This is a genomic window from Luteimonas qiangzhengi (assembly GCF_039548515.1).
Classification (GTDB): domain Bacteria; phylum Pseudomonadota; class Gammaproteobacteria; order Xanthomonadales; family Xanthomonadaceae; genus Luteimonas.
In genome coordinates, this window is sequence record NZ_JBCLVE010000003.1 from 170,854 (window position 1) to 226,643 (window position 55,790).

55 protein-coding genes (2 of these 55 only partly in view) are annotated in these 55,790 nt (G+C 67.0%); 26 read left to right on the forward strand and 29 right to left on the reverse strand.

Annotated features, from left to right (window positions below):
* The 3 genes in view from WCE59_RS03045 to WCE59_RS03055 are tightly spaced (at most 28 nt apart) and all read right to left on the reverse strand, a layout consistent with a single transcriptional unit that may run on beyond the window.
* Positions 1-1,345, reverse strand: the 5' portion of a protein-coding gene (locus tag WCE59_RS03045) for an adhesin (RefSeq protein WP_343257234.1). The gene continues 257 nt to the left of window position 1, outside the view; 1,345 of the gene's 1,602 nt are visible here — the first part of the coding sequence; it begins with the start codon at positions 1,343-1,345; its stop codon lies off the left edge, out of view.
* Between the two features lie 28 nt (positions 1,346-1,373).
* Positions 1,374-2,036 carry a hypothetical protein gene (locus WCE59_RS03050; protein WP_343257235.1) on the reverse strand — a complete coding sequence of 221 codons (663 nt, stop codon included), beginning with the start codon at positions 2,034-2,036 and terminating at the stop codon, positions 1,374-1,376.
* 2 nt (positions 2,037-2,038) lie between these two features.
* Positions 2,039-2,542, reverse strand: coding sequence for a hypothetical protein (locus WCE59_RS03055; protein ID WP_343257236.1), 504 nt, complete (start codon positions 2,540-2,542; stop codon positions 2,039-2,041).
* Positions 2,543-2,865: 323 nt separating this feature from the next.
* Between WCE59_RS03055 and cls the strand changes: the two genes are divergently transcribed.
* Genes cls through WCE59_RS03070 form a run of 3 tightly spaced genes read left to right on the forward strand, consistent with a single transcriptional unit; the run spans position 2,866 to position 5,448 of the window.
* Positions 2,866-4,314, forward strand: a complete 1,449-nt coding sequence (gene cls, locus WCE59_RS03060) for a cardiolipin synthase (protein WP_343257237.1) — start codon at positions 2,866-2,868, stop codon at positions 4,312-4,314.
* A 60-nt stretch (positions 4,315-4,374) separates the two neighbouring features.
* Positions 4,375-4,665: a hypothetical protein gene (locus WCE59_RS03065; protein ID WP_343257238.1), complete on the forward strand. Its 291-nt coding sequence runs from the start codon at positions 4,375-4,377 to the stop codon at positions 4,663-4,665.
* 30 nt (positions 4,666-4,695) lie between these two features.
* Positions 4,696-5,448, forward strand: a complete 753-nt coding sequence (locus WCE59_RS03070) for a pyridoxine 5'-phosphate synthase (protein ID WP_343257239.1) — start codon at positions 4,696-4,698, stop codon at positions 5,446-5,448.
* A gap of 113 nt (positions 5,449-5,561) precedes the next feature.
* Here the strand turns inward: WCE59_RS03070 and WCE59_RS03075 are convergent, their stop codons facing one another.
* The 10 genes from WCE59_RS03075 to dnaA form a co-directional block, all read right to left on the reverse strand.
* Positions 5,562-5,975, reverse strand: coding sequence for an ExbD/TolR family protein (locus WCE59_RS03075; protein ID WP_343257240.1), 414 nt, complete (start codon positions 5,973-5,975; stop codon positions 5,562-5,564).
* A 15-nt stretch (positions 5,976-5,990) separates the two neighbouring features.
* A complete protein-coding gene (locus WCE59_RS03080) occupies positions 5,991-6,407 on the reverse strand; it encodes an ExbD/TolR family protein (protein WP_343257241.1) in 417 nt (138 codons plus the stop codon).
* Between the two features lie 26 nt (positions 6,408-6,433).
* Positions 6,434-7,201: a MotA/TolQ/ExbB proton channel family protein gene (locus WCE59_RS03085; protein ID WP_343257242.1), complete on the reverse strand. Its 768-nt coding sequence runs from the start codon at positions 7,199-7,201 to the stop codon at positions 6,434-6,436.
* An 84-nt stretch (positions 7,202-7,285) separates the two neighbouring features.
* The gene (locus WCE59_RS03090) at positions 7,286-7,948 is read right to left on the reverse strand and encodes an energy transducer TonB (protein ID WP_343257243.1); all 663 of its coding nucleotides are present in this window, start codon (positions 7,946-7,948) and stop codon (positions 7,286-7,288) included.
* A gap of 159 nt (positions 7,949-8,107) precedes the next feature.
* Positions 8,108-9,322 carry a tetratricopeptide repeat protein gene (locus WCE59_RS03095; RefSeq protein ID WP_343257244.1) on the reverse strand — a complete coding sequence of 405 codons (1,215 nt, stop codon included), beginning with the start codon at positions 9,320-9,322 and terminating at the stop codon, positions 8,108-8,110.
* A gap of 113 nt (positions 9,323-9,435) precedes the next feature.
* Positions 9,436-10,239, reverse strand: coding sequence for a M48 family metallopeptidase (locus tag WCE59_RS03100; protein ID WP_343257245.1), 804 nt, complete (start codon positions 10,237-10,239; stop codon positions 9,436-9,438).
* 120 nt (positions 10,240-10,359) lie between these two features.
* Positions 10,360-12,822: a DNA topoisomerase (ATP-hydrolyzing) subunit B gene (gene gyrB / locus WCE59_RS03105; RefSeq protein WP_343257246.1), complete on the reverse strand. Its 2,463-nt coding sequence runs from the start codon at positions 12,820-12,822 to the stop codon at positions 10,360-10,362.
* A 134-nt stretch (positions 12,823-12,956) separates the two neighbouring features.
* Complete coding sequence (recF, locus tag WCE59_RS03110; protein ID WP_343257247.1) at positions 12,957-14,036, reverse strand: DNA replication/repair protein RecF; 1,080 nt, start codon at positions 14,034-14,036, stop codon at positions 12,957-12,959.
* 85 nt (positions 14,037-14,121) lie between these two features.
* Positions 14,122-15,222, reverse strand: a complete 1,101-nt coding sequence (gene dnaN / locus WCE59_RS03115) for a DNA polymerase III subunit beta (RefSeq protein WP_343257248.1) — start codon at positions 15,220-15,222, stop codon at positions 14,122-14,124.
* 260 nt (positions 15,223-15,482) lie between these two features.
* On the reverse strand, positions 15,483-16,799 hold the full coding sequence (dnaA, locus tag WCE59_RS03120; protein ID WP_343257249.1) for a chromosomal replication initiator protein DnaA: 1,317 nt from the start codon (positions 16,797-16,799) through the stop codon (positions 15,483-15,485).
* A 221-nt stretch (positions 16,800-17,020) separates the two neighbouring features.
* Between dnaA and rpmH the strand changes: the two genes are divergently transcribed.
* The 5 genes from rpmH to WCE59_RS03145 all read left to right on the forward strand — a co-directional run bounded on the left by rpmH (position 17,021) and on the right by WCE59_RS03145 (position 21,951).
* Positions 17,021-17,161, forward strand: coding sequence for a 50S ribosomal protein L34 (rpmH, locus tag WCE59_RS03125; protein WP_343257250.1), 141 nt, complete (start codon positions 17,021-17,023; stop codon positions 17,159-17,161).
* Between the two features lie 62 nt (positions 17,162-17,223).
* Entirely contained in the window at positions 17,224-17,652 is a 429-nt protein-coding gene (rnpA, locus tag WCE59_RS03130; RefSeq protein WP_343257251.1) for a ribonuclease P protein component, read from the forward strand.
* 13 nt (positions 17,653-17,665) lie between these two features.
* Positions 17,666-19,423 (forward strand): membrane protein insertase YidC, encoded by a 1,758-nt coding sequence (yidC, locus tag WCE59_RS03135; protein WP_343257252.1) that lies wholly within the window; start codon positions 17,666-17,668, stop codon positions 19,421-19,423.
* Between the two features lie 65 nt (positions 19,424-19,488).
* Complete coding sequence (gene mnmE, locus WCE59_RS03140) at positions 19,489-20,826, forward strand: tRNA uridine-5-carboxymethylaminomethyl(34) synthesis GTPase MnmE (protein WP_343257384.1); 1,338 nt, start codon at positions 19,489-19,491, stop codon at positions 20,824-20,826.
* Between the two features lie 87 nt (positions 20,827-20,913).
* Positions 20,914-21,951 (forward strand): energy transducer TonB, encoded by a 1,038-nt coding sequence (locus tag WCE59_RS03145; protein ID WP_449284087.1) that lies wholly within the window; start codon positions 20,914-20,916, stop codon positions 21,949-21,951.
* Between the two features lie 115 nt (positions 21,952-22,066).
* Here the strand turns inward: WCE59_RS03145 and WCE59_RS03150 are convergent, their stop codons facing one another.
* The 7 genes from WCE59_RS03150 to WCE59_RS03180 all read right to left on the reverse strand — a co-directional run bounded on the left by WCE59_RS03150 (position 22,067) and on the right by WCE59_RS03180 (position 28,165).
* Entirely contained in the window at positions 22,067-23,251 is a 1,185-nt protein-coding gene (locus WCE59_RS03150; protein ID WP_343257254.1) for an ABC transporter permease, read from the reverse strand.
* Positions 23,248-23,994, reverse strand: a complete 747-nt coding sequence (locus tag WCE59_RS03155) for an ABC transporter ATP-binding protein (RefSeq protein WP_343257255.1) — start codon at positions 23,992-23,994, stop codon at positions 23,248-23,250. Before WCE59_RS03155 ends, WCE59_RS03150 begins: the two co-directional genes overlap by 4 nt.
* 3 nt (positions 23,995-23,997) lie before the next feature.
* Positions 23,998-25,542, reverse strand: coding sequence for an alpha/beta fold hydrolase (locus WCE59_RS03160; RefSeq protein WP_343257256.1), 1,545 nt, complete (start codon positions 25,540-25,542; stop codon positions 23,998-24,000).
* Positions 25,539-25,742, reverse strand: coding sequence for a helix-turn-helix transcriptional regulator (locus WCE59_RS03165; RefSeq protein ID WP_343257257.1), 204 nt, complete (start codon positions 25,740-25,742; stop codon positions 25,539-25,541). The genes WCE59_RS03160 and WCE59_RS03165 overlap by 4 nt, the downstream gene beginning before the upstream one ends.
* Positions 25,739-26,131 carry a hypothetical protein gene (locus WCE59_RS03170; RefSeq protein WP_343257258.1) on the reverse strand — a complete coding sequence of 131 codons (393 nt, stop codon included), beginning with the start codon at positions 26,129-26,131 and terminating at the stop codon, positions 25,739-25,741. Before WCE59_RS03170 ends, WCE59_RS03165 begins: the two co-directional genes overlap by 4 nt.
* 73 nt (positions 26,132-26,204) lie before the next feature.
* Positions 26,205-27,389, reverse strand: coding sequence for a M50 family metallopeptidase (locus WCE59_RS03175; protein WP_343257259.1), 1,185 nt, complete (start codon positions 27,387-27,389; stop codon positions 26,205-26,207).
* A complete protein-coding gene (locus WCE59_RS03180; RefSeq protein WP_449284088.1) occupies positions 27,386-28,165 on the reverse strand; it encodes a ferredoxin--NADP reductase in 780 nt (259 codons plus the stop codon). The genes WCE59_RS03175 and WCE59_RS03180 overlap by 4 nt, the downstream gene beginning before the upstream one ends.
* Before the next feature lie 41 nt (positions 28,166-28,206).
* Here WCE59_RS03180 and WCE59_RS03185 point away from each other — a divergent pair, with 41 nt between their 5' ends.
* The 3 genes from WCE59_RS03185 to WCE59_RS03195 all read left to right on the forward strand — a co-directional run bounded on the left by WCE59_RS03185 (position 28,207) and on the right by WCE59_RS03195 (position 30,576).
* Entirely contained in the window at positions 28,207-29,193 is a 987-nt protein-coding gene (locus tag WCE59_RS03185; protein ID WP_343257260.1) for an ABC transporter ATP-binding protein, read from the forward strand.
* Positions 29,190-29,969, forward strand: a complete 780-nt coding sequence (locus WCE59_RS03190) for an ABC transporter permease (protein WP_343257261.1) — start codon at positions 29,190-29,192, stop codon at positions 29,967-29,969. The genes WCE59_RS03185 and WCE59_RS03190 overlap by 4 nt, the downstream gene beginning before the upstream one ends.
* A gap of 91 nt (positions 29,970-30,060) precedes the next feature.
* The gene (locus WCE59_RS03195; RefSeq protein WP_343257262.1) at positions 30,061-30,576 is read left to right on the forward strand and encodes a hypothetical protein; all 516 of its coding nucleotides are present in this window, start codon (positions 30,061-30,063) and stop codon (positions 30,574-30,576) included.
* 13 nt (positions 30,577-30,589) lie between these two features.
* Here WCE59_RS03195 and WCE59_RS03200 read toward each other — a convergent pair whose 3' ends face one another.
* Positions 30,590-31,384, reverse strand: a complete 795-nt coding sequence (locus WCE59_RS03200; protein ID WP_343257263.1) for a TatD family hydrolase — start codon at positions 31,382-31,384, stop codon at positions 30,590-30,592.
* Positions 31,385-31,422: 38 nt separating this feature from the next.
* On the opposite strand from WCE59_RS03200, the gene hrpB reads away from it, so the two are divergent.
* Complete coding sequence (gene hrpB, locus WCE59_RS03205) at positions 31,423-33,900, forward strand: ATP-dependent helicase HrpB (protein WP_343257264.1); 2,478 nt, start codon at positions 31,423-31,425, stop codon at positions 33,898-33,900.
* Between the two features lie 92 nt (positions 33,901-33,992).
* Entirely contained in the window at positions 33,993-34,376 is a 384-nt protein-coding gene (locus WCE59_RS03210) for a hypothetical protein (protein WP_343257265.1), read from the forward strand.
* 15 nt (positions 34,377-34,391) lie between these two features.
* On the opposite strand, the gene WCE59_RS03215 is transcribed toward WCE59_RS03210, so the two are convergent.
* On the reverse strand, positions 34,392-35,486 hold the full coding sequence (locus tag WCE59_RS03215; protein WP_343257266.1) for a hybrid sensor histidine kinase/response regulator: 1,095 nt from the start codon (positions 35,484-35,486) through the stop codon (positions 34,392-34,394).
* Positions 35,487-35,669: 183 nt separating this feature from the next.
* Between WCE59_RS03215 and WCE59_RS03220 the strand changes: the two genes are divergently transcribed.
* Positions 35,670-36,737: a DNA topoisomerase IB gene (locus WCE59_RS03220; protein ID WP_343257267.1), complete on the forward strand. Its 1,068-nt coding sequence runs from the start codon at positions 35,670-35,672 to the stop codon at positions 36,735-36,737.
* A 79-nt stretch (positions 36,738-36,816) separates the two neighbouring features.
* On the forward strand, positions 36,817-37,443 hold the full coding sequence (locus tag WCE59_RS03225; RefSeq protein ID WP_343257268.1) for a tetratricopeptide repeat protein: 627 nt from the start codon (positions 36,817-36,819) through the stop codon (positions 37,441-37,443).
* Between the two features lie 15 nt (positions 37,444-37,458).
* Here the strand turns inward: WCE59_RS03225 and WCE59_RS03230 are convergent, their stop codons facing one another.
* From WCE59_RS03230 to WCE59_RS03245, 4 genes are all read right to left on the reverse strand, one after another.
* A complete protein-coding gene (locus WCE59_RS03230) occupies positions 37,459-38,178 on the reverse strand; it encodes an ankyrin repeat domain-containing protein (protein ID WP_343257269.1) in 720 nt (239 codons plus the stop codon).
* Between the two features lie 56 nt (positions 38,179-38,234).
* Positions 38,235-39,218 carry a hypothetical protein gene (locus WCE59_RS03235; RefSeq protein ID WP_343257270.1) on the reverse strand — a complete coding sequence of 328 codons (984 nt, stop codon included), beginning with the start codon at positions 39,216-39,218 and terminating at the stop codon, positions 38,235-38,237.
* A 91-nt stretch (positions 39,219-39,309) separates the two neighbouring features.
* Complete coding sequence (locus WCE59_RS03240) at positions 39,310-39,975, reverse strand: ankyrin repeat domain-containing protein (protein WP_343257271.1); 666 nt, start codon at positions 39,973-39,975, stop codon at positions 39,310-39,312.
* Positions 39,976-40,107: 132 nt separating this feature from the next.
* Positions 40,108-42,009 (reverse strand): Mbeg1-like protein, encoded by a 1,902-nt coding sequence (locus WCE59_RS03245; RefSeq protein WP_343257272.1) that lies wholly within the window; start codon positions 42,007-42,009, stop codon positions 40,108-40,110.
* Between the two features lie 174 nt (positions 42,010-42,183).
* On the opposite strand from WCE59_RS03245, the gene WCE59_RS03250 reads away from it, so the two are divergent.
* Both WCE59_RS03250 and WCE59_RS03255 read left to right on the forward strand, forming a co-directional pair.
* On the forward strand, positions 42,184-43,191 hold the full coding sequence (locus tag WCE59_RS03250) for a hypothetical protein (RefSeq protein WP_343257273.1): 1,008 nt from the start codon (positions 42,184-42,186) through the stop codon (positions 43,189-43,191).
* A gap of 22 nt (positions 43,192-43,213) precedes the next feature.
* The gene (locus WCE59_RS03255) at positions 43,214-43,624 is read left to right on the forward strand and encodes a low affinity iron permease family protein (protein ID WP_343257274.1); all 411 of its coding nucleotides are present in this window, start codon (positions 43,214-43,216) and stop codon (positions 43,622-43,624) included.
* A 131-nt stretch (positions 43,625-43,755) separates the two neighbouring features.
* Here WCE59_RS03255 and WCE59_RS03260 read toward each other — a convergent pair whose 3' ends face one another.
* Positions 43,756-45,255 carry an AAA family ATPase gene (locus WCE59_RS03260; protein ID WP_343257275.1) on the reverse strand — a complete coding sequence of 500 codons (1,500 nt, stop codon included), beginning with the start codon at positions 45,253-45,255 and terminating at the stop codon, positions 43,756-43,758.
* 112 nt (positions 45,256-45,367) lie between these two features.
* On the opposite strand from WCE59_RS03260, the gene WCE59_RS03265 reads away from it, so the two are divergent.
* The 9 genes from WCE59_RS03265 (at position 45,368) to WCE59_RS03305 (ending at position 54,213) form a co-directional block, all read left to right on the forward strand.
* Positions 45,368-46,000, forward strand: coding sequence for a ParA family protein (locus tag WCE59_RS03265; protein WP_343257276.1), 633 nt, complete (start codon positions 45,368-45,370; stop codon positions 45,998-46,000).
* A 16-nt stretch (positions 46,001-46,016) separates the two neighbouring features.
* Positions 46,017-46,493: a SixA phosphatase family protein gene (locus tag WCE59_RS03270; RefSeq protein ID WP_343257277.1), complete on the forward strand. Its 477-nt coding sequence runs from the start codon at positions 46,017-46,019 to the stop codon at positions 46,491-46,493.
* Positions 46,490-47,068, forward strand: a complete 579-nt coding sequence (locus WCE59_RS03275; RefSeq protein ID WP_343257278.1) for a YceI family protein — start codon at positions 46,490-46,492, stop codon at positions 47,066-47,068. Before WCE59_RS03270 ends, WCE59_RS03275 begins: the two co-directional genes overlap by 4 nt.
* 16 nt (positions 47,069-47,084) lie before the next feature.
* Complete coding sequence (locus tag WCE59_RS03280; protein WP_449284089.1) at positions 47,085-49,052, forward strand: phospholipase D family protein; 1,968 nt, start codon at positions 47,085-47,087, stop codon at positions 49,050-49,052.
* A gap of 176 nt (positions 49,053-49,228) precedes the next feature.
* Entirely contained in the window at positions 49,229-49,591 is a 363-nt protein-coding gene (locus WCE59_RS03285) for a hotdog fold thioesterase (protein ID WP_343257387.1), read from the forward strand.
* Positions 49,588-50,406, forward strand: coding sequence for a lysophospholipid acyltransferase family protein (locus tag WCE59_RS03290; RefSeq protein ID WP_343257279.1), 819 nt, complete (start codon positions 49,588-49,590; stop codon positions 50,404-50,406). The genes WCE59_RS03285 and WCE59_RS03290 overlap by 4 nt, the downstream gene beginning before the upstream one ends.
* A gap of 1 nt (position 50,407) precedes the next feature.
* Positions 50,408-51,412, forward strand: coding sequence for a YheT family hydrolase (locus WCE59_RS03295; RefSeq protein WP_343257280.1), 1,005 nt, complete (start codon positions 50,408-50,410; stop codon positions 51,410-51,412).
* A 75-nt stretch (positions 51,413-51,487) separates the two neighbouring features.
* Entirely contained in the window at positions 51,488-53,575 is a 2,088-nt protein-coding gene (locus WCE59_RS03300) for a tetratricopeptide repeat protein (RefSeq protein WP_343257281.1), read from the forward strand.
* Positions 53,576-53,592: 17 nt separating this feature from the next.
* Complete coding sequence (locus tag WCE59_RS03305; RefSeq protein WP_343257282.1) at positions 53,593-54,213, forward strand: YbhB/YbcL family Raf kinase inhibitor-like protein; 621 nt, start codon at positions 53,593-53,595, stop codon at positions 54,211-54,213.
* A 72-nt stretch (positions 54,214-54,285) separates the two neighbouring features.
* On the opposite strand, the gene WCE59_RS03310 is transcribed toward WCE59_RS03305, so the two are convergent.
* Complete coding sequence (locus WCE59_RS03310) at positions 54,286-55,095, reverse strand: META and DUF4377 domain-containing protein (RefSeq protein WP_343257283.1); 810 nt, start codon at positions 55,093-55,095, stop codon at positions 54,286-54,288.
* A 30-nt stretch (positions 55,096-55,125) separates the two neighbouring features.
* Positions 55,126-55,790 carry the 3' portion of an undecaprenyl-diphosphate phosphatase gene (locus WCE59_RS03315; protein ID WP_343257284.1) on the reverse strand. The gene runs 130 nt beyond the window's last position, so the window shows 665 of its 795 coding nt (coding positions 131-795); its start codon lies beyond the right edge, outside the window; its stop codon occupies positions 55,126-55,128.

Here is a 55,790-nt window from a genome sequence, read left to right on the forward strand (position 1 = left end):
TGCCCACGTAGTCGCCTTCCTCGACGTTGTCGAAGCCCAGCCCACCAACGCCGTCCTGGAACGGGTTGGCCACGGCTCCCACGCCGTCGATGTCGAAGTCGGCGTGGCCGATCGGAGTGCCTCCTGACGGATGCTCCTCGCCTTCCCACATGCCGGGGTAGAAGTTGCTGCTCTGGTAGGAATTGCCCGTGCCGGCGTAGCCACCGGATGCGGAACCCTGATAGGTGCCGGTCGCCGAACCGGTCGTCTCGCCGCTCACCGTACCGCTCAGGGTGATGTCGATCGTGTCGGTCATCTCTTCCATCACGCCGGTGTTGGATACGACGTTGCCGGTTGAGATCTGGTTGGAGCTGACGGTGGCCTGCGCGTAGGCGGCGGTGGCCACCGAGGATGCCATCGCGTTCTTCTGCATGTTGTTGTTGCCCGACGCGATGTTGGCGCCGATGTTGCCCGATGCGTCGCTGAAGGCGTTGTTGCCCAGGCTGGCGCTGTTGGTCACGCCCATGTTGACGGTGGCGTTGCCGGCGCCGTACTGGTTGACGAAGATCTCCGCGTCGGCCATGCCGAACGAGAAGCCGGCATCGGCGGCGGCCAGCGCGGCGGCGTTGTCCTGCATGTTGTTGTCGCCGGCGGCAACGTTGAACTGCAGGTTGCCCGAAGCCGCGGTACCCACGTCATCACCGATCGATGCGTCGTTGGTGACCATGTCGTTCAGGCCGACGTTTTCGGTGTTGGACTGGCGATTGTCGATCAGTGAGATCGCGGCCGAATCCAGATCGATCGCTCCGGTGATGGTGGGATCACCGGTGAAGGAGATGTCCGAGCTGAGCGAGATCGACTTGTCGATGTTGACGCTCACGCCGTGCTCGTCGCGCTCAGTGCGGATGTCGGTACGGCCGAGCTCGTTGCGCACGATGTCGGAGGTGACCTGGTTGGTCTCCGTGTTCTGCCAGTCAGTCACAACGGAGCTGGCGCTCTCGCTGATGTCGGAAGTGAATGTCTCGCTGATGTCCGAGGTGAATGTCTCGCTGATATCACTGCTGACGAATTCACTGACGTCGGAAGTCACGAACTCGCTGACGTCCGAGGTGACCGTCTGGTTGAGGGTGACGTTGCGGTCGAAGTTGTCGTTGTAGTCGTAATCGTAGTCGAGGTTGATGTCGCCCCCGACCAGCAGCTCACCACCCACGGCCACTTCGCCGACGGCTTCGATGTCGCCATAGATGAGGATATCGGTGTCGACCGTAGTGGTGACGTCCGCCGGCGCGACCTGCGCTGCGGCGGTACCCATCGCGAAGGTCGCGACGGCGACTGCCAGTGCAGTCATCTTCAGATTGCGTTTCATGGTTGTCTCCTGTTGAACTCTGTCTGGATCAAATGCCCGGGCCGGCGCCCTGCACGGAGATCAGAAGCCTGTTCTCCGTCAGATTGGCGACGCCCGCGGCCTGGTTGAGTTGCAGAACCCCGTCGAACCCCTGCAAGGCGGACCTTTCAACGCCCACCTCGCGGGTATGCGTTCGTGCGGCCCCTGGTTCGGAGATGGTTTGCATCCCTGCCGACGCGAAGTCCGTCGACGCCAACATCGCGTCGCTGGCCTCACGTATGCCTCGTTGTGCCAGCGCGACCGTGACTGCGTTCAGTTCCGCATTGCCGGTGCCGCTGGCCTGATTGATGGATGCCAGGCCGCCGGCGCCCTGCAGGACGTTGCCGCTGATCACGGCGATGGCATGGTCGGGAGCGGTGCCCACATCGCCCCGGCTGCGCTGGAGTGCGGTGGCGGACGCCTGGGCAAGCTCACCGATCGCGATGCTGCGCAGGTTCGCCTGCTGGTTGAGATCACCGGCGGCCATGTTGACCGCGATTGCGCCGCTTGCGCCCGCCAGCGCGTTGCCCTCAAGGCGGGTCTGCGCCAGGTACTGGAGCATGTCCGCGTAGTCATCCGGCTGCTGGGCATGGGCGGGGAGCGCCGACAGCGGCAGCCCCATCGCCAGTACACCCAGCATCAAGACAGCAGCAGTCTTCACCAGACGGCGCATGATCACGGTCCGCCCGGGCTCTTGCCGATCGGGAAGTGCGACATGGCCCCGGTCACATGGCTGCCGATGCCGCGGGTGGTGTTGCCAACGGTCCCCAACGGGCCCGAAAGCGCTCCGCCAACGCTGCCGCCCAAGGCGCCGGAGTGCTGCACCTGACCGGTACCGAGGCTGGCGCCGATCGCACTGTTCACCGTGCCATCAATGCCGGAAGCAGGACGGACAGGCCCGAGGCTGTGGCCGGAGGAAATCGCGGCGAAATCGGCATCGCTCATTTCCCCGGTGCCGAGTCCGGCGTGCAGCTCGCGGCTGGGCCTGGGATCAACGATCAACGCGATGCCCGGGGGGGCCGGACGGTAGGCGGGACGCGCATGGACGTTGCGCAGCAGCACCATTTCCCCGTGCTGGGGATGCACGCCTGCACGCGCTCCGGCCGCCTGTGCAACAACAGGCGCCAAGGCCATCGCGCTGACGGCAGTGAGCAGGAGTAAAAGGGATTGTCTGGACATGAAGTGCGCTCGCAGTGGTTGCGAGTGGTGGTACGCAGACGCCGTGCCAAACAATATAAATCTTATAAATCAAGAGCTTGCAGTAAAACTGGTGCGTACCCACACCGTCGGGTGTAACAGCAGCGTTGCAGGCGCAGGCGCTCTTCTCCGGCCGATGCCCCGTCCCCTTGCGGGATCCGGTCCCCGCGAGGGGTGTAACACGCTTGTTACACCCACCACGCTCACCGTTACAGTCGCTTGAACGTCACGTGGAACTGCGCGTGGGCGCATTGCCGGGTTAGCCTGTGATGGCGCCACACCGGCGCCAGCTGAGGAAATGGAACATGCCGGAACTGCTGCAGCGCGGCTGGGAACTGCTGGCTTCCGGCAACGGCCTGGTCCTGGTGCTGGTTCTGGGCTGGCTGGCCTATCTGTTGCTGCTGGGCGGATGGATCATCCTGCAGAAGCGCGAGCCGGTCGCCACCCTGAGCTGGCTGCTGGGCCTGGCTCTGCTTCCCTACCTCGGGTTTCTGATCTACCACGTGTTCGGCCCGCAGCGGATCCGTCGCCATCAGCTGCGGCGCGAAACCAGCCGGGCGCGGATGTCCGGAAATGCCGATTACTCCGACGAGTCCAGCGATGCCGCCGAGCTGACCCGCCTGGCCGAGGCCAGTACCGGCCTGCCACGCAGCCTGGCCCACAGCGTGCGCCTGCTGGTGGACGGCTGCGCCACCTATGACGCACTGCTGGAGGACGTGCGCGCGGCCACCACCCACATCCATCTCGAGTACTACATCTATCACCCCGACAACGCAGGCACCGCGCTGCGCGATGCGCTCACCGAACGGGTCCGCGCCGGGGTCAAGGTGCGCCTGCTGATCGACGCAGTTGGGGGCAGCCGATCGCGGCGTTTCTTCAAGGATTTCGTCGAAGCCGGCGGTGAGCTGGCCTGGTTCCATCCGCCCAGATTCGGCCGGGTCTGGCAGCGCCCGTGGCTGAACCTGCGTTCGCACCGCAAGATCGTGGTTATCGACGGCCGGATCGGCTACACCGGCAGCGTCAACATCAGCGACGACCATGACGAGCGCCAAAGTGACGACGCCTTCCGCGACCTGCATCTGCGGCTGGAGGGCGAAGCGGTACTGCGCCTGCAGCGTGTCTTCGTGGAGGACTGGATCTACGCCACCGGCGAGGACGCCTGCGTTGATGAAATCCACCGGCAGACGCCCCGCCCGGACGTGCCCGGGACCATCCACACCCAGATCCTCACTTCGGGGCCCGACTCTTCCTGGGAAGCAATCCATCGCCTGCACGTGGGCGCGATCCACGGCGCCCAACGGCGGGTATGGCTGGCCACACCGTACTTTGTGCCGGGCGAGGCGGCGATGATGGCGCTGACCTCGGCCGCCCTGGCCGGGCTGGATGTACGCCTGCTGGTACCCAAGCGCTCCGACAGCCGCCTGGTCACCCTGGCCGCGCGCTCGTATTTCGACACCCTGATCAGGGCCGGGGTGAAGGTGCACGAATATGGCCCGCGCATGCTGCATACCAAGGCCCTGCTGGTGGATGACCACCTGGTGATACTTGGCAGCGCCAACTTCGATCACCGCAGCTTCCGCCTGAACTTCGAAGTCTCCGCGCTGCTTGACGACACCAACCTGGCGGCCACGCTTGAGCAGCACCTGCGGGGCGAGTTCGAGGGCGCCCCGGTGGTCCAGCGCAACAAGGAGCGTTCACTGTTTGCCGACCGCCTGCCCGAGGCACTGGCGAGATTGCTGTCACCGCTGCTGTAGGATTTTGGGCAGACATTGCGCACGCGCTAGACTGTCCCCGTTCACGGAGGAGAACGCCCCATGCCCTGGCTGTTCCTGCTGCTGGCAATTGCCGCATTCGCAATTGCAATGACCACCACCTCGATGGCGCTGGCCGTCATTTGCATCCTGGTGGCACTGGTATTGATGGTGATCTGGGTGATGGGCCTGGTGGCACAAAGGGTCGGCACCCAGTCGCGGGATGAGACGATGATGATCGACCCGCAGGAGCTGCGTCGACTGCGCGAACAGGCCGAGGCCCGTCGTGCGCCCGGCGCCACGACCGACAGCACGTTGCCCACCGACCGCGGATCGTCGATCGTCGATCGCTGACCGAACACCTTGGCCGGGAAGCCGTTTTTAATGACCAGTCTCAGTGTGAACCTCAACAAGGTTGCCCTGCTGCGCAACTCGCGCGGAGGGGGCGAACCGGACATCCTGCGCGCGGCGACAACCTGCCTGGATGCCGGTGCCCATGGCCTGACCCTGCATGCCCGTCCAGATGCACGCCACGCCCGCACCGATGATGTGCTGAAGCTGGCCCAGCTGTGCCGCGAACGCGGCGTGGAGTTCAACCTGGAGGGCAATCCCTTTGCCCCGGCGCGGGCGGGCTATCCCGGTTTTCTGGCGCTGTGCGAACGCGCCCAGCCCCATCAGGCGACCCTGGTTCCCGATGACGATGAGCAGCTGACCTCCGACCACGGCTTCGACCTGGTGGCTGACGCGGAGCGGCTTCGCCAGCCCATTGCCGCGCTCAAAGACATCGGCTGCCGGGTCAGCCTGTTTGCCGATGCCGATATCGGCCCGGGCCTGACCCGCGCCGCAGCGCTTGGCGCCGACCGGATCGAGCTTTACACCGGCCCCTACGCAGAAGCGCATGCGCGCGGTGAGGCGGGCGCGGCGCTGCCTATGTTCATTGCCGCCGCCGAGCGGGCGCAGCAGGCCGGACTGGGCGTCAACGCCGGCCATGATTTGAGCCAGGATAATCTCGGCGAATTCCTCGCCGCAGTCCCCGACGTGCTGGAGGTCTCGATCGGTCACGCGTTGATCAGCGAAGCCCTGTATCAGGGGCTGGCCAACACTGTGGCGAACTATCGGAAAATAGTCGCCGCCTGACGGTCTGGATCTGATCGATCGGACAAAAAAACGCCGCCCAGTGGGCGGCGTTCAACTTTCCGGCTGTTGTCCGATACGCCGCGCTGCAGGCGACGGCGTACCGGGGGCGGCCGTTATTTCTTGACGAAGCCGATCTTCAACATCTGCGCGTTCTTCGCTTCAGCCAGGACCTTGGCCAGGATTCCATATTCCGAATCCTGTGCCGCGTCGATCTCCAACGTCGGCTGGTTGCCTGGATCACGCTGGACCTCGGCTTCCATCATGTTGCGCAGAGCGGTCATTGGCGTTGGACTGTCATTCCAGAATACCTGACCGGCACCATCGATCCGCAGCCGGATTGGCTCCGGCGGATCAAGCCGCTGCTCCGGTGGCGTTTCGGAGCGCTGCGGCAGGTCGATATCGATGGGATAAGACAGCTGCGGCGCGGTCACCATGAAGATGATCAGCAGAACCAGCATCACGTCCGCAAGCGGAATGATGTTGATTTCAGCCATTGGGCCTTCGCTGGAGTTGGAACTGAACGCCATCGTGGATCTCCGTTGTTACTCGCGGGTGGCGACGAAGCCGACCTTGCGCATGCCCTGGGCCTGCGCAATGGTCACCACCTCGTTGATCGTGCGATACGGGGTGGTGCGGTCGCCGCGCACGTTCACCGGTGGCTGCGGCGTCTTCTGCGCCTCCACCGAAAGCGCGCTTTCCAGCAACTCGCGTGTGACCGGCTGGTCATTGAGGAAGATTTCGCCGTTTTCCCTCACTGCGATGGTGATGGGCGGAGCAGGCGGTGCCTGGTCGGGTCGATCTTCAAGATCGGCCCGGGGCAACTCGACTTCAACCTTATGCGCCATCAGTGGTGCCGTCACCATGAAGATGATCAGCAGCACCAGCATCACGTCGACCAGCGGCACGACGTTCATCGCCGCCATCGGCTCGCCGCCACCTTGGTTGGCACTGTAGGACATTTGCGGCCTCCCTCAGTCTGTCCGGATCAAGCCTTCTTTGCAGGTGCCGGGGCGGGAACTTCACCCACGCGCGAACCGATCGCAAAGAAGTCGTGCAGGTCATGGGCGAAGGTATCGAGCTTGTTGTTGAGCATCCGGTTGGCACGGTTGAAGAAGTTGTAGCCAAGCACTGCCGGAATGGCCACGCCCAGACCGATCGCGGTCATGATCAGCGCCTCACCCACCGGACCGGCAACCGCGCCGATGTCGGCCTGGCCGCTGGCGCCGATGCGGATCAGGGCGCGGTAGATGCCCCACACGGTACCAAGCAGACCAACGAACGGAGCGATCGAGCCGACGGTAGCCAGCAGGGTGAGGCCGGACTCCAGACGCAGCGATTCACGCACCACGCCCTGGCGCAGCGCACGGTCGACGTACTCGGAGCGGGTCAGCGATTCAACCAGGCGCGAGCCTTCGTGGCGCTGGTGGTGGGCAGCTGCCTGGGCAGCATCAAGGGCGACCTTGGAGAACGGCTCGCTCGGACGCTGTTCTTCCATGAAACGGATGGCGTCCTGTGCGTTCGGGGTTTCCCAGAACGTGCGGATCACGCGGTCGGAACTGCCTTTGAGGCGCTGGTTCTTGATCAGGTTGAAGATGATCCAGTAGATCGAAAGCGCGGACATCACCAGAAGGGTGATCAAAGCCGTCCAGCCGACGATGTCCAGATGGGTGATCATGTCGGCGAAGCCCATCTGCTGCAGCGCTGCTGCGCTGTCGGCGGCTCCGGTAGGGGCGTTGGTGGTTTCCTGCAGCATGACGCTTACCTTTGAATGTTGAAGGTGGAGTTGGTGAATCGGGGATGGAACTGATGGATCTTGTGGAAGCTGTGGTGCCCGCGATCAGTCGAGGTTGAAGTCGACCGGAACGCGCACGCGCCCGGCAGATGCAACACCATCAATCTGGGCCGCGTTGAAGCGCCACTTGCGTGCCGCCTGGATGGCTGCACGGTCAAGGTCACGGTTACGGCTGGAACGCTCAACCTCGACATCGGTGACGTTGCCCTGGGCATCGACGCTGATGATGAGGATCACCGTACCGGTAATGTTTGCGCGCAGCGCGGACGGCGGGTAGCGCGGCGGATTCATGGCTCGCGAAGACACGTCAACGCTGGCCTCGATGGCGGTCGGCGGTGCCGGCGGCGCAGGCGGTGTTGGCGGCGGCGCGGGCGTATCCATCGGTGAGGGCGTGTCGAACACGACCGGCGGATCATCCGGCGGCGGCGGCGTCGGCGTTGGCGCCGGCGGCGACAGCTCCTTGATCTCCGGCGGCCGCTCTTCTTCAGGCGGCGGCGGCGGCGGTGGGGGCGGCGGCGGCGGCGGTTCGATAATCACTACCTGGGTCACGTCATCCCGTTCCGCATCGGCGGCAGGAGGATTGACGGGAGCCAGGAGCAGCAGCACGGCGGCCACATGGAAGGTGATCACCATGGTGAAGCCGGCGATACGCGCCCAATCCAGGCCTGGGTCCTGGCCCGTCTCGGTGTTCGGCAAGCGTTGCGTCATGCGGAAAAACTCGAGTCTATCCGGACGTGCCGCCCGGTTCTGGTGGTTCGGAAATCCCGTTGCGTTTCTGCGACGGGAAATTCCAAGTCTATACCAATCCTGCTACGCGTTACCAACCAAAATGGGGCAACGATTGGCACATGCGAAAGCACTTGCGGATCAGTTTCCGATGATGCGCTGTGCATCTTCCGGACGCTTCACACCCTTGGACAGCGCCTGCCTTGCAGCGTCGGCTGCTTCGGCTTCGCGTCCTTCGCCGTACAGGATCCGGGCCAGGTTGAGGTAGGTTTCGCCGCTGCTGTCCAGCGGGGCGGCCTTGCGATAGGCCTCGATCGCGGGTTCCACCTGGTCGGAGAAGTAATTCGCCTGGGCGAGTGCCAGGTAGGTCTGGTGGTTGCTCTCGAGCACGCCCTTTTCCAGGCCGTCGTTGATCACGGCGATGGCTGCCGCTTCGCCGCCATCGGAGTTCAGGTGCAGGGCCATGAGGTTGCGGTACTCGCGATCCTCGGTCAGCTGGCCGCTGGCACGCAGCCGCTCCATCACCTCGATTGCCTTCGCGTTCTGGTCGGCCTGCATATACATGCTGGCCAGGTTGAGCTGCGAACGCTTGTCATCCGGTGCGGCTCCGGCGATCTGTTCGGCAAGGGCGGTAGCTTCCGCATCCTGGCCAGTTTCCATGTAGGCGGCCATCAGCAGCTGAGTCCAGCTTGCCTGCGGACTTTCCGCGGTGTCGATCGCCTGACGCAGCACCGGAATGGCTTCGGCGAAGCGATCCGCCTGGTACAGCAGCTGGCCGTGCAGGATCAGATCGTTGGCGTCGGTGCTGCCGGACTCGGCAAAGTAGCGCTCCAGCAGGGTCAGGGCCTGTTCGGTCTCTTCGTCCTGGGCGTGCAGCTGGACCAGCATGAACATGGCCTGGAAATGGTTGTTGTTGTCGAGCCCGTTCAGCTCGACGGCCTGGGCCGTATAGCGCTTGGCAGCCTCCATGTCGTCGGCGTTGTACGCCGCATGGCCTGCCATCTGGGCAGCGAACGCCCGGTCGTAATCGTTCGCGCGCTCCTGGCCAAGGATGTCTTCGGCGTGCTCCAACACCTTGTCGAACTCGTCATCCTGCATCGCGGTGTTGAGGCGGTTGAGCCGCTGCGACATCCGGGTGGAGGCGGTTTCGCCGGGCGCCTCGCGCGTGGCGTTCGGATAACGTTCTTCGACTTCCTGCTTGGCGCTGGATCCACGCCGGCTGCGCTGGCACTCGTCGGCAGCAGCCTCGGTGACGACGGGCGACATGGCTGCATTGGCTTCGGCGGCAGGTGCGCCGGCAAGCGCAGCGGCAACGGCCAGGGCAATCAGGGCGGGAGCATGGGTGATGGATTTCATGGGGTTACCTTCTATCTCTGGACGACATCCGGGTGTCCGGACACATCGGAAAACTGGATTCTGGCACAGGACCGGCTGCGGAACAGCGGTCGCCAGGGGAAATGGACCGCTGGTCAGCCGCAGTTTGGCGTGCGGCCGGAGCCGCGGGCCTGCTCGTACACCGGCACCAGGCCGGCGGCACGGGCCTGCAACTCACTGATACGCGATTCGGGATTGGGATGGGTCGACAGCCACTCGGGAGGCCGGCTGCCACCTGCCCCGATCATGTTCTGCCACAGGTCCACGGCCTTGCGCGGATCAAATCCGGCGCGGGCCATCAGGTCCTGGCCAACCACGTCGGCTTCGGTTTCCTGGACCCGCGAATTGGGCAGCAGGAACAGTCCCTGCGCCGCAGCGCCGCTGAGCTGGGAGGCCGTCTGGCTGGCACCCTCGCCGTAGCGGGAACCGACCACTGCGCCCACGAGGCCTACGCCGGTCTGTGCGCTCATTTGCCGGGTAATACGCTCGTCGTGGTGGCTTGCGATCACATGGCCGATCTCATGGGCCACCACCGCCGCCAGCTGGTGCTGGTCACGGGCCACGGTAAACAGGCCGGTGTTCACACCCACTTTCCCGCCGGGCAGGGCGAAGGCGTTGGGGCTGTCATCGACAAATACCGCGGCTTCCCAGGCGATCTGGCGCTGATCGGCAGGCAGTTCGCGCACCAGCGCGTTGACCACGCAGCTGAGATAGGTGCTCTGCTGGCCGCCGGCCACGCGCTGCTCGCCCTTCATCTGGGTGAACGCCTGGGCGCCGAGCTGGTTGAGCTGTTCCTGCGACACCGCGCCCACGTACTGGGTGCGGCCGGTCGGCGAGGTGGTGGTGGCGCAAGCGACGGTCACCAGGGCGACCGTCAGTGCCAGAACAAGCTTCTTCATGGAGGTTTTCCCTGTCCCTGTGCCCGAGGGCTTTGCAGCCGTTGTAATCGGCTGCGGCTGAAGAACATGTAAATACCGCCCGGGGCCGGCGAAAAAAAGGCCGGCCCGGGCAGCGACCGGTCAGACGTCCAGGTTGGACACCTTCAACGCGTTGTCTTCGATGAATTCGCGGCGCGGTTCCACCACATCACCCATCAGGATGCTGAAGATCTGGTCGGCGCCCACGGCGTCCTCGATCCGCACCTGCAGCAGACGGCGGGTGTCGGGGTTGACCGTGGTGTCCCACAGCTGCTCGGGGTTCATCTCACCCAGGCCCTTGAAGCGCTGGATCTGCCGGCCGCGCTTGGCCTCGTCCATCAGCCAGGCATGGGCCTGGGCGAAGTTGGTGACTGAATGGGTGCGGTTGCCGCGCAGGATCATGGCCCCTTCGCGGATCAGGCCGTGCAGCAGCTCGGCGGCGTCGCGCACGGGCTTGAGTTCGCCGCTTTCCAGCACAGCCAGCGGCAGCACGTGGCGCTGCTCCATGCCCATGTGGCGACGGGTGCCCACCAGCGCCACGGGGCGTCCGTCGGCATCGGTCTGCAGGTCCAGCGAGTACACCGGCCGGCCGGCGCCGCCTTGGTTCAGGCGCGCTGCCAGGGCATCGAGCTCGTGGCGCTCGTCGATGTTCTCCACGACGATGTCAGGATCCAGCGGGGTGAAGTCGATCAGGGCCTCGATCAACGCCGGATCGTGACGATGGGCGTTGCGGGCGATCGCTTCCTGGGCGCGGGCGTACACCAGCAGCAGGTTTACCAGCGCCTGGCCTTCGATCGGCGGCTCGCCTTCGGCCGGCACCAGCGAAGCGCCTTCAACCGCATTGGAAGCCAGGTACGCGTTGAGCGCCGAGTCGTCCTTCAGGTACAGCTCGTTCTTGCCCTGCTTGATCTTGTACAGCGGCGGCAGGCCGATGTAGACATGGCCGCGCTCGATCAGCTCCGGCATCTGCCGGTAGAAGAACGTCAGCAGCAGGGTGCGGATGTGGGCGCCGTCCACGTCCGCGTCGGTCATGATGATGATCTTGTGGTAGCGCAGCTTGTCCGGATCGTAGTCGTCCTTGCCGATGCCGGTACCCAGCGCAGTGATCAGGGTGCCAACCTGGTCGGAGGACAGCATGCGATCAAACCGGGCGCGCTCGACGTTGAGGATCTTGCCGCGCAGCGGCAGCACCGCCTGGTTCTTGCGGTTGCGGCCCTGCTTGGCCGAGCCGCCGGCGGAGTCACCCTCGACGATGAACAGTTCCGACAGCGCCGGATCCTTTTCCTGGCAGTCGGCCAGCTTGCCCGGCAGGCCGGCGATATCCAGCGCGCCCTTGCGACGGGTCAGGTCGCGGGCCTTGCGTGCGGCCTCGCGGGCGCGGGCGGCATCCACCGCTTTCTCGGTAATCGCCTTGGCTTCGTTGGGGTTTTCCTGGAGGAATTCCTCCAGACGGGCACCAAAGGTCTGTTCGACAGCCGGTCTCACGTCGGATGAGACGAGCTTTTCCTTGGTCTGCGACGAGAAGCTGGGGTCCGGCACCTTCACCGACAGCACCGCGATCATGCCCTCGCGCATGTCATCGCCGGACAGCTGCACCTTGGCCTGCTTGGCGACGCCGTTCTGCTCGATGTAGTTGCTGAGCGTGCGGGTCAGCGCGGCACGGAACCCCTGCAGGTGGGTACCGCCGTCCTTCTGCGGAATATTGTTGGTGAAGCAGTACATCGTCTCCTGGTAGGAATCGGTCCACTGCAGGGCCACTTCCACCACGATCCCGTTCTGCTCGCCGGATACCGCGATCACGTTCGGATGCAGCGGCGTCTTGAGCTGGGCCAGATGCTCGACGAAGGAGCGGATACCGCCTTCGTATTCGAACGTGTCCCGGCGCTCCTTGCCTTCGTCGTCTCCGCGCTCGTCCACCAGGGTGATGCGCACGCCGGAGTTGAGGAATGACAGTTCGCGCAGGCGCCGGGCCAGGATCTCGTACTGGAACTCGGTGTTGGTGAACATCTCCGTGGACGGCTTGAAGCGCAGCACCGTCCCGCGGCGGTCGCCCGCCGGCCCCACCACCTTCAGCGGGTACTGGGGTTCACCGTGCGCGTATTCCTGGCGGTGATGCTCGCCGTCTCGCCAGATGTCCAGCGAAAGATGCTCGGACAGCGCATTGACCACCGAAACGCCTACGCCGTGCAGGCCGCCGGACACTTTGTAGCTGTTGTCGTCGAACTTACCGCCTGCGTGGAGCACGGTCATGATGACCTCGGCGGCGGACACCCCTTCTTCCTTGTGCACGTCGACGGGGATACCGCGGCCGTTGTCGGACACCGAAACCGATCCGTCCTGATGGATCGTGGCCACGATTTCATCGGCGTGCCCGGCCAGCGCTTCGTCGACGGCGTTGTCGACCACTTCGAACACCATGTGGTGCAGGCCGGTGCCGTCGTGCACGTCACCGATATACATGCCGGGCCGCTTGCGCACGGCTTCGAGGCCGCGCAGCACGGTGATCCGGCTGGAATCGTAGGAAGTATTCTCGACTTCCGGCGTATCGGGAGTGGTTTCAGTCATTCGTGTATCCGGGTTGGCTGGAGGCTCAAGCGCGCTTGCAGCGCGCCATCGCCCGCCCAGCGCTCGCAGGGGGCTTAACCGATGAATTATAGCATTGGCCCTGCCCTGCCCCTCTGGGCAGCCAGTGAGGCTCTTCAGGCTCTACTGACCCTGCCGTGTTCCACGTGGAACACGCACGCCGATTGGCCTCCGGCTGCGTCCGGAGCGTCGGTGCCGGTGACGAACACCTGGGCCCCGCTGTCCGCCAGCGTGGCCAGCACCCGGCCGCGGTGACCCGCATCAAGTTCGGATGCCATGTCGTCCAGCGCCACCACCGGCCACTCACCCAGCTGCCCGGCCAGATGCTGCGCCTGCGCCAACAGGCACGACAGGGCGGCGAGCTTGGCCTGTCCGCGTGACAGGGCTTCGCCATGCGGCATGGCCGTGAACTCCACCCGCCAGTCCGCGCGATGCGGACCGATGCTGGTGTGTCCCAGCATCCGGTCCCGATCCCGCGCCAGCAGCAGCGCATCTGCCAGGGGCATGCTTTCCCGCTTCCAGCCGGGTAGAAACTGCATTCCGGCGTGACCGAGCATCGGTGCGATCTGGGCAGCGGTCTTCGCCAGCACGTCCTGCAGGCTGTGCAGGTAGGCCTCACGGAAATCGGTAAGCCCCTCCCCCGCCGTCACCAGCTCCAGATCCCAGACTTCGAGCTGGTCCGAGGGCGCGCCCTGCTTCAGCAGCGCATTGCGCTGCCTCAGGGCCCGGGCGTAGCGCCGCCACAACGGGAGGAACGCTTGTTCCACGTGGAACAGGCCCCAATCCATGAATCGCCGACGCGGATCCCCGCTGCCGCCGACCAGGGCATGACTGCCGGGCTCGAACGTCACTACCTGCAGCGCAGCACACAGATCTCCGAGCTGGGTCACCGCTTGGCCGTCCAGGCGTCCCTGCCAGCTGCCGCCAGAATGCCGCAGCCCGGCACGACGCTCCCGCCGGGTGCTGTCCTGGGACCACTCGACATAGATCTCCAGCGCCTCGGCGCCGGTGCGGATCAAGCCATCACGCACCCGCCCGCGAAAGCTGCGCCCGTATGCCATCAGGTGCAGCGCCTCGAGCACGCTGGTTTTTCCGGCACCGTTGTCGCCGAGCAGCAGGTTGAGCCCGGGAGCCGGCTCAATCTCCACCTGTTCCAGCCGCCGGAGATCCCCCACACGCAGCCGCGTCACCCGCACCGAAGGCCTCGGCGGGTTGAATCCCAGGGATGAAAACGCCCGGACTCGGCCGGGCGTTTTTGTTTCACGTGGAACATCATCTCTGTCACAGGCGCAGCGGCATCACCACGTGTCGGCACTTTTCACTGCTCGCCTCCCGCACCAGTGCGGATGAGTTGGCGTCACGCAGCTGCAGCACCACGTCTTCGTCCCGCAGCGCGCCGAGCGCATCCAGCAGGTAGTTGACGTTGAATCCGACTGCCAGGTCGTCAACCGTGGTTTCGGCCTCGATCTCTTCCTGGGCCTCTTCCTGCTCGGGGTTGTGGGCGCTGATCTTGAGCTGTCCAGGCGACACTTCCACCCGCACCCCGCGGTACTTCTCGTTCGACAGGATCGCTGCGCGCTGCAGCGCGGCACGCAGGACTTCGCGATTCACCTGGACTTCGCGGTCGGCGCCGATCGGGATCACTGCCGCGTAATCCGGGAACCGTCCGTCAATCAGCTTGCTGGTGAAAGTGACATCGTCACGCTTGACGCGCAGATGGCTGCGATCCAGTTCCAGCTCCAGCTCGCGGTCCCCGCCTTCCAGCAGGCGCTGCAGCTCGGTGACGCCCTTGCGCGGCAGGATGATCTGGCGCTTGGTGGAGATGTTGGCTTCCAGCGGCGCTTCGCACAGGGCCAGGCGGTGGCCATCGGTGGCGACGCAGCGCAGGCGGTCTTCGCCAAGGTCGAACAGCAGGCCGTTGAGGTAGTAGCGCACGTCCTGCTGGGCCATGGCGAACGAAGTCCGCTCGATCAGCTCCTTCAGCGCCGCTTCCGGCACCCGGATCCGCTCCGTGGTTTCAACTTCGTCAATTGCCGGGAAGTCATTGGCTGACAGGCTGGCCAGGCTGAATCGGCTGCGGCCGGCTTGAACGGTGATCTTGTCGCCGGCCTGGCTGACCGTGACCTTGCTGCCATCAGGCAGGGCGCGAACGATTTCGAACAGTTTGCGCGCCGGAATGGTGACTTCGCCGTCCTCGGCGTCGTCAACCTGGGTGCGGGCAACCATTTCCACTTCCAGGTCGGTGCCGGTCAACGACAGCTGACCATCCTGGACCTGGGCCAGCAGGTTGGCAAGCACCGGCAGGGTCTGCCGCCGTTCGACGACGTTGACCACCTGGGTCAGTGGCTTGAGAAAGACTTCGCGTTGGAGGCTGAAACGCATGCCGGTGGGTTCCCCTTAGCTCTACCAGTTTTTGTATAAGAATCAAAAGCTGGTGGTGGTGGTGTCGCCGAAAACGCTTGATAAGTACTTCAAACTATTGATTTACAACGAAAATATTGCCGTAACAACCAAGTGTACAACTTGCCCTGGAGGGTGGTTGCAACCTGTGGACAACTTTCGCGCCTGTAAATTATCCCAGACTTGTCCACAGCTTGCCCCCGACTTTGTCATTCAGGCGTTACGGGGCATGAAAAAAGCGCTTATTCACTGAGTTTCCGGATCAATTTATCCCAGTCCTCGCGCAGCTTGCCGTCCGTTTCCATGAGCTTGCGGATCTGTCGGCAGGCGTGCAGAACGGTGGTGTGGTCGCGACCGGCGAACGCATCGCCGATCTCGGGCAGGCTGTGCTCGGTCAGCTCCTTGGACAGCGCCATCGCCACCTGGCGCGGACGGGCCAGCATCCGGGTGCGTCGCTTGGACAGCAGGTCCTTGATCTGCAGGCCGTAGTAGTCCGCCACGGTCTTCTGGATGTTGGCGATGCTGACGCTCTGCATCTGCGAGCGCAGCAGGTCGCGCAGGGTTTCCTGGGCAAATTCCGCGGTGATCGTGCGTCCGGTGAAGTTGGCCCGCGCAGCGAGCGTGTTCAGGGCCCCTTCCAGGTCACGCACGTTCGAGCGCATGCGTTTGGCAATCAGGAAGGCCACATCCTCGGGGATCTGCGCGCCGCGCTCCTGTGCCTTCGACAGCACGATCTGGGCACGGGTCTCGAAGTCCGGCGGATCGATCGCCACCGACAGCCCGGACGCCAGGCGCGACTTCAGCCGCGGCTCCAGGCCTTCCACTTCCCGCGGAAACCGGTCGCAGGTCATGATGATCTGCTGGCGGCCCTCGAACAGCGCATTGAAGGTGTGGAAAAACTCCTCCTGGGTGCGCTCCTTGCCGGCGAAGAACTGGATGTCATCGATCAGCAGCGCGTCGACCTCATGGAACTGGCGCTTGAACGCGTCCATGGCCCTTTCCTGCAGGGCTCGCATCATCGCGTTGAAAAACTGGTCCGAACGCAGGTACAGCACCCGCACCGAGGGGTTGAGCTCGCGCATCCGGTTGCCGGCGGCAAACATCAGGTGGGTCTTGCCCAGCCCGGTGCTTCCATACAGCAGCAGCGGATTGTGGGCGCGATCGCCCGGGTTCTCGGCCGCGTGCCAGGCCGCGGCGCGGCCGAGCTGGTTGCTGCGGCCCTCGACGAAGTTGTCGAACGAGTAGTGGCTGTCCAGATTGCCGTGGAACACCGGACCGGCCGGCGTCGGCACTGCCAACGGCTGCTGCACCGGCGCGCTGGGCCGCGGCATGGAGCCGATTTCCAGCGATACCTCGTCGTTGCCGCCGAAATGGCCGAGCAATTCGCGAATGCGGTCCAGATAGCGCGAACGGACTTCGTCGCGCACGAATGCGTTGGGCGCATACAACACCATGGTGTTGTCACGGCGCGTCGCCTGCAGAGGTCTGAGCCAGGTGTGGACGTCTTCGGCCGGCAGTTCGGCTTCCAGTCGTTCGAGGCAGCGGGGCCAAGCTTCCATGTATGTATGATGCGTCTTGCTGGGCAGGCGCCGTCCACGGCACAGCCCCGGGTCAATGACCGGGGCAACCGGATGGGCGCGGAAGCCGCAGACTACCACCGCCCTCCGGGTGGCGCATCCAGCTTCGGCACGCCGGTTGACTGGGTGCTGCCGGCGGCGCTATCATCGCTGGTTCGTTTAGCGCAGCGTAATGCCGCGCCCCCGCACGAGAAATTACAGAAATGGCTACCAAGCGCACTTTCCAGCCCAGTAACATCAAGCGCAAGCGCGACCACGGCTTCCGTGCCCGCATGGCGACCGCGGACGGCCGCAAGATCCTGGCCCGTCGCCGCGCCAAGGGCCGTCGGCGCCTGTCGGCCTGAGGCCGCACGTTGCGGGCGGCCGCCATCCAGCGGTCCCCGCGACGATCCAGACCGTGTCTGCAATGAGCGCTGCCTTTCCGAGGCAGGCGCGTGTCCGTGCGCGTGCGCATTTTGACCGCGTGTTCGCCGACAATCGACGCACCGCGTCGCCATTGATAGCCCTTCACTGGCACAGCGACGGCGAAGCGCCGCAGCTGGGCCTTGCCGTGTCCCGCAAAGTGGATCCGAACGCGGTGGGCCGCAACCGCATCAAGCGCCAGCTGCGTGAACAGTTCCGCCAGCTGCGCTCCCAGCTGCGCCCGGGCAGCTATGTGGTCGTAGTCCGCCCCGCCGCCGCCGCCGCCACCGGCGCACAGCTGCGCGAAGGCCTGCGGGCCGTGCTGCAGCGGGCCGGCGCGTTGCCCGTCCAGCCGGTGGGCGTCACAATGCCCGGCGATTGTCCTGCATCCGCATCCCCCCGATCACCCGCGCCGGACCCTTCCGGCGACTGAGCTTGGCTGCCCGATGAACCAGACCCGCACTCTCCTGATCTTCGCCTGGCTGATGGTGGCCATCCTGCTGTGGATGGAATGGCGCAAGGAAGACAATGTCCAGGCCGCCCCGCAACTGCCGGTCGCGGCCGAGGGCGTCGGCAGCAACGCGGTGCCTTCATCGGTGCCCGCCCCCGGCGGCGCGGTGCCGGACGCGTCGAACGTGCCTCTTGCCCCGCCGGCAGCCGACGGCGCGGTGCCCACGGTTGAAGCGAGCGCTTCCCCGGCCCAGGCAACCGGCAACACGGTGACCGTCATCACCGACGTGCTGCGCCTGACCCTGGATCAGGGCAACGTGGTTGACGCCGCGCTGCTGGGCTACCCGCAGACCCGCGACGAGGACAGCCCGCCGGTCAAGCTGTTTGATACCGACCCCTCGCGCTGGTACGCCGCGCAGAGCGGATGGGTCAGCCAGGCCCAGGCGGCGCCGACCCACGAGGCCGGCTTCGTGAACGAGGGTGGCCAGCGCGAATACCGCCTGGAAGAGGCTGGCGAAGAAGTGGTGGTTCCGTTCCTCTGGCAGGGCCCGGACGGGGTGACCATCCGGCGCACCATCACCGTGCGCCGCGGCTCCTATGCGATCGACGTGCGTGACACCGTCATCAACGCCGGCGACAGCCCCTGGCAGGGCTATATCTATCGCCAGCTGTCGCGGGTTCCGCCCAACATCAGCCGCGGCATGACCAATCCGGAGTCCTTCAGCTTCAACGGCGCGACCTGGTACAGCGACGAGGAAGGCTATACCCGGCGTCCGTTCGCCAAATTCCTCAATGATGGCGCGATCAACCTGCAGGCGACCGAGAGCTGGACCGCGATCCTGCAGCACCACTTCTTTACCGCCTGGATTCCGCAGCCCGAAGACCGCACGGTCATCTCGGTGCACGAAGACGGTCCGCGGCACCTGGTGCGCCAGCTCGGTCCGGGCCTGTCGGTGGCCGCCGGCCAGGAAGCCAGCGTTGATGCGCGCCTGTGGGTGGGACCCAAGCTGGTTGAGCAGATCAAGGCCCAGGGCGTGCGCGGCTTTGACCGGGCGGTCGACTATTCGCGCTTTTCCGCCTTCGCTTTCCTGGGCGAGTGGCTGTTCTGGCTGCTGGACAAGGTCCACGACCTGGTCAAGAACTGGGGCTGGGCGATCGTTGGCCTGGTGATCCTGATCCGCATCGCGATGTATCCGCTGTCGGCGGCCCAGTACAAGTCGATGGCCAAGATGCGCCGCTTCCAGCCGCGCATGGCCCAGCTCAAGGAACGCTACGGGGACGACAAGCAGAAGTTCCAGATGGCGATGATGGAGCTGTACAAGAAGGAAAAGATCAACCCGGTGGGCGGCTGTCTGCCGATCCTGCTGCAGATGCCGATCTTCTTTGCCCTGTACTGGGTGCTGCTGGAATCGGTGGAACTGCGCCACGCCCCGTGGATGGGCTGGATCCAGGACCTGACCGCACCCGACCCGTGGTTCATCCTGCCGGTGATCAACATCGCGGTGATGTGGGCCACGCAGAAGCTCAGCCCGATGACCGGCATGGATCCGACCCAGCAGAAGATCATGCAGCTGATGCCGGTGATCTTCGGCGCGATCATGATCTTCTTCCCGGCGGGCCTGGTGCTGTACTGGGTGACCAACGGATCGGTGGGCCTGGCCCAGCAGTGGTGGTTCCTGCGCCGCTATAGCGGTGATCCGCCCAAGCCGGACCAGCCCTCCAAGCCGCAGCCGCCCAAACCGGCCAAGGCCTGAATCCGGCGGGTGCCGACCACGCGGTCGGCGCCCGTCTGCGCAGCAGCGCCATGCACAGCCCCGCCGTGACCGCCGCCCAGGACACCATTGTTGCCATTGCCACCGCTGCCGGTGCCGGTGGGATCGGGGTGGTGCGGCTGTCTGGACCCGCCGCCCGCACCATTGGCGAAGCACTTTGCGCCCGGCCGCTGCGTCCGCGCCATGCCCACCACGTCCACCTGCACGAAGAAGACGGCGCCGTGCTCGATGACGGCATCGCCCTGCTGTTCGCCGCGCCTGCCAGCTACACCGGCGAGGATGTCGTGGAACTGCAGGCTCATGGCAGCCCGGCCGTGCTGCATCGGCTGGTGGATCTGTGCCTGTCGCACGGCGCCCGCCGTGCCAGGCCGGGTGAATTCAGCGAACGCGCCTTCCTCAACGGCCGCTTGGACCTGGCCCAGGCCGAAGCGGTCGCCGACCTGATTGCCGCCGCCGACCTGCGTGCCGCCCGCGCCGCCCGCCGCGCCCTGGACGGGGAGTTTTCCAGCCGGGTTGAGTCGATCACCGAGCGCATGCTGGCCCTGCGGGTGCACGTGGAAGCGATGATCGACTTCTCCGATGAACCGTTGGAGACCCTGGGCGGTGACGAAGTGGCCGCGCAGCTCGGCGAAATCGCCGGTCAGCTGGATCAGCTGCTGGCCGCGGCCGAACGGGGACGGCGGCTGCGTGACGGCCTGCACGCGGTGATCGTGGGCCCGCCCAACGCCGGCAAGAGCTCCCTGCTGAATGTCCTGGCCGGCAGTGAACGGGCCATCGTGACCGATATCGCGGGCACCACCCGGGATCTGCTGGCAGAAACCGTGCGCGTGGCCGGCGTGGAGCTGACCCTGGTCGACACGGCCGGCCTGCGCGAGGGTGGCGACGCCATCGAGCAGGAAGGCATGCGCCGGGCGCGCAGCGAGCTGTCGCGCGCCGACCTGGCGATCGTGGTCGTGGACGGGCGCGACCCGGATGCAGGCCGTGCGGCGGTCGCCGATGCCATCCACGGCGTGCCCAGCGTGCTGTGGCTGTGCAACAAGGCCGACCTGCTGCCGGAGCCGGGCCAGGACGACGCGGACACGCTGTGGATTTCCGTGCGCAAAGGCACCGGCCTGGATCGGGTCCAGGCACGCTTGCAGGCCCTGGCCGGAGTTGACGGCGCAGAGGGCGGCGGTGAATTCACCGCGCGTGCGCGCCACGTGCAGTCGCTCACCGCAGCCGCTGCGGCGCTTGAAAACGCCCGCGCTCACCTGCACGCGGAGGTGCTGGAGCTGACCGCCGAAGCGCTGCGTGAAGCACACGACCATCTGGGAGAGATCACCGGCAAAATTGCGCCGGATGATCTACTGGGTCACATTTTCGCGACTTTCTGTATTGGCAAGTAATCTGTCTGGGCGCTTCGGAGTTGACAAACCGCCGCCGCTGTCGCGTCCTACACGCGCGTATGAACGCATCTGCAGGGGGAGTTACTGATGTTGGGGAATGAATCCGGGCCATTGCGCCCGCGTTGGTTGAAAATTTCACTGGCCGCCGCATTGGCGGCGTCGCTGGCCGCATGCGGCGGTGATCCGGCCGGCCCGGAACAGGCCGTGCCGACGGCGGACGACGCCGCAGCACCAGGCGACGCACCGGCTGCGGCTGCGCAGCAGGACAGCGGGGACGCCCATGAGGGGATGAGCGTGGAAGAGCTGCGCGCGGCGGCCGGCAAGGCCTATGCCGAGAGCCGCCTGTACGCACCTCCGGGCGACAACGCGCTGGAGTATTACCTGGCCCTGCGCGAGCGGTTGCCCGGGGACGCGGCCGTGTCCAGCGTGCTGACCGACCTGCTGCCGATGACGGTGATCGCCACCGAGCAGAGCCGTGATCGGGAAGATTACGAAGAGGCCCGCCGCCTGCGCGTGCTGATCGAGCGGGCCAGCCCGGGGCATCCCGCGCTGGCCCGGCTGAGCGCGTCCATTGACGAGGCCGAAGAGCGCAGCCAGCAGCAGATTGCCCAGCAGGAGCTGACCGCCGAACAGGAAGCCGATCGCCAGCGTCAGCTGCAGGCCGAGCGGCAGCGCCAGCAGCAGGAGCAGCAGGAAGAAGCGGCACGTCAGGCCCAGGAGCAGGCCGAGCAGGAAGAATCGGAGCAGCAGGAAGCCGCGCAGCGCGCAGAACGCGAGCGCGAAGCCGCCCGCGTGGCGGCCGAACAGCGTGCTGCCCAGCAGCGCGAGGCTGAAGCGCAGGCTGCCGCCCGCGCGGCGGCGCCCGCCGTGTCCGACGTGCGTCCGATCAGCACGCCGGCACCGCGCTATCCGCCCGAAGCGCTGCGTGCCGGGCAGTCCGGCGAGGTGATGGTGGAATTCACCGTCAACCAGGACGGCACCGTCGCCAACGCGCGGGTGGTGCGCGCGGATCCGGCCCGGGTGTTCGACCGCGAAGCAGTGGCCGCCGTGCGTCGCTGGCGCTTCGAGCCGGTGGCCGAACCGGTCACCACCCGGCGCACGATCGGATTCAACCCGGGCGACTGAGTTTCATCGCACGGTGGGCTGATGCCTTGATGAAAGACGCCCGGCAATGCCGGGCGTCGTGCTTTGCAGAGAGCGGTATGCCCGATGGGTTCAACCCCGCATTAACCCCGCCGGATCAGGCCGAGACCGCGAGCTTCTCCTGCCGGTAGCGCGCCACCGCACCCAGCCACAGCAGCGTGGCCAGGCCGAATCCTGCCGCCAGGTAGACCGTCCAGGTCAGCGGATCAATCGCTTCGGCGCGGATGATCTTCAGCAGCAGCTGGTTCTGGGCCAGGAACGGCACCGCGTACTGCCACATCTCGCTTTTGACCGGATTGACCATCAGCACGAAGGCCGGAACCATCGGCAGCAGCATCAGCCAGGTCATGTGGCTCTGGGCTTCCTTCATGCTCTTGGCCGAGGCCGCCAGCAGGCTCAGCAGCGCGGTGCCGATGAACAGCATGGGCACCAGGACCAGCAGCATGCGCAGCATGGCGCTGAAGCTGACATCAAGCATGCTGGCTGATTCGCCCAGTTGGGCGCTGGCCTTGAGCGCAAGCAGGGTCAGCAGCAGTGAGGCGAGACCCAGCAAACAGGCGGCCACCATCTTGCCGCTCACGATGGCCCCGCGTGCGGCGGGGGTAGCCAGCAGCGGTTCAAGCGACTGGCGCTCGCGCTCGCCCGCGGTGGCGTCGAGGATCAGATACGCACCGCCGAGGAAGCTGCTGAGGATCAACAGGTAGGGCAGCAGCAGCGACAGCACCATACCGCGGCTGGCCTCCTCGCTGGCCAGGTCGCGGTGGCCGATGCCCAGCGGCCGGGTGATCGACGGATCGATGCCGCGGGCCACCAGTCGCAGTGCACCCACCTGCTGCCCGTAGGTGGCCAGCGCGGTGCGTACCCTGGACACCGGGATCTCGGCGTTGCGCCGGGTGGCGTCGTGGATGATGTCGACCGGGGCAGGGCGCCCGGCGCGCCAGTCGGCGTCGAACGATTCGCCGATCTCCAGCGCCACGTCGACCTGCTGGCTGGCAATCGCCGCGCCGATGTCTTCCGGCGGTGCGACCGCACGGATCCGCTGCGAAGCGAGGAAATCGACCAGGTTGGGCGCCCGTTCGGCCCCGATCACCGGCAGCTCCAGCTCCGACTCGAGCTGGGTTTTCATCCGCATCTCGCCCAGTGAACTGACCCCCAGCATCATCAGCGGGAACATCAGCGGGGTGAACAGTACGGCCATGGCCACGGTGCGGCGGTCGCGGGTGATGTCCAGCAGCTCTTTGCGCATCACCGCCAGCATTGATGTGAAGAATCCAGCGCTCATGCCAGCAGGCCCTCCTCGGAGCCGATCGCCTTGACGAAGGCGTCTTCCAGGTTGCTTTCACTGAACCGCGTGCGCAGCTCGTCGGCACTGCCGGCAGCCACGACCCGGCCCTTGGCGATGATCACGATCTCGTCGCACAGGGCGGCGACCTCCTGCATGATGTGGCTGGAAAAAATCACGCAGCGCCCCTGTGACCTGAGTTCAAGCAGGAACTCGCGCATCGCCCGGGTGCTCATCACGTCCAGGCCGTTGGTCGGCTCGTCCAGGATCACGTTGCGCGGATCGTGCACCAGGGCGCGGGCAATCGCGGTCTTGGTGCGCTGGCCCTGGCTGAAGCCTTCGGTGCGCCGGTCCAGGAAGTCGTCCATGTCCAGCTGCGCCGACAGCGCCCGGGTACGCTCGTCGATCACGTCGCGCGGCAGGCCGTGCAGCTGGCCGAAGTAGGCGATGTTCTCGCGCGCGGTCAGGCGCTTGTAGATGCCGCGGGCGTCGGGCAGCACGCCCAGCACCCGCCGGACCGAGGCCGGATCAGTGGCCGCATCGATGCCGTCCACCCGCACCTGTCCGCTGTCGGGCTTCATCAGGGTGTAGAGCATGCGCAGGGTGGTGGTTTTGCCGGCGCCGTTGGGGCCGAGCAGGCCGGTGATGCGGCCGTCGCGGGCGCGAAAATCCACCCCGTCGACCGCCTTCACCGTACCGGTGCGGGTCTTGAATGCCTTGTGCAGCTGCTGTGCTTCGATCATGGCTCAGGGCTCCCAGCCGTTGAATGAGGTGAAGGGCGGCACCGGACGCACGTCTTCCAGGCACGTGGTGTCCAGATCGTGGGCGTTGGCCGATTCGACAAACTGGCCGAGCAGCCTGGGCATGCAGCCGACCGCCAGGGTGCCGTGGCTCTGGCCCTGCAGCACCAGGTGACGGCCGTTGGGCAGACCGGGCAGCACCTGTTCGGCGTATTCGGGCGGAGTGACCGGGTCGAGCTCACCGGACAGCAGCAGGGTGGGCACGTCGGATTCGAGCGGCTCGGTGTAACCCGCGTGCGGCGTGCCGGCCGGCCACACCTGGCAGGCGTTGAACAGCATCTCGGCCGCTTCCGGACCGAGGATGGTGTCCGCATCAGCATCGGGCACGTGGCGGGGCGCATCCTCGGCGCACACCACCGACCACTGCATGCCGCGGTTGAGCATGTCCTGCATCTGGTCGTTGGCCAGCGCGCTGAGCGCCATCAGTGGGCCGTAGCGTCCCTCGGCCGCTTCGTCCAGCAGCAGCGGCAGCATGGACACCGTCTGCGGGGCATAGGAGAAGAAGAACGCCAGCCCGGTCACCGTATCGGCGGTGATGGTGTCCTGCTGCGGCTCATGGGTGCGCGGATGGTGGAAGTCGACCTGCACCGGTGCGGTGCGCAGCGTCTCCAGCAGTGCGCGCAGACTGGTGCGCAGATCGCCGCCGAAGCGCTCGCGGCACTGCGGGTCCGCTTCGCAGTAGCCGGACTGGATCTGCAGGGCGCGATCAAACGTGCGGTCGAATTCGCCCCCGACCACCAGGTCGTTGGGCGCGACGCCGTCGATCACCATCGTTCGTACGTGTTGCGGGTACGCGCCCGCGTACTGCTGCGCCACCCGGGTGCCGTAGGAGCCGCCCACCAGGTTGATCTGCTCCACCCCGAGCGCCTGGCGCACCGCATCGAAATCGACAATGGCGTGGCCGGTCGTATACATGCGTGGATCGGCGCGGCCCTCCATCGAGGCCAGGCAGGTCTGGACGTAGGGCAGCATCGCCTCTGCGGACACCATGGCTTCCGGGTCCAGCGGGATGGTGTCGCCATCGGCGTCCAGGCAGCTGAGCGGATTGGAACTGCCGGTGCCGCGCTGGTCGATGAGGATCAGGTCGCGCTGGCGCCGCACCTGGCGCAGCGACTGGTTGATATGCCAGGCCAGGGTGGTGGCGGCCTGGCCGGGACCGCCGGCAAAGAAGAACACCGGATCGTCGGTGCCGCCGGACGCGCTGGTGGCCGGCAGCCAGGCGATGTTGAGATTGAGCGTGCGCCCATCCGCCGCGGCAGGATCCTCGGCGACTTCAAGGACGCCACAGCGGGCATCGATCGTGGTCTGGGCCGTGCCGCTGTCCAGCGTGCAGGGCTGGAACGTGATGTCGCCAAACCGGAAGCCCGTCTCTGCCGGAGAGTCCTGCGCGCTGTCTGTCTGGCCGGCGGTCATCGGGCCGCAGCCGGCCAGGGCCAGCGCCAGCAGGGCCGCTGCGGCGCGGGGCGCAGGGTATCGGAGCCTGGGTGTCATGGAGTGTCCTCGTCGAACAGGAAGATGGATTCAATCGATTCGCCAAACTCGCGGGCAATGCGGAACGCCAGCGGCAGACTGGGATCGTACTTGCCGGTTTCGATCGCGTTGATGGTCTGCCGTGAAACGTCCAGCTGATCACCCAGCCGGGCCTGCGACCAGCTGCGGGCTTCGCGCAGCTCGCGCACGCGGTTGTTCACGCGTAGCGCCGGGCGGCCAGCCAGGCGAACAGGCCGTACAGCCCCGAATAGGTCGGCAGAACCATGATCAGCGCCATGTCGGCGCGCATTGGCAGCAGACCGGCGCTGACCAGCAGGCCGAGGCTGAAGCTGCCCAGGGTCAGGACAAGCGCAGCGAGCGCGGCTCCGTCGAGCATGATCCGCCTTTGCAGCTCGTCGCTGTCGCGCACGAAACGCATGATCGCGCGCCCGGCCGCGGCCACCGGCACCACCGGCGCCAGTGCCAGCAGAACCCGCAAAGCGGTGGCGTCGACATGCTTCAAGGCCCAGATGGACAGGAACAGAACCACCACGTAGGCGGCCATGGATGAACCGAATTCGCGCCTGTAGCGGCTGGCGATCTGCTGCATGGGAATCCTGTGTCAAGGAAGCTTGACTAAAAGCATGGGCCGCAAGGTGTTGCCTGTCAAGTGACCTTGACACCTATCCTGCGGCGGTGCCTGCCGACGGACAAGCGTTGGCATCCAACAGCCGCTGCTCCAGCGCGTGCAGGTACTCGTCCAGCATCAGCGCCCCGGCGGCGTCGTGCACCAGCGACAGGCTGTCGCGGGCTTCGTCCACGCCTGTCTTGGCCGCTACCAGTTTTCCTTCCAGCATCGCCAGCTCCGCGTCCAGCCAATTCAGGTAGGGCGTCAGGTCGAGCAGGCTGCGTCCTCCGCAGTGCGCGCGCCACGCGCGCAGCTGCCGGACATCGCGGGTGATGAGCGCTGCGTATCCGGCCAGGCTCACGGCAATGGCAGGTTGAATCGCCTCCGGCAGATCCGCATAGCGCCTGGCAAGATCTTCCGCAGCGCGCGCGGCGGACCGAGCGTCGCCGCTGTCCATTGCGTGGTTCAGCCGCAACGAGTCCGCGCTGGCGGCAAGCAGCAGGTTGGAGCCATCGGGAGTGGTGTTGGGGACAAGGGCGGCAGGCCACAGGCGCGGCCGCACGCCGGCCACGCTCAGCGCGACCATCTGATTCACCTGTTGCTGCAGAGCTGCGTGGGGGCTGTCGCGCACCAGGTCAAGCAGGCCCATTCCATCCGACCGCCAGCCGTCCGAGTTGATCGGCAGCAGGTTCCCCACGCCCAGCACCAGTGCTGACAGGCCAAATCCGGTCGCCATGCCGGAGGCCCATGGTGTCGCGGCAGGCAGCCCGGCGAGCCACAGCACGAGCGCGGCCGTGGCCAGGTTGGCCAGCGGCCCACCCGCGAGCACCAGCGCCTGGTCGAGCCGACCCGGTTCGCGGCCGACCCGCGGGAACATCGCCGCGAATCCCGCCATCCCGCGGCCGCCACCGTTGCGCATCCGCCAATGCCCCTGGCTGCCGCGCTCCAGCCGCAGCGGACCGATGCCGAACGCAACCAGGTCCATCCCGCGGGCCACTCCGGCCACCGCGTGGCCGGCCTCGTGCAATACCAGGTTGGGCCACATCGAGATGAAGAAGGCGACGATGGCCCACACGCCGATGTCCGGCATCCACTCCAGGCCGAAGTACGCCGTGCCAGCACCTACCGCCGCGCCGCCGGCCAGAAACGGCAGCAGGCCGAGGATGCCGCGGATCAGGCTGCGCCCTGATGCACCCGCCGCCGGTCTGGGTGATGGTGGCGGCAGCGGGCTGGCGGTCATTTGCTGCTGACGTACTTCTCGCGCCGGATCTGCGGCACCGCCAGGCCGTGTTCCTTCAGGGCCTCGAAGCAGGCATCCACCATGTCCGGGTTGCCGCACAGATAGGCCAGGTCGGTGTCGCCGCTGGGGGAGAATTCATCCAGGAACTGCTGCACGTAGCCGTGGCGCACGTCGGGATGGTCCTGGAAGGAGCCAGGTTCCGGCAGCTCACGGGAGAAGCAGGGCACGAAGCGGAAGCGCGGATGCTGGGCGGCAAACGCGCGGAATTCATCCCCGTACAGCAGCTCGGCCGGACTGCGCGCACCGAACAGCAGCACCACCTCGATGTCGCGTTCGGCCATCTGCTGTTCCAGCAGCGGCAGCATCGCGCGGTACGGCGTGACCCCGGTGCCGGTACCGATCAGCAGGTAGCGCCGGTTGGCGTCGTTGGGCATCAGGCAGAAGCGGCCGAATGGCCCGCTGACCTGGATCACTTCGCCGACTTCAAGGGCTTCAAACAGCGCCGTTGCCGCGCCGCCGGTCACGTAGCTGACGGCGATCTCCACCGTCGCATCGGCGGGGGCGACCGGATCGCGCACCGAAGCCAGCGAATAGCTGCGCTTGGTGGCCGTGCCGTCGGCGTACTCGAAGTGCACCTGGACGAACTGGCCGGGGATGAAATCCAGCGGCTCGCCATCATCGCGCACCAGATCCAGATGCACGACGGCCGGCGCGATCATGCGGCGGGAAACGAGTCGGAGGGGGAAGTTCTTTTTGGCCAATGTGATGCAACGCAATGTCGCACGGGCACCCGTGCGCAGCCGCCTATACTAACGGGATGACTCAAATTCCACATGGTGACGCGCCGGCCCTGTCCGTGCGCGACCTGCGCAAGACCTATCCTGGTGGCGTCGAGGCGCTCAAGGGCGTTTCGCTTGATGTCGCCCCGGGCGACTTCTATGCGCTGCTTGGCCCCAACGGGGCGGGCAAGAGCACCCTGATCGGCATCATCTCCTCGCTGGTGAACAAGACCTCCGGCGACGTGTCGGTGTTTGGCGTGGACCTGGCGCGCGATCGCGACGCCGCCATGCGCCTGATCGGCCTGGTGCCGCAGGAAATCAACTTCAACATGTTTGAAAAGCCCGTCGACATCCTGGCCAACTACGCCGGGTTCTACGGGATTTCCCGGCGCGAGGCGCTGAAGCGGGCCGAGCAGGAGCTTCGCTCCGCCCAGCTGTGGGACAAGGCCGAAGTGATGAGCCGCACCCTGTCAGGAGGCATGAAGCGCCGGCTGATGATCGCCCGGGCGATGATGACCCGGCCCCGGCTGTTGATCCTGGACGAGCCCACCGCCGGCGTGGATATCGAGATCCGCCGCGGCATGTGGCGCACCCTGCGCGAGATCAACGCCGCCGGCACCACCATCATCCTGACTACCCATTACCTGGAAGAAGCGGAGAACCTGTGCCGCAACCTGGCCATCATCGACCACGGCCGGATCGTGGAGCAGGGCCCGATGCGCAACCTGCTGGCCAAGCTGGACGTGGAAGGCTTCCTGCTGGACGTGGAAGGCGAGCTGCCGGCCGTGCTGCCGCAGGTCCAAGGTGTCCTGGTCTCGGCCCACGACGGGCACACCCTGGATGTGGATATGCCGCGCTCCATGGACCTCAACCGGATTTTTGCCGCGCTGGATGAAGCCGGCCTGCGGGTGCGGTCCATGCGGCCCAAGGCCAACCGGCTGGAAGAACTGTTCGTGCGCATGACCGGCGAGGGCGCACCGGGCCCCGGTGCAGGTGCCCCGAAGACACCGGAGCGTGCGGCATGAGCAACAACCTGCGCAACAACCTGGTCGCGCTGGGCACCGTCAGCCGGCGCGAGATCATGCGGATCCTCAGGATCTGGAGCCAGACCCTGGTGCCGCCGGCGATCACCATGACCCTGTACTTCCTGATCTTCGGCGGCCTGATCGGCAGCCGCATCGGGACCATGGACGGGATCAACTACATGGACTTCATCGTCCCCGGGCTGGTGATGATGAGCGTGATCCAGAACAGCTACGGCAACATTTCCTCCAGCTTCTTCGGCGCCAAGTTCGGCCGTCATGTCGAAGAGCTGCTGGTCAGCCCGATGCCGCCGTGGGTGATCCTGGGCGGCTACGTGGCCGGTGCGGTCGCGCGCGGGCTGATGGTGGGCGTGATCGTGCTGTGCGTGGCGATGCTGTTCACTACCGTGCGCATCCCGCATCCGTGGATCACCCTGACCACGGTGCTGCTGGGCGCAACGATCTTCTCGCTGGCCGGCTTCGTCAATGCCGTGTTCGCCAAGAAGTTCGACGACGTGGCGATCGTGCCGATCTTCATCCTCACCCCGCTGACCTATCTGGGCGGCGTGTTCTATTCGGTCTCGCTGCTACCCGGCTGGGCCGAGAAGATGACCTACGCCAACCCGATCTTCTACATGGTCAACGCGTTCCGCTATGGCCTGCTCGGACGCGGCGACGTGCCGCTGTGGGTGGCCTATGCGCTGATGCTGTTCTTCGTGGTCGCGCTGGGATCGCTGGGGCTGTGGCTGTTGAAGCGGGGCGTGGGCCTGCGCAGCTGACCGGACCGGCGTCGCAGTTCCGGATGCCGGCGGCCGGGCGCGGGGGCGGCCGCGGTATGCTCGCCGCGTACGTACAGGGAGGGGAGTCCCGATGTCACGTTCGCGTATCCAGCTGCTGCGTTTGCTGCCAGGCATGACGGTCCTGGCGCTGGCGCTGGCCGCCTGCAGTGGGGAAGGGCCGGAAGAGGGTGCGGCGACCGGATCCGATCCGGCGCCGATCCCGTCCGCACCCGTCCAGCCCGAGCCCGCCCCGCAGCTGTCCGAGAAGATGCCCGTCGAAGGACTCGAGCCCGATGGCCGCATCGCGTCCTGGGCGGTGGCGGTGCAGATTGGAGCCACCATGCAGGCGCTGTCAGCGGCTTGCGATCACCATGATGACTCGACCCTGCGCGCGGCGCGCGACGACCAGCGCGCACAGATGGTGGCCACGGGCGTCGACGGGGAGCGCGTGGACGCGGTGTGGGACTGGGCTGCGCATCATGCCGAGCAGAAGATCGCCGAGCAGCCCGCCGCGGAACTGGAAAGCGGCTGCGCCCGGCTGATCGATATGGAAGAGGAAGCCCAGCGCCTGGGCGAGGCGATGCGCTCGGCGCTGCCCGGGTCCTGATCAGCCTCCGGGCTCAGCGGGCTGGCAGGCGGAAGAAGGCTTCGGCGGTGGCGGTGGTCGCCGCGGCGGTGGCCTCGATGGTTTCGCCCCGGTCGCGGGCCAGCTCGGCCAGGATGTGCGGCAGGTGCATCGGCTCGTTGCGCCGATCCTTGGGCCTGGGTGACAGCGTGCGCGGCAGCAGATACGGCGAATCGGTTTCCACCATCAGCCGGTTGGCCGGGATGTTGCCGACGATCTCGCGCAGGTGCTGGCCGCGGCGCTCATCGCACAGCCAGCCAGTGATGCCGATGTGCCAGTCCTGGTCCAGGTAGTCGAACAATTCCTCGCGGGTGCCGGTGAAGCAGTGCACCACCACCGGGCCCAGCCTGCCTTCGAACTCCTTCATCACCGCGATGAAGTCCTGGTGCGCATCGCGCTGGTGCAGAAACAGCGGCTTGCCGGTCTCCACGGCGATTTCCAGCTGGCGCTCGAACGCCCGCCGCTGCGCCGGGCGTGGCGAGAAATCGCGGAAGTAGTCCAATCCGGTCTCGCCCACCGCCACCACTTCCGGATGCGCGTGCAGGGCGCGCATCTCGGCGTCGCATTCGGTGGTGTACTCGCTGGCGTGGTGCGGATGCACGCCGGCGGTGCCGAACAGCTCGCCCGGATGCGCCTGCACCAGCTCCAGCACCCGCGGCGACTCCGCACGGCTGGCCCCGGTGACGATCATCCGGGCAACGCCGGCTTCGCGCGCGCGCTGCATGACCGCTTCGCGGTCGTGGTCGAAACTTTCGTGGGTCAGGTTGACGCCGATATCGATGAGCTGCATGGACTCACTGCCATTGGACCGGCCCGTATCCTAGTCAAATGACCGCACGCCTGCCCATCGACGACCTGCTGGATGACATCCGCGCGGCGCTTGCCCGCCACCCGCGGCTGGTGCTGGAAGCGCCTCCGGGCGCTGGCAAGACCACCCGGGTGCCGTTGGCGCTGCTGCAGGCGCCGTGGCTGGAGGGGCGCCGGATCGTGATGCTGGAGCCGCGCCGTGTCGCCGCCCGCGCGGCGGCCACCTACATGGCCGCCCAGCTGGGCGAAGAGGTGGGCGGCACCGTGGGCTACCGCATCCGGTTCGAAAACCGCACCTCCAGCCGCACCCGGATCGAGGTGGTGACCGAAGGCATCCTGACCCGCATGATCCAGGACGATCCGCTGCTGGAGGGCATCGGCGCGCTGCTGTTCGACGAATTCCACGAGCGTCACCTGGCTGCCGATCTGGGCCTGGCGCTGGCGCTGGATGTGCAGTCTGGACTGCGCGAGGATCTGCGGATCGTGGTGATGTCGGCCACCCTGGACGGGGAAGGGTTGGCAGTCGTGCTGGATGCGCCGCGGCTGACCAGCGCCGGGCGCGCGTTCCCGGTGGAGGTGGGCCACTTTGCTGCCCGCCGCGATGAGTCCATGGAGCGGCAGATGGTGCGCGCCATCGCCCAGGCCCTCGAACGGCACCCTGGCGACGTGCTGGCATTCCTGCCCGGGCGGCGCGAAATCACCCGGGTGCAGACGGCGCTGGAGGCCGCCGGCAGCGACGCCCTGGTCCTGACCCTGCACGGAGACCTGCCGGTGGAGCGCCAGGCGCAGGTGCTGCGCCGCGGCGATGACGGTCGGCGCCGGGTGGTTCTGGCCACCAACGTGGCCGAATCCAGCGTGACCCTGCCCGGGGTGCGCACGGTGATCGACAGCGGTCTGGCGCGGGAGCCGCGGTTTGATCCCGGCAGCGGGTTTTCGCGTCTGCAGGTGGTGTCCATTTCCCAGGCCTCGGCCGACCAGCGCGCAGGTCGCGCGGGCCGGGTGGTCGAAGGCTGGGCCTATCGACTGTGGCCACAGTCGCAGCGACTGGAGCCGCAGCGCCGCCCGGAAATTACCCAGACCGGGTTGGCCGGACTGGCGCTGGAGCTGGCCGGGTGGGGCAGCGATGCGCTGCGCTTTGTGGATCCCCCGCCAGCGGGTGCGCTGGCTTCTGCGCGTGACTTGCTGCGTCGGCTGGGGGCGCTCGACAACGGCGATGCGATGACCCCCCTGGGCCGGCGCATGCTGGCACTGGGCACCGATCCGCGGATGGCGGCGATGCTGCTGGCCGCCAATGAGGATGGCGGGCGGGCGCTGGCCTGCGACCTGGTCGCCCTGGTTGAAGCGCGCGACCCGCTGCCCGGCCAGGGCGATGGGCTGGCACTGCGCTGGCGGGCGCTGGCGGCGTTCCGCTCCGGACGCGGGCAGGGCGGTGCTGCCCGCAGCGTCCTGGCCGCCATTGATGCTGCGGCCAGGCAGTGGCGTCGGCGTCTGCGGGTGTCTTCGCCCCCGCCGGCACAGCTGCCGGCGCATGCCGTTGGCGACCTGCTGGCGCATGCCTTTCCCGACCGCATTGCCCACCAGCATCCGTCCGATCCGCTGCGCTACCAGCTGGCCAACGGTCGCATGGCGCGCCTGGCCGATGACAGCAGCCTGTTTGGCGAGCCGTGGCTGGTGGCCAGCGAGCTGCGCTTTGATCCGCGCCTGGCGCTGGTGTTGCGTGCTGCGCCGGTGGATGAAGACCGGCTCAGGCAAGCCTTCGCGCATCTGTTTGATGAGCGCGACCAGGTTCGTTGGGATGACGCCCGCGGCGCGCTGGTGGCCGAGCGGGTGCGCACGTTCGACGCGATCGTGCTCGATAGCCGCCCGGGCGGGCGCGTTGATCCGCAACTGGCCGCGGCTGCGCTCACCGAGGCCGTGCGAACGCGCGGCCTGGAGGCGCTGCCATGGACGCCGGCGTTGCAGCAGTGGCGCGAGCGGGTGCGCTGTCTGCGCGATTGGATGCCGGATCTGCAGCTTCCCGACCTGTCCGATGAAGCCCTGCTGGCAGGGCTGGATGACTGGCTGCGCCCGGCCTTTGCCGGCAAGACCCGGCTTGATGCGCTGGATGCGGGTGACCTGGCAAATGCGCTGAAATCGCAGCTGGACTGGTCGCAGGGCCAGCGCCTGGATGCGCTGGCACCGGTGCGGATCCAGGTGCCTTCGGGCCAGCAGCGGCCGATCCACTACGCGGTTGGCGAGGAGCCGGTGCTGGCAGTCAGGCTGCAGGAGCTGTTCGGCCTGGCCCAGACTCCGCGCATCGCCGATGACAGGGTGCCGCTGACCCTGCACCTGCTGTCTCCCGCCGGCCGGCCACTGCAGGTAACGCGCGATCTGGGCGGCTTCTGGGAGCGCACCTGGCCGGAAGTGCGCAAGGAAATGAAGGGCCGCTATCCCAGGCATCCATGGCCGGAGGATCCGCTGCGCGCTGCGCCCACCCATCGTGCGAAACCGCGCGGATAGGGCGGATGTCTGCGCTCACGTTTCGGCGACGACAATGGGTGGATACTTGTCACCTCGCGACATTCCGCATCAACCAGATCCAGGACATTCCGATGACCAAGCTAGATTTCATCCAGGACAAGGCCATGCAGCTGGCAGGACAGCTGGGCGATGGCATCCGCAACGTGCCGGACCATGCGCAGAAGTGGTTCAAGGCCGGAGTTGCCGTGGGCGCGGCCCGTACCGGTGGCAAGCTGCTGACCAGCACCACCCGCCGCCACCCGGTGATGACCGCCACGGCGGCCGCGACCCTGATGGCCGCCGCAGCGGGCCTGGCGGTGTTCAGCTACCGACGCCGCAAAGCCCAGCAGCGCACGATCAATGGGCAGTCAAAACGGGTGGAAGCGCGCCGTGCCGCCCATGATTTGGCCGCTGAGCACGAGACCAGCGAACAGACTGGTCAGAATCAGACCGGTCAGGATCGCAGCAACCAGTAGGCCTGCAGGCCGGCCTCAATCCGCGGCGGGCAGCTCGATGATGAAGCGCGCCCCGCCGCCTTCGCGGTCCTCGTACCACAGCTGGCCACCGGCGTCGGTGATGATCTGCCGGGCCAGACTCAGCCCCAGGCCGCTGGACACGTCATCTGCTGAAGACGGCTCGTCATGCAGCCGGGTGAATGGCTGGAACAGTTCGCGCTGGCGCGCCGGGGCAATGCCCGGGCCGCGGTCTTCGGCCAGCAGCTGCAGGTAACCGGGTGCGCCGGCGCGGCAGCCGATATCCAGATCGCTGTCCGGGGCATATTTGATCGCGTTGCTGACCAGGTTCTCCACCACCTGGCGAAGCACCATCGGCGTGATCGCAGCCCGCATGTCGGGCGGTGCGGACGTACGCAGCTGGCGACCGCGTGCCTCGAACTGGAGCGCATAGCGGTTGGACAGGACCTCCAGCACTTTGGCCACCACCGCAGGCTCGCTCACCGCCTGGGTCTCGCGCTGCGCACGCTGGGTTTCCAGGTACAGGCGGATATAGCCGATGGCATCGTTGGCGCTGTCCTGGATGGTTTCCAGGTAACGCGGAATACGGTGTTCGGCAACCCCGTCCGCGCGCAGGATATCGATGGCGAACAACACGCTGCTCAGCGGGTTCTTCAGATCGTGGGCCACCAGGTTCACCAGCTCCTGGCGCTCCCGCGCCACCCGTTCCAGGCGGTCGCGGGCCAGCTTCAGGCCCAGGTGGGCATTCACCCGGGCCAGGAGTTCTTCCGGAAGGAACGGCTTGGTCACGTAGTCCACTGCGCCGGCATCGAATGCGCGCAGCAGCTGTTCGCGATCGCGGGCCGCAGTCAGGCACACCACGGGCAGGCGGCGCAGGGCTTCATCGCGCTTGAGTTCGCCCAGCACCTGGAAGCCGTCCATGTCCGGCATCAACACGTCGAGCAGGATCAGATCAGGCAGCTGATCGGCGGCAATCCGCAGCGCCTCATGTCCGTTGTCGGCGGACAGGACCTCGAATCCATTGCGTGACAGCAGGGCCGCGACAACGCGAACGTTGCCTGGCTGGTCGTCAACGACGAGGATCCGGCCGGGGGAAGAACCGTGCTTGAACATCCCGTCATAACTGTGAATGCGAGACAGCGAAAGTTAGCAGATGTCGGCGGGCTAGTTGTTCACGGACACTCAGACTTTCCACTTTCCGCGATGAACGCTTCAGATCGGGCCAATGCATTGCCTGCACATGACTGCCATGAAGCTGCGGCAATGACGCCTCGTGGAGCCAGCGCTGCAGACAACATGTCCGGCACAAGCGATCCGGATGAGCAGGCGGCCGAAGCGGGGCTGCTGTATGTCCGTGACGCGGAGCCTGGCATCACCCGCCGCCGCTGCGGACGCGGATTCAGCTACAGGCAGGCGGACGGAGCCACGCTTCGCGACGCGAAACAATTGACCCGGATCCGCGCGCTGGCGATTCCCCCGGCCTGGACCGACGTGTGGATCTGCCCCAACGCCCGGGGACACCTGCAGGCCACCGGCCGCGACGCGCGCGGACGCAAGCAGTATCGCTACCACCCGGACTGGCAGAAGCTGCGGGGCGAGGTCCGCTTTGTCCGTCTGCCGGAATTTGCGCGCGCGCTGCCGCGCCTGCGTCGACGGCTGCGACAGGACCTGAAGCGCCGCGGCCTGCCGCGCGCGAAGGTGCTGGCGATCGTGGTGTCATTGATGATGGAAACGCTGGTGAGGGTAGGCAACGAAACCTACGCGCGCGAGAACCGTTCCTACGGGCTGACCACCCTGCGCAACCGCCACCTGCAGCAGCTGCGGGGTGGTCGGGTGCGGCTGAGGTTCCGGGGCAAGGCCCGGCTGCTACATGAGGTTGCCATCGACGATCCGCGCCTGGCCCGGATGGTACGCACCTGCCAGCAGCTGCCGGGGCAGCAGCTGTTCCAGTACCGCGACGCGGCCGGCAGGGTGAGGCCACTGGACTCAGGCGACGTCAATGACTACCTGCACGCGGTGATGGGCGGGGACTTCACCGCCAAGGATTTCCGCACCTGGGGAGCGACCCTGCACGCGTTCCGCTGCCTGGCCGCGGTGCCGGTGCCGGTGCCCGACGATGAAGGCAATGAATCCGGCTGTGAAAAAGCCATGGCCGTGGTCCGCAACGAGGTGATCGGGGAAGTGGCACAGGCGTTGCGCAACACGCCCGCGGTGTGCCGCAGCGCGTATATCGATCCGATAGTCTTTGCCGGTTGGGAAGACGGCCGCCTGGCCAGGGCTGCCGCCAACGCACGCGGCGCGAGACAGTGGGAACAGGCCGCGTACCGCTTCCTGCGCCGGGCCCATCGCCCAGCCAGCAAGTGACGGCACCGCCGGGGCGGCGGGGACAAGGCGCCGGGGCGCCGTTACAATCGGCCCGGGATTGGGGGAGTCAGATCAAGTCATGCGTGTTTCTTTGTTTTCCGGCCTCGTCCTGCTGCTCGCGGCATTCACTGTCCACGCCCAGCAGCTGCCCAGGCCGGCTGAGTTCTATTTCGATGAAGACGAGCGCACCGTGCGTGCGGTGACCGCGGTTGAAGGCAGCGACGAGCCTGCGCAGCAGCGGCTGCTGCGGATGATCGAGCGCAACGAGCGCAACGCCAACGCCGCCCAGGCCCAGCTGGCGCACATTGCCATGGCAAGCGGGCGAGCTGACACCGGCCGGTCGCTCTACGACCAGCTGCTGGCCAGTCTTGGCCGTGGATGGCTGCGTCAATCGGTGCAGTGGAACTACGGTTGGGATCTGTACCGCAATGGTGAGGTGGAGCCCGCGCTGCAGCAGTGGGTTGGTGCCGCTGCCGGCGGGGTGCAATCGCCGGCCTGGGTGCCGCCCACGTTCGCCCTGGGGCTGTGGCGGCTGGACCGCCAGCGCGAGGCCGTCGACTGGTACGCGGCGGCCGTTCGCACCTGGCCTGATCGTTGGAGCAATCCGGATCTTGCCGCGTTGCTGCCCGAATGGACCGATGCAGAGCGGGCGGTACTGACCGAAGTGCACGCCGCCTGGGTCGAGGATCCGCCTACCTGGCCGTAAGGTAACCAGCCCCCGTCAGGGGGTTTCAAGCGGGATATCGCGCTCGCGCAGCCAGGCGCTGACCGTCTCGCGGTCGGCGCGGGCCTGGTCGTTGAGGCGGTTCGCCGGTGTCTTGAAGAAGTAGCGCTGGAAGGTGGCGTCCTGGGTATTGGTGGCCTGCGGGTTGGCCCCGGCCTCCAGCAGCGCCAGCACGTGGCTGCCGGCGTTGATCATGGCCGCCTTGTGCAGCGGGGTATTGCCGGTGCGATCGGCCGCATCGGGTGTGGCGCCGGCGTCCAGCAGCATATGGAACTGGGTATCAGTGCGTGGGCCGGTTGCCCCGGCCAGCGGCGTCGCGCCGGTTTCACCGTGGCGGGCGTCGGGATCACCGCCACCGGCCAGGACGATCCGCAGGTAGTCGGGATCATCGGCAATGGCCGCGCCGTGGACCGCCGTGCTGCCTCCCAGACCGGGAGCGTTGGGGTCTGCGCCGGCATCCAGCAGCGCTTCCAGGCCGGCCTTGTTCTGCGCCAGCATCGCCAGCTGCAGCAGGTTTACGCCTTTTTCTCCCTGGGCCCTCGGGTCCGCGCCCTCACGCACCAGCTGGCGGATCTGTTCGGCGTCGCCGCTTGCAGCCGCGGCCGCAAGTTCGGCGCTGCGGGGGTCATCGGGGAAGGCTTGTCTGGCGTCCATGGAATCTCCGCTGCAGGCGGCGCCGGACAGCATCAGCAGGATCGTCAGGGTAACGGCGCGCATGGATCGATTCTCACACAGGTCAGGCCACGGCGGAGAGCGGCTGCCGGATGCGGGCCTCAGCTATCCCAGGGGCGCTGTGCGGTGAGGGCGTCAAGCATGCCCTGCTGGCTGTGCAGCTCGACCGCCCGATCCGCCCGGGCCTTGGCGTGCTTGCCGTGTTCCAGAGGGTTCAAGGTAAATCCGGGGCCTTCCAGTGGCGGATAGGGGCTGTCCAGGGTGATCTCGTGGCCGGGCGCGTCCGGCAGGAGGTGGTTCAATCCCCAGGTGTCCTGCTGGGCGGTGGTGAGCGGGTCGCCATCCACGTTGTAACGCCGGATCAGTCCATCGGCAGCCTCCGCTTTGGCGGCGTCCACATCCAGGTTGTGGGTGCTCATGGTGTTGTCGTGCACGCCCGACGCGTTGAAAGTGACTGCGGCATTGCCGGTCACGAGCGAGGCCGTGGCTGCCAGGCCGCCGCCCAGCGAGTGCCCGGTGATCACCAGATCGTCGCCGTACTCACCGGCGGCAAGCTGGGCCAGCTGCACGGCTTCGTCGTATTGCTCGGCCTCCCAGCCCAGCCCCTGGCGCAGGTTGGCGCCAGTCCAGTCCTGACGTTCATTGGAGCCGGCGAAGGCCAGCACGTGGTTGCCGTCGCCATCGGTATAGATGCCGGCGCGGAAGCCTGTGTCGGGGTTTTCCAGCGTCGCCGGATCGATGCCGGCCGCGGTCAGGTCCGCGTCGCTGACCCGGGTCCAGTTGCCCACCGACTGCACGGATGGATCGTAGACCGCGTTGGAGATCTGCATCAGCTCCAGATCGATGGCCTTGGCGTCCTGTCCGCGCACCTGGGCGTCGAAGGACACGCTGTTGGCCGCCTGGCCCTGTCCCTGCTGGATCATCAGCCCGGCCACCTGCGGATTCCATGACGGCTCCGGGCGGTAGGGCATCTGGTTGATCGAAGGTAGCTGCGCCGATGCCGGCTGGTTCTGCACCATTGGGCCGGATGTCGGCAGGCGATAGGCCTGCGCAGCGATCATTGAGGACTGCAGCTGGATGCTCATGGCACCGCTTACTCCCTGTGTTTGAACCGAACTTAGCCCGGGAGGCGGAGCGATAACAGCTGGGGCGTACCCGAGGTCCGCCCGCGCGGGCTCAGTAGTCGGCGTCCACGTTGGCTTCCAGTGGAATGCCGTTCTGCTTGAGCCAGGCCACGATCTGGCGGCGCTCGGCCAGCGCACGCTCGTTCAACAGCTCACGTCGGTAATTGAAGTAGTGGCGCTGGAAACTGGCGCCGCGGCCGTTGCTGGCCAGCGGTGAGGCGCCGTGCTCAAGCAGCAGCAGGATGGCTGCGCCCTTGTTGGTGCGCGCGGCCACGTGCAGCGGAACGTCCTGGTTGCGGTCGGCCAGATCGGGGTCCGCACCGGCCTCCAGCAGGATCCGCATCGGCTCGGCGTTGCGGTTGAGGATGGACGCGGCCAGCGGGGTGGCGCCGGTGACCGGGTTGCGCACGTTGGGATCTCCGCCACGCGCCAGCACCGCGCGCAGCAGGGTCGGATCGTCGGCGAAGGCAGCCGCGTGGACCGGGGTGGTGCCGTCGGCATCGGGATGATTGGGGTCCGCGCCGCCTTCCAGCAGCGCCATGGCACCGTCGAGCAGTCCGCGGTCAATTGCCCACACCAGCAGGCTGGCGCCATCGCTGCCCGGGGTTTCGGGGTTGCTGCCGCTCTCAAGCTGGCGGCGGACTTCAGCGGCATCGCCGGTGGCAACGGCGTCGGCCAGGGGCGAAATGGCGGTGTTGGTGAACGGTTCGCTGGTCATGGGCGGGCGTGCGCACCCCGGGGCGCAGCTGAGGACGAAAAGGACAACGATGGCCGCAAGCTGGCGCATATCAGTCGATTACAGCGTGGTCCCCACAGTACCGCAAGAAAACCCCGGCGGATCGGCACATGGTCAGCGGTTCCACGGCATCCGGTCGCTCAGCCACGAGACGCCGTTGGAAACGGTATCAACGGTGTTGTTCCACCCGGTGGAGACTGCATCAACGGTGTTGTCCCAACCGGTGGAGACCGCCTCGACCGTGCCGTCCCAGGCGTCCACCGCGACATTCTTGACCGTATTCCAGCCGTTGGAGGCGGTCTGGATGGCGTAGTCCACGCCCGTGCCGATCGCCTCGACGGCGTAACCCACGCCGTCAATCGCCGCATCGACCTTGGCAACGAAGCCATCCACCGCCCGCTGCGCGTGATGTCCACCCAGGTCGGCCACCGTTTCAAACAGGCTCCCCGCGCCATCGGCCGCCCATTCCAGCGCGCTGCTGCCGTTCTCCAGTACCCACGCGCCGGCGCTGCCAATGCCCTCGATGGTCACCGCGATCCCGTCGCCCAGGCCCCACGGGCCTTCGCCGCGGAAGTTGTCTGCCCACTGGGTGGTCTGGTCAAGCACACCATTGGCGAACTCGCTGCCAAAGCCGCTGACCACATCGCCCACCGAGTTGAAGAAGCCTTCGCCCACGTCACCCAGGATGCGCATGCCGCCCAGCGCGTAATCGCCATTGGCAAAGTCGGTCCCGGCCACTTCGATCACATCGGTGATGAGGTCATGGGTGTTGAGCGCGAAATCGTCCTTGACCGCATCGGGAATGGCGTTCTGCAGGTCGCGGCCAAAATTGGACGGGTTCTGGTAACCGTCCTGCCAGGGTTCCACTTCCATCATCGCCGCGGTAAGCACGTTGGGGTTGTGGCTCATGGCGGCATAGGCCAGATCGCCGGCGGTGCCCAGGATCGGCAGGCCGGTGTGCCGCAGGGTTTCCACCAGCAGATTGGCGGCATCGCGCTGGCCTGGAGAAAGGTCTGCAAACTCCAGCTCGCCGGCGCGATCGACCAGCGTGTGCCTGGCCACCGGACCCGGCTCGACGATGATCCGGGTGCCCAGGGCGTCAGGGGCCACCAGACCGGTCACCCAGCTTTCCTGCGCCTGGCTCAGCGCGTCGCTGTTCAGCGAGTAGGCGCGGATGTCGCCGTTGTTGGCGATTTCCCGCGCCTGTTCCGGGCTCATGCCCATGCGCTCAAGCGTGTTGGGGTGGATGCCGGAAGCGTCAAAAGTGACCGCCGGGATGCCGGAGGCGAGCGATCCCACCGAGGCCAGGCCACCGCCCTGCGAGTGGCCGGTGATGGCCAGATTGTCGGCCTCGTCGTTGCCGAACACGTCGGCGAATTCCACTGCCGTATTGACCGCGGTATCGGTGAACTTGTCCGCGAAATCGTGGGTCTCAAAGCCCGTGCCCTGGCGGAAGTTGTTCTCCCAGTCGGGCGCACCCTCGGCGGTGCCGCGATAGGACAGCACGAAGTTGCCATCGCCATCGGTATAGATCTCGGCCTTGAACTGCTGGGCGCTGGTGACCGTGCCGTCGCCGAGAAACTCCTGGCGCCAGGCCTGGACATCGGCCGCAGACGCGGGCGCCTGGCCCTGGGGAGTCAGGCGCTCGGCGATCATGTCGTCGCTGACCGCGCTCCAGCCCGCCGGCGGATCGCCGCGGGTGCCGTACACCGCGGTGGCCAGCTGGGAAAGGGTGACATCGAACGGCTGCGCCTGGGTGCCGCTGCTTGCCTGGCCCAGGCTTTGGCCCTGCGGTAGCGCATAGGGACCTTCCACGCCGCTGGGGCCGTTGCTGCCGCCCTGCGGTGCCGGCTGGAAAGCCGCCTGGATCGGGTGATACATGGTGTCCAGCGCGTACGGCAGCGCCTGGCGCAACAGGTGCTGGGTGGCCTGCATCGCCGGGTTGGCGATATTGGGCAGCAGCGGCACGATTGGCGGCAGGGGGGTGTTGATCGGATTGATGCTGTTGCCGCTCATGGCCGGCTCCATGTCAGGGGTACACGCTTCCAGTGCATGACCCTAGGCGGGCGTGCCCTGTCGCCACAACTAGGGCGTACCCGAGGGCAGCCGGGGATCCGGGGTCAACGCGACCGCTCACGCGAACGTTGTCATGATGGCGCCACCGTCTGTCCTTCCCGGAGCATCCGATCCATGTTGAGGCCGCTGCTAGTACTCCTGTTCGCCGTGTCGCTGCCGCTCCAGGCCCAGCAGCCGTCCGCACCCGCCGGCCAGGTGGATGCCCAGGCGATTGCCGCCGAGCGGGTGTGGCGCAATTACCAGCAGCGCACCGCGGTGCTTCTGGCTGCAAGTGGTCAGCCGCGTAACCTTGCGCTGGCTGCGGTCCTGCATGACGTGGCCAATATGGATCCCGAGGGCGGGATAGCTGAAAACGCCACCACCACCGGCTGGCGCCAGGCAGCGGCGCAGCAGGCTGGCGCTGACGTGATTGCCAACTCAATGCTGATGATGGGAGCCGAGGCCGGTGGCGCACTGCGCGAACAAGCCGCACGTCGCTGGGCTCAGGCAGAGCCCGACAACATCGCGCCCCTGCTGCTGCTTGATGGCGGCGCGGAGATGGCACTGGCCAGGGCCCGCGACCTGCGCCGCTTCGACCTGCATATGTATGACCAGGTCCGATGGATCCAGTCGGCGCTGTTGCGCCATCCGCCCAGTGCGGCGGAGCGCAGCGTGCTGATGGGGCAGAAAGGCACGGTCGAAGAACTCGCCGCTGACAGCGCAATGGCGCTTTGGGCCGCAGTGGCGCTTCCATCCCTGCAACCGCTCACCTTCGCCTGCTCGGACGGCACTGCGCTGCGATCCATGCCGGCGCGGGCTGCAGATTGCGCGCAGATTGCCCGGGTGCTGGTGGGGTTTTCCGACAGCGGCCTCGGCCGCATGATGGGCATCGGCATGCTTGAGCGCATGGCCGGCAACGCATCGGAGCGTGCCGAAGTGCAAGCGCTGCTGCTGCGGATGAACTGGCAGATGTCGGAGTGGGGCCGGATCGCCAGTTCGCAGGAGCGCGATGGCCTGCCCCAGTTCGTGCGTCTGCTGGCCGATCCGCAGGTGCGCACCGAGCAGGACCTGATCGAACGCGTCCTGGCCGAAGCCGGCGTACCGCTTGATCCGCCCGCCGGCTGGCAGCCGCCGCGTCGCTGATCGACCCCGCGAGGAGCCCGTCATGCAGAAATCATCCTGGTACTTCCGGTTTTCAAAAGCCGTGTCGCGCTTTGCCGGCCGGCCCGTGGTCTTCAGCATGGCATTGGTCGTCATCGCGACCTGGGGCCTCACCGGCCCGATCTTCGGCTTCAGCGACACCTGGCAGCTGGTGGTCAACACCGGCACCACCATCGTCACCTTCCTGATGGTGTTCGTGATCCAGAACACCCAGAACCGGGATACGGAGGCCATGCAGGTGAAGCTGGACGAACTGATCCGGGCGACGGCGGGCGCGCACAACGCCCTGCTTGACCTTGAAGAGCTTGAAGAGCGCGATCTGCACCGCTTCCGGGCCAGATACCATGCCCTCGCCGCCGCCGCCCGCGAAGGGCCGGATGGTGGCAAGCAGGACACCGGGTCACCTGAGCCGTAGCCCGGTAATCGACGCCCTCGCGCGGCAGCTCGCCGCAGTGCCCGCGCCCCGGAGATGCACATGCCCCTTCCCGGGTGAATTAACACGCGAAGCGCAACACCGGTTTCCCTCACTCTCGCGATGTTGACGCCCTAATCAGCCGGAACGGTGCGCCCGGTCGCCCACTCCCGCAGCGCCGTCACCTGCTCGCGCATCACCACTGACAGCGGGCGGGTGGCGTTGATCTCTTCCAGCACCAGCGCTCCGTCCAGCGGCTGGTCCGCCGCATGCGCTGCATACAGGCCCGAGACCACCGCCTGTTCGATTTCGGCGCCGGAGAAGCCATCCGCGGCGGCGGCCAGCGCTTCCAGGTCGAATTCCGCCGGCTCAAACCCGCGTCGCGCCAGGTGCAGCGAGAACACTTCGGCGCGCACGTCGGCGGTGGGCAGGTCGACGAAGAAGATTTCGTCGAAGCGGCCCTTGCGCAGCAGCTCGGGCGGCAGCTCGCGCACCTGGTTGGCGGTGGCGACGATGAACACGGCAGATTTGCGCTCGGCCATCCAGGTCAGCAGGTAGCCGAGCACGCGCCTGGACACGCCGCCGTCGCCTTCGCCGCCCGACGCAATGGCTTTTTCGATCTCGTCGATCCACAGCACGCACGGCGCCAGCTGCTCGGCCGAGGCCAGCGCGGCGCGCAGGTTGGATTCGCTCTCGCCGTGGTACTTGGCGTACAGGGTGCCGAAGTCCAGCCGCACCAGCGGCACGCCGAAGCCGCCGGCCACGGCCTTGGCCAGCAGCGATTTGCCGCAGCCCTGCACGCCCAGCAGCAGCATGCCCTTGGGCGGGTCAAGCCGATAGGCGCCGGGTCCCGGCGGTGGCTCGGCTTCGGTGAACACCCGGCGGCGCTGTTCGATCCAGCGTTTCAGGCGGCGGGCGCCGGCCACGTCGGCAAACTGGGCGGTGTCGTATTCGTAGTGCAGATGGCCGCTGCGGTTGAGCAGTTCGAACTTCAGCTTGGCCAGCTGTGGCAAGTCGTTCTCGTCCAGGGCGCCGTCGTCGAAGATCAGCTGGCGGGCAATCCGGCGCGCGTCGCCCAGGCCCAGTCCCTGCAGGTTGCGCACGATGCGCTCCAGCGCGGCCGGGTCCTTTTCCACTCGGCGCCCGCCGTGCTCGGCGGAATACGCCTGGGACTGCTCCATGACCATGCGCCGCAGGGCGACGGCATCGGGCAGGCGCGGGCGGTAGCGCACGGCTTTGGCTTCAAGCTCGGTCGGCAGTTCCACCTTGTGCCCCACCAGCACCAGCGTGTGCGGCAGGCAGTCGCGGCGCTGCAGGATGTCGCGCATCTGCCGCTGGCTGCCGGCGTATTCCAGATAGCGGTGGAAATCCAGCAGCAGGTAGACCCCGCGCTGGTCGGCGTTGCGGATGGTGCGCAGGGTAGTGCCGACGTCGGCGGCCACTTCGGCCGGATCCTCGCCGTCCAGGTCAACCCGGCGCAGCCCCTCGGTGATGGTCCAGCGGTACATCGCCCGCCACACCCGGGTCAGGGTCTGGCGGAACATGTCCACGATCTGCGGTTCGTCCGCGGTTTCAATGATGATCAGCGGCGTGCCGGCGCGGATCAGCGCGGCAAGGTCCTGCAGTTGGCTCATGTGCGGCAGGCCATGGGGTGGGCAGGCGCGTGACGATAGCAGACCGTGGCCTCGCCGCCGCTGTCGCCCCGGTGTACCCTCAGTTGATGTGTCCGGCCGGAGATCTGCGCGTATGAAAACGGTCCTGGTGGCCAGCTCCAAGGGCGGTGTGGGCAAGACCACCATCGCCACCCACCTTGCCGCCCACGCGGCGCTTTCCGGCCTGAATACGGTCCTGATCGATGCCGACCCGCAGGGTTCGTCGATGCGCTGGGCCCAGCGTCGTTCGTACATGGCCAGCGCGGTGCTGGCGTTGGATGGCAGCCGGCGGCAGAAGTCGGTGTGGAACTCGCTGCCGGTGGATTCCGACCGGGTGGTGGTGGATGGTGGCGCCGGCGCGATGGGCGTGGACCTGGCCGTGTGGCTGGACAACGCCGACGCGGTGGTCGTGCCGGTACAGCCGTCCACGCTGGATCTCGATGCCACGGTGCCGTTCCTCAACAGCTTGATCGAGCACCCGCGGGTGCGCAGCGGCGAGCTGCCGGTGGGCTTGGTGGGCAACCGCCTGCGACCGTGGACCAGCACCTCGCAGCAGGCGCTGGAGGCGATCGCCGAGTGGCCCTATCCAACCGTGGCTGAGCTGCGTGACAGCCAGGCCTACGTGGTCCTGGTGGGTTTGGGCAGGAGCCTGTTCGACTACGATTCGCGCAAGGCGCGCGAACACCAACAAGACTGGCAGCCGCTGCTGGACTGGCTGCCGGGATGACGGAGAGCTCTACGCCATGCGCGAACTGATCCTGCTGCGTCACGCCCACGCTGAACCCGCGCGTCCGGGCCAGTCCGACCTGGACCGGCCGCTGTCGCCGGATGGGCACGCCGAAGCCGAAGCCGCCGCCAAGTGGCTGGCCGGGCGCCGGCTGGTGCCCGACTGCGTGCTGTACTCGCCGGCCCGGCGCACCCGCGAAACCCTGGAATCGGTGCTCTCGGTGCTGGGCTATGTGGACCAGCGGCTGGAGGAGCGGATCTACGAGGCCACGCCCGGCACCCTGGTGGGCCTGCTGGAAGCCAGCCGCGATGCCGACCGCCTGCTGGTGGTGGGCCACAACCCGGGACTGGAGCGGCTGGTGGCCCTGCTCAGCAGCGGCCAGTCCACCGAGTTCCGGGGTATGCCGCCGGCCGGTATTGCGCTGCTGGAATTTGCCGATGGTGCCCCGGTGGAACCGGGCGCGGCCGCACTGTCCGCTTTCTGGTGTCCGTGACCGGACGTGCCTGGCTGCTGATCGCCTGTCTTTCCCTGCTCCTGCCGGTTCCGGCCGGGGCAGCGGATGGCCCGGATCTGGTGATAGAGGCGCAGTCCTCACAGGTCGGCTTCGCCCTGCGCACCCGCTGGGGCCAGCACCTGGAAGGCGTGTTTCCGTCCTATCGCGGCTTCGTGGTCGCCATGCCCGGCGGCGAGCGGCAGGTACGCATGGTGCTGGATGCGGCCAGCGTCGAGATCATCGGCCAGCCGCGCTATACCCGGCTGACCCGGGGAGACGAATTTTTCCATGCCCAGCGCTGGCCGATGGTGGAGATGCAATCCCACCCGTTCCCTCCGCAGCTGCTGCGCGAAGGCGGGGAGCTGGGCGGGATCGTGGGCATCCGCGGGCTGCGCCGGGAGCAGGTGTTCACCGTGCTGCCGGCGGCTTGCGATCAGCCGCTGCTGGACTGCCCGGTGGTGGTGGAGGGCAACATTTCCCGCAACGATTACGGCATGGACCGCTGGGGGTTGGCGCTGGGTGACCGGGTCCGTTTCCACCTGAGCCTGTGGGCAGGCGAGCCGGACGCGCCATGACCCCGATGTGGCAATCATGATGTGGCGATGGCTGTTGCTGGCGCTGCTGGTGCCGGTACTGGGCGGATGCGCGGGCCTGTCTGAACTGCAGCGTGCGCAGGCGGTGCAGATCGCCGGCGAAGCGCGTGACGTGGAAGTGGACTGCGACCAGCCGGAAACCGCTTGCGCACGCCCTTCGCCCCTGCGCGCGCTGGGGGTCCAGGCGCATTCCAACAGCGCGCCGGCCGATCCACGGCACTACGTGCTGCTGATGGACTTTGGCCAGGATGCGCTGGTCTCGCGGCTGGACCTGATTCGCAGCGCCGAGCGCTCGATTGAACTGCAGACCTACATTTTCGATGAGGACGATGCCGGCCGCCTGGTGCTGGACGAACTGGTGGCCGCAGCGCGGCGCGGGGTGCGGGTGCGGGTGCTGGTGGACCAGCTGTCGGCGCTGCGCTACGTCGACACGCTGGCCGCGCTGGCGTCGCTGCACGTCAATTTCGAAATGCGCATCTACAACCCGGTCCTCGGCCGGGCCCGGATGAGCTATCCGCAATACGTGCTGGCCGCCGCGTGCTGCTGGCGCCAGCTCAACCGGCGCATGCACAACAAGATCCTGCTGGTGGACGGCCTGGTGGGTATCACCGGCGGTCGCAACTACAAGGACACCTATTTCGACTGGGACGACACCTACAACTTCCGCGATCGCGACATTCTGGTGGCCGGGCCGGCGACGCTGGCGATGGCGGAGAATTTCGAGGCGTTCTGGCATTCGCGCTGGGCCTCGCCATTGGCCGAGCTCAAGGACGTGGCGCGCCACCTGCTGGATATCGGGGCGCCGGAACTGCCGGCGGCGGAATTCCGCATGCCCGCGCGCGTGGCCGCGATCTCGCGCGATGCCGATGACGCCCAGCTGCTGGCCACGCGGCTGGTGTCAGCCGTACTGCCGGTGGGCGAGGTGGAATACATCGCCGACCTTCCCGACAAACACCGGTCCACCTCGGAGGAAGAGGCGCCCGCGACCGTGCGCATGCGCGAGGTGATCGAAGGTGCGCGCGAGCAGGTGCTGCTGCAGACGCCGTACCTGGTGCTGTCCGAGCCGGCGCGGGATCTGTTCCGCAGCCTGCATGCGCGCGATGAGGCCCCCAGAATCGTCGTGTCCACCAACAGCCTGGCGGCTACCGACGCATTCCTCACCTATGCCATGTCGTACAAGTACCGGCGTCGGCATCTGCGCGAGTTCGGTTTCCACATCTACGAATACAAACCGTTTCCGCTGGATGCGCCGGTGGATGTGGACGCCACCGGTGCGGTGGATATCGCGTGGAATCCGGACGGCACGGTGGAGATCCAGACGCGCGATGCCGGACCCGATGTCACGGTGCGGCCGAAGCCGGCCGAGGGGCAGGCGCAGTGGCAGGACGATGACGAGCCGGCGACGCCGCGGTTACCGCTGGAGCGGGAGTATGCGGCGCTGCGCTGGGCCGGTATCGGCGTCAACCAGCCGGTGCCGCTGCGCCGCGCCGGGGTGCGGGTGGGGCTGCATTCCAAGTCGCTGGTGGTGGATGGACGGATCGGAGTAGTGGGCACGCACAACTTCGATCCGCGTGGCGACAACCTCAATACCGAGAGCGCGGTGGTCATTGCCGATACGGGGTTTGCCGAGGCGCTGGCTGACAGCATCCGCCGCGATATCTCGCCGGAGAACTCCTGGGCCATCGCGCCACGTGACCGGACGCGGGTGCTGTCGGGGCTGGGCTATTCGCTCAACAAAGCGTTCGAGCGCAGTCCGGTGTTTGATTTCTGGCCCAGGCGCTATGCGACCAGCTACCAGTTCGTGCCGGGTGCGGACTGCCCGCTGCCACCGCCGCTGCCGGGTGATCCGGGGTTCCGGGCGTGCCACGAGCCGGTGGGGGACTTTCCCGAGGTCAACCTGGGTTGGCGCAGCATCATGACCCGGATGACCACCGCGTTCGGGGCGGGGCTGGTACCGATTCTGTAAGATTTTTTGCGCGCCGTGCTGGCCGGTGGAGCCGAAGCTTGGGTATCGTGGCGTCCATGAACACGTCCGATCCCCGGTCCGATACCCCCGCCGCTCCTGCAGGCGCGCAGCGCAGGTCGCCGTTCCGGCGCCAGACCACGCTCGAAGCGCTCAACGCCAGCTCCCGCAACACGGCCATGGAGCCGCTCGGGATCGTCTTTACCGAAATTGGCGAGGATTACCTGCGCGCGACGATGCCCGTCGATGCCCGGACCCATCAGCCTTATGGCCTGCTTCACGGCGGCGCGTCCGTGCTGCTGGCGGAAACGGTGGGCAGCACCGCTGGAATGCTGGCGGCGCCCGAGGGCAAGGGATGCGTGGGCATCGAGATCAACGCCAATCATCTGCGCGGCGTGCGCAGCGGGTCGGTCACCGGCACCGCGCGGCCGCTGCACGTGGGCGGCAGCACCCAGGTGTGGGAAATACGGATCGAAGATGACGCCGGGCGCCTGGTCTGCGTGTCGCGCCTGACCCTGGCCGTGGTGTTGCTGCCCGCATGAGCCAGACGCGTATCTCCACTGTTACCGGCCCGGGTGCCGGCAGTCGCGCCCTGCGCGCGCTGCGTTACGGGTATCGCGTGCCGATGCTGCTGTGGCACCTGCTGGTGCATCTGCCGATCCTGCTGGTGCTGCTCAGTCCGCTGACCGCACACATCCGCCTGCCCGGTGGGGAGCGGCTGGGCCATCGCGCGATCCGCGCTTGGCAGGGCGCGTTGATGCGGGTATTCGGCTTCCGGCTGCGCCGGGTCGGTACGCCGTTGGAGGGCGCGGTGATGTTCGTCGCCAACCACGTCAGCTGGGTGGATATCCTGGCCATGCACAGCCAACGCATGATGGGTTTCGTGGCCAAGCAGGAGATCCGCGGCTGGCCGATGGTCGGCTGGCTGGCGGCGCGTGGGGAAACCATTTTCCATCGACGCGGCAGCCAGGAATCCATGGATGGCGTGCTGGAGGAAATGCTGGTTCGGCTGCGCGCCGGCCGGCCGGTGGCGGTGTTTCCGGAAGGGCGCACCCGCGGCGGGCAGGAGATCGGGCCGTTCCACGCCCGTATTTTCACCGCTGCCGTGGAGGCCGGTGTGCCCGTGCAGCCGGTGGCGCTGCGCTATGGCGAGGGCGGCAGTGCCCAGACCCTGGTCGCCTTCGCGCCGGGCGAGAGTTTTGCCGGCAACTTTTTCCGCCTGCTCGGTGAGCCGGGGCGGGTGGGCGATGTGATGTTCCTCGAGCCCATTGCCGCTGGGGAAACCGGCGAACGGCGTCGCCTGGCTGCGATGGCGCGCGAGCGTATCGTGGCCGCCATGGCGGGCCCGGACGACTGACATGGCCGCTGGCGGACAGGCGGATTTCGCCCCTCCACGCTGGCTGCGCAGTGCGCATGTGCAATCGGTGCTGGGTACCAGCGCGCTGCGTCGCCGGCGCGGCGCCGCCCTACTTGATGCCACCGGCGCGCTGACCACCAGCCATATCCTTGATGGCGGCGACGGCGTCCGCCTGCAGGGCCTGCACAGCGCCATTCCCGGTGCCCCATCGCGCGGTCTGGTGCTGCTGCTGCACGGCTGGGAGGGGAGCGCCGAGTCGAGCTACATGTCGCAGACCGGTGCTCATCTGCTGAGGCTCGGGTTTGAAGTATTCCGGCTCAATTTCCGCGATCACGGCGATTCCCACCACCTCAATCCCCACCTGTTCCATTCCAACCTGATCGATGAGGTCGTGCACGCCGCGCTGGACCTGGCGCGCCGCTTTCCGGCCCGGCCCATGCTGGCCGGCGGCTATTCGCTGGGCGGCAATTTCGCCCTGCGGCTGGCGCTGCGTGCGCCGGACGCGGGGCTGCAGCTGGCAGGAGTCGCCGCGGTGTGCCCGGTGCTCGATCCGGCCCTCACCCTGGTGCAGATGGAGCGGGGCGTGCCGCTGTACCTGCGCCACTTCGAAGCCAAATGGCGGCGCTCGCTGGTGCGCAAGCGCGAGCTGTTCCCGGATCTGCACGGATACGACGATGCCACCCTGAAGCTGGGAATGCGCCAGCTGACCGAGCAGCTGGTGCTGCAGCACACCGCATTCGGCAGCCTGGACGCCTATTTCGAAGGCTACTCGATTGCCGGCGAACGCCTGTCCGCCCTGCAGCTGCCGGCGTGGATGCTGACCAGCGAGGATGATCCGGTCATTCCGGTGGACGGCTTCCGGGCCCTGCGGCTGCCGGCGCGGGGCCAGCTCGATATCGTGCCTTGGGGCGGGCACTGCGGTTTTATCGAAAACGCCCGCCTGGATGGCTATGCCGAGCGCTGGATGGCGGCGCGCATGGATTCGGCGGTGCCCCTGAAGAGATGACGCGGCGATCTGCGCCGGGTGATCGGTTCATTACAATGGCCGCTCACGTCGCACGGCGACCCAACGGCACTTTCCATGCACGAAAAGATTATCGAGGCGCTGCGCCGCGGCGCCCATGAAGAGGCGCAGGCTCTGGCCCACAGCGCTATTGAAGCCGATCCCGCTGATGCGCGTTCCCATCGCCTGATGGCGCAGGCTCTTCGCCTGGCCGGAGACCACGACGGTGCGATGGAAAGCATCGACAGGGCTGTTGCGATCACGCCGGACGATTCCGACCTGCATTTTTTCCGCGCCAGCGTGTTGCTTGGTAGCCGGGATGTCGCCCAGGCACTCCAGGCGCTGGACCAGACCCTCGAACTGGATCCCAACCAACTGGGCGCCTACCTGATCAAAGCCCAGTTGGCGCTGGGCAGCGGTGACGTGGATGAAGCCGAGCGGTGTGCCGTGATAGCTGCGCGTATTGCGCCCGAGCATCCGATCCTGCAGTCGGTCCAGGCCCTGGTTGCACTTGGGCGGAAAGACAAGCCACGTGCGCTCTCGCTGGCCACCGCGGCGCTCGAAGCCGCGCCGCAGGAGCCGGAGGTACTGAACGCCGCCGCGTTTGTATACCTGGCCAATGGGAACCTCGCCTTTGCAGAACAGACGGTCCGCCGCCTGCTTGAGCTGCGGCCCGAGCATCACGCGCTCAGGCGGATGTTGGCAGGGCTGCTGCTGCGGCAGAATCGTCCAGCCGACGCCCTGGATGAGATTGAGCCTCTGCTGGCGATGCCCGATCAAGCCACTCCCGAAGCCCAGCGCTTTGCGGGCGAACTGGCGCTGCAGCTGGGTCAGCATGAGCGGGCGTTGCCGTGGCTTCGAAGCGCACTGGGCGCCATGCCCGCTGACCCGCGGGCCCTGGAACTGGCCATGCGGGCGTGGAGCCAGCTGGGTGCCATTGAAGATGCGCGCAACGCATTGGAGGTTTTGCTGTCCACATCTCCGCACCTGGGCCGCCTGTGGCGCGTGCGATTCTCACTGGAGACCGACCTGGTTCCGGCCGGTGCCGTAGTGGATCGCTGGTTGGAGGCGCTGCCGGAAGCCGCTGATGCCCATGAGGCCAAGGCGCGGCTGCATACCCTGGCTGGAGATGCGGACGCTGCGGAAGCGGCCTTGCGAAAGGCCCTCGAAGTGGCTCCCGATCATCTGTCGGCCCAGGGGCGACTGTTGGACTTTCTCGCGGCGCGTGACCCCGGGGAGGCGGTCGAATTTGTCAAATCCCTTGCTCAGCGTGCGACCGGTATACCGCAGCAGCAATGGGAGGTGCACAGATGGCTCGGGAGGGCTCATGACCTTGCAGGAGATCATGTCAACGCCGTGCAGGCGTGGAGTGAAGCGCACGCCCGGGTGGACCCGAATGGCGAACGCCTGTTCGCGGTGCCCGAGCTGACTGATGCTAAAGCGCGGCGGGTACCGGCAGCAGCGGTGCCTGGGGAAGCGCCCGCGCTCGCGTTCCTCATAGGCCTGCCCGGATCGGGTGTCGCCAGCGTAGCGCGGCTACTCGACAACGTGGTTCCTGTTTTTCTCTCGGACCGGATGGGAGCCAGGCCTCCCCTCGATCCCTTTCAGGCATTCGCCGCTGCGCTGCGCCTGACGGACGGAAGTCTGGGCCCGGTAACGGCCGTGGAACAATGGCGCCAGACGCTGCCGGCTCGTGGCCTGTCTGCAGACGGGCCCGTCATCGACTGGCTGCCGCACTGGGACAACGCCCTGCTGGATGTAATCGGAGCCCACCTTCCGCAGGCGCAGCTGTGGATCGCAGTACGCGACCCGCGCGACATGCTGCTTGATTGGCTGTCCTCCGGCGGCCATCTGCCGCTGCGCATGGGGTCGCCGGAAGCTGCGGCGCGCTGGTTGGCACTGGCATTGGCCCATATGGCGGAACTGAGCGAACGATCGCTACATCCTCACGTACTGCTGCGCCTGGACGACCACGTCAATTCGCCACGCGCGATGGCTGGCCACGTCACTGATGCGCTGGGCCTGAGCTTGCCGGAACCGCCAGAACACCTGTTCGGCAGCCGCCGCTACCCGGCAGGCCACTGGCGCGCCTATGCCGCGCCGCTGGCGGAGGCATTCGCTGAGCTGACGCCGGTAGCGGTACGCTTGGGTTATCCGCAGGACTGACCAGGCAAGGAGATTCGATGCGCATCCACAGCAACAGTTTCGAACACGGCGGGCCGCTGCCCGTGGAGCTCGCCATGGGCACGCCGGACGGCTTCGGCGGCAATCGCAACCCGCACCTGGCCTGGGACGGGGCGCCGGAAGGGACGCGCTCGTTCGTGCTGGTGTGCGTGGATCCGGATGTGCCCACCGTGGCTGAAATGGTGGGCAAGGAAGGGGTGGAGATCCCGGCCGACCAGCCGCGCACCGATTTCGTGCACTGGGTGATGGCCGATATCCCCGCCGATGTGCGCGAAATCGCCGCCGGCAGTGCCAGCGACGGGATCACCAAACCCGGCAAACGCAACCCGCCCGGGCCGCAAGGTTCCCGCCAGGGGCTGAATGACTACACCAGCTGGTTCAAGGGTGATCCGGACATGGGCGGTCAGTGGCACGGCTACGACGGCCCCTACCCGCCGGGCAACGACCTGCGCATGCACCGCTACTTCTTCCGCGTGTTTGCGCTGGATGCGGAACGCCTGGACCTGCCGCAGGAGTTCACCGCGGCTGATGTGCATCGCGCCATGCACGGCCATGTGCTGGCCGAAGCGGCGATCTACGGCGCCTACAGCCTGCACCCGAAGCTGCACGGCACCCGCTGAGCTGAGCGCACGCTTGTAACCCGCCGTCCTTTTTCTTCGCAGTGCGACGGAGAAGGACGACGGGTTTTTGCGCTATTCCTGCGACGATTCCACGGTCATGTCGTGCACGTACACGATCGATGACGCGTCGGCAGGAACCGGGTCGCGGTTGTAGCGGTACACGCGCACGACGTTGCGGATCCCGGGCTGGTGTTCATAGCCCTCGATCTCCTCGTACAGCGGCTGCCATTCACCCGGCTCGTCGCTCCTGATGCCGGCATCGTTGTAGGACACCTCGCGCACCTGCAGGCACTGCATGTCCTGGATCAGCGGGTGGCTGCACGGCTGGCGCTGGGCGGCGACCTCCAGGAACATGCGCTCGCCCGGGCCGCCGTAGCGGGTGTCGGCGGTGGGCTCGCCCTGGAAGGAGAGCTGCGCGCCGTCAGCCGCGGTCAACTCCATGCGCGGCGGGTCGGCGTCTTCCGTAGCCACGGAAAGTCGGCCCTCCAGCAGGCGGGCGATCGCCGCGTCCTGGTCCATCAGCGGCTGCGCGCAGGCCATCTGGGTCTGCACCAGCTGTGACACCTGCAGGCTGCTGCCCTCAAACCGGTACGAGCCGCCGATCTGGTTGCAGCCGCCGGTGATGCCCAGGCGGTCGTCATTGAAATCAAGCTGCAGCGGCCGGTCGGGATCGGCAAACAGCGCATCGATGCGGTTGCCGGCGGCATCCACTGCGCCGCTCAGGTGCCAGTGCCAGGCATCCAGATCGGCGGCGGGCGGGGCGCTGGAAGCTTCAGCGGCCGGCTGCGAGGCCGATGGCAGCCGGGATTCGGCAGGAGGCTGCTGGGTGCTGCACGCAGCAAGGGAAAGCGGGAGTAGAAGCAGGGACAGGCGTGAAGCCATTGCGGTTCTCCTGAAAGGAATGTGCGTGAGTCAGCTGCCGGCCGGCATGAACATCAGCAGCAGGCCGCCGAGGATGATCCGGTAGACGGCAAAGCCGGTGTAGCGGTGCGACCTGATATATCCCAGCAGCCACTTTACTACCAGGAAGCCGGTGATCGTGGCGGCGGCAAAGGCCAGCCCCACCTCATCCCACGCTTCGTCGCCCAACCCGCCGTCCATCCACAGCTCCAGGAAGGCGTAGCCGCTGGCGGCGAACATGGTGGGGATGCCCACCAGGAACACGAACTCGGTGGCCGACGAGCGCCGGCTCAGCCCGGCCAGCATGGCCATGAAGATCGCCGCCGCCGAGCGCGACGTGCCGGGAAACACCCCCGCCACCACCTGCGCCAGGCCCACCAGCACCACCACCGTCCAGGTCACATCGGTGCGGTCGCCGCGGCGCTCGGCCACGCGCTCGGCCACGATCATCCAGATCCCGCCGATCACCAGCGCCCAGGCGATGGGGGTCACCGTTTCCGGCAGTTCCCAGCCCGCCAGCCGCACCGGCAGCCCGACCGCCGCGGTGACCGCGAAAGCCGCCGCCAGCTTGATCGCGTAGTCGCGGTTGGCGCGTTCGCCCAGGCCGCTGGCCAGCTCCCAGATCCGCTGCCGGAACACCAGGGTGATGGCCACGATCGCCCCGGCCTGGATCACGA

Coding starts and splice junctions, on each gene's coding strand:
- WCE59_RS03210 (WP_343257265.1), top strand. CDS start 33,993: ATGACCAAGCTAGATTTCATCCAGGACAAGGCCATGCAGCTGGCAGGA.
- WCE59_RS03195 (WP_343257262.1), top strand. CDS start 30,061: ATGTCACGTTCGCGTATCCAGCTGCTGCGTTTGCTGCCAGGCATGACG.
- WCE59_RS03260 (WP_343257275.1), bottom strand. CDS start 45,255: ATGAGCCAACTGCAGGACCTTGCCGCGCTGATCCGCGCCGGCACGCCG.
- WCE59_RS03190 (WP_343257261.1), top strand. CDS start 29,190: ATGAGCAACAACCTGCGCAACAACCTGGTCGCGCTGGGCACCGTCAGC.
- WCE59_RS03295 (WP_343257280.1), top strand. CDS start 50,408: ATGGCCGCTGGCGGACAGGCGGATTTCGCCCCTCCACGCTGGCTGCGC.
- gyrB (WP_343257246.1), bottom strand. CDS start 12,822: ATGACTGAAACCACTCCCGATACGCCGGAAGTCGAGAATACTTCCTAC.
- WCE59_RS03155 (WP_343257255.1), bottom strand. CDS start 23,994: ATGATCGAAGCACAGCAGCTGCACAAGGCATTCAAGACCCGCACCGGT.
- rnpA (WP_343257251.1), top strand. CDS start 17,224: ATGAGCGCTGCCTTTCCGAGGCAGGCGCGTGTCCGTGCGCGTGCGCAT.
- hrpB (WP_343257264.1), top strand. CDS start 31,423: ATGACCGCACGCCTGCCCATCGACGACCTGCTGGATGACATCCGCGCG.
- WCE59_RS03270 (WP_343257277.1), top strand. CDS start 46,017: ATGCGCGAACTGATCCTGCTGCGTCACGCCCACGCTGAACCCGCGCGT.
- WCE59_RS03240 (WP_343257271.1), bottom strand. CDS start 39,975: ATGACCAGCGAACCGTTCACCAACACCGCCATTTCGCCCCTGGCCGAC.
- dnaN (WP_343257248.1), bottom strand. CDS start 15,222: ATGCGTTTCAGCCTCCAACGCGAAGTCTTTCTCAAGCCACTGACCCAG.
- yidC (WP_343257252.1), top strand. CDS start 17,666: ATGAACCAGACCCGCACTCTCCTGATCTTCGCCTGGCTGATGGTGGCC.
- WCE59_RS03310 (WP_343257283.1), bottom strand. CDS start 55,095: ATGGCTTCACGCCTGTCCCTGCTTCTACTCCCGCTTTCCCTTGCTGCG.
- WCE59_RS03245 (WP_343257272.1), bottom strand. CDS start 42,009: ATGAGCGGCAACAGCATCAATCCGATCAACACCCCCCTGCCGCCAATC.
- cls (WP_343257237.1), top strand. CDS start 2,866: ATGCCGGAACTGCTGCAGCGCGGCTGGGAACTGCTGGCTTCCGGCAAC.
- WCE59_RS03225 (WP_343257268.1), top strand. CDS start 36,817: ATGCGTGTTTCTTTGTTTTCCGGCCTCGTCCTGCTGCTCGCGGCATTC.
- WCE59_RS03160 (WP_343257256.1), bottom strand. CDS start 25,542: ATGACACCCAGGCTCCGATACCCTGCGCCCCGCGCCGCAGCGGCCCTG.
- WCE59_RS03250 (WP_343257273.1), top strand. CDS start 42,184: ATGTTGAGGCCGCTGCTAGTACTCCTGTTCGCCGTGTCGCTGCCGCTC.
- WCE59_RS03090 (WP_343257243.1), bottom strand. CDS start 7,948: ATGACGCAACGCTTGCCGAACACCGAGACGGGCCAGGACCCAGGCCTG.
- dnaA (WP_343257249.1), bottom strand. CDS start 16,799: ATGGAAGCTTGGCCCCGCTGCCTCGAACGACTGGAAGCCGAACTGCCG.
- rpmH (WP_343257250.1), top strand. CDS start 17,021: ATGGCTACCAAGCGCACTTTCCAGCCCAGTAACATCAAGCGCAAGCGC.
- WCE59_RS03185 (WP_343257260.1), top strand. CDS start 28,207: ATGACTCAAATTCCACATGGTGACGCGCCGGCCCTGTCCGTGCGCGAC.
- WCE59_RS03100 (WP_343257245.1), bottom strand. CDS start 10,239: ATGAAGAAGCTTGTTCTGGCACTGACGGTCGCCCTGGTGACCGTCGCT.
- WCE59_RS03300 (WP_343257281.1), top strand. CDS start 51,488: ATGCACGAAAAGATTATCGAGGCGCTGCGCCGCGGCGCCCATGAAGAG.
- WCE59_RS03170 (WP_343257258.1), bottom strand. CDS start 26,131: ATGCAGCAGATCGCCAGCCGCTACAGGCGCGAATTCGGTTCATCCATG.
- WCE59_RS03055 (WP_343257236.1), bottom strand. CDS start 2,542: ATGTCCAGACAATCCCTTTTACTCCTGCTCACTGCCGTCAGCGCGATG.
- WCE59_RS03175 (WP_343257259.1), bottom strand. CDS start 27,389: ATGACCGCCAGCCCGCTGCCGCCACCATCACCCAGACCGGCGGCGGGT.
- WCE59_RS03070 (WP_343257239.1), top strand. CDS start 4,696: ATGACCAGTCTCAGTGTGAACCTCAACAAGGTTGCCCTGCTGCGCAAC.
- WCE59_RS03285 (WP_343257387.1), top strand. CDS start 49,229: ATGGAGCCGCTCGGGATCGTCTTTACCGAAATTGGCGAGGATTACCTG.
- WCE59_RS03290 (WP_343257279.1), top strand. CDS start 49,588: ATGAGCCAGACGCGTATCTCCACTGTTACCGGCCCGGGTGCCGGCAGT.
- WCE59_RS03230 (WP_343257269.1), bottom strand. CDS start 38,178: ATGCGCGCCGTTACCCTGACGATCCTGCTGATGCTGTCCGGCGCCGCC.
- WCE59_RS03255 (WP_343257274.1), top strand. CDS start 43,214: ATGCAGAAATCATCCTGGTACTTCCGGTTTTCAAAAGCCGTGTCGCGC.
- WCE59_RS03050 (WP_343257235.1), bottom strand. CDS start 2,036: ATGCGCCGTCTGGTGAAGACTGCTGCTGTCTTGATGCTGGGTGTACTG.
- WCE59_RS03280 (WP_449284089.1), top strand. CDS start 47,085: ATGATGTGGCGATGGCTGTTGCTGGCGCTGCTGGTGCCGGTACTGGGC.
- WCE59_RS03095 (WP_343257244.1), bottom strand. CDS start 9,322: ATGAAATCCATCACCCATGCTCCCGCCCTGATTGCCCTGGCCGTTGCC.
- WCE59_RS03235 (WP_343257270.1), bottom strand. CDS start 39,218: ATGAGCATCCAGCTGCAGTCCTCAATGATCGCTGCGCAGGCCTATCGC.
- WCE59_RS03065 (WP_343257238.1), top strand. CDS start 4,375: ATGCCCTGGCTGTTCCTGCTGCTGGCAATTGCCGCATTCGCAATTGCA.
- WCE59_RS03075 (WP_343257240.1), bottom strand. CDS start 5,975: ATGGCGTTCAGTTCCAACTCCAGCGAAGGCCCAATGGCTGAAATCAAC.
- WCE59_RS03150 (WP_343257254.1), bottom strand. CDS start 23,251: ATGAGCGCTGGATTCTTCACATCAATGCTGGCGGTGATGCGCAAAGAG.
- WCE59_RS03215 (WP_343257266.1), bottom strand. CDS start 35,486: ATGTTCAAGCACGGTTCTTCCCCCGGCCGGATCCTCGTCGTTGACGAC.
- WCE59_RS03200 (WP_343257263.1), bottom strand. CDS start 31,384: ATGCAGCTCATCGATATCGGCGTCAACCTGACCCACGAAAGTTTCGAC.
- WCE59_RS03265 (WP_343257276.1), top strand. CDS start 45,368: ATGAAAACGGTCCTGGTGGCCAGCTCCAAGGGCGGTGTGGGCAAGACC.
- WCE59_RS03305 (WP_343257282.1), top strand. CDS start 53,593: ATGCGCATCCACAGCAACAGTTTCGAACACGGCGGGCCGCTGCCCGTG.
- WCE59_RS03220 (WP_343257267.1), top strand. CDS start 35,670: ATGTCCGGCACAAGCGATCCGGATGAGCAGGCGGCCGAAGCGGGGCTG.
- WCE59_RS03080 (WP_343257241.1), bottom strand. CDS start 6,407: ATGTCCTACAGTGCCAACCAAGGTGGCGGCGAGCCGATGGCGGCGATG.
- WCE59_RS03085 (WP_343257242.1), bottom strand. CDS start 7,201: ATGCTGCAGGAAACCACCAACGCCCCTACCGGAGCCGCCGACAGCGCA.
- WCE59_RS03145 (WP_449284087.1), top strand. CDS start 20,914: ATGTTGGGGAATGAATCCGGGCCATTGCGCCCGCGTTGGTTGAAAATT.